This window comes from Pseudoalteromonas sp. A22 (assembly GCF_018141345.1).
Classification (GTDB): domain Bacteria; phylum Pseudomonadota; class Gammaproteobacteria; order Enterobacterales; family Alteromonadaceae; genus Pseudoalteromonas; species Pseudoalteromonas maricaloris.
In genome coordinates, this window is sequence record NZ_CP047238.1 from 3090831 (window position 1) to 3148501 (window position 57671).

Consider the following 57671-nt stretch of genomic DNA (forward strand, 5'->3'; position numbering starts at 1 on the left):
CACCGATCTTAAGTGCCATCAGCATGCTAAAACAGCACAAGCTCAATAGCAGTATCGATATCAACGCGATCCGCTTTGCAGCAATCATAATTGATACCCGTAATGAAAGCGTATATGTGGGATCTCACTGTTATTTGGCGGATGGCGGACAGTAGAAACCTCTGCACATACCCCAAAAACTTGGCTTAATAGGCTTTCGGTAATGACTTCAAGTGGCGACCCATCTGCAACAAGCTCACCGTTATTTAATACTAATAAGCGGTCACACAAGGCGCTAGCCAAATTTAAGTCGTGAAAAGACGCAATGATAGTAACACCAAGCTGTTTGGCCAGCTCCATAATTTGGATTTGATATTTAATGTCCAAATGGCTGGTGGGCTCATCCATTATCAATACTTGAGGCGCTTGCACCATGGCACGTGCGATCATTGCCCTTTGCTTCTCCCCACCAGACAAGGAGCTAAAACATTGCTCCAATTTATGGCTCAATCCAACCTGCTCAATGGCATGTAAGATTGCCTGTTTTTCAGCAGCCGTTGTTGTCGCGAGCAGTGATTTATTCGGTGTTAGCCCCATCAATACCATATCAAATAATGGCAGAGTAAACTCAGCGGGGATCTCTTGTAGCACCACAGCAACATGTCTCGCGTAGGCTTTACGTCCATAACTAGCTAACGGCTTATCATTGAAAAGTAGCGCCCCAGAACTTGGTGCTGTGTATTGATATAAAGTGCGCAGCAAAGTCGACTTTCCAGCACCATTCGGTCCGAGCAAACCAATAAATTCACCCGAATTAATAGCAAAGCTGAGTGCCTTTAAGATGGCTTTACCACCAAGCTGTACGCTAAGTTTATCGACTTGAAATTGTGGAGTGACTGCCATAGCACCTCTGATTGGGCACGGCAAAGTAGTAGCTTATAGACAAGCGACAACTTTGACTTAAGTCTGCCCGCTTAAGTATATGGATAGGCCTTGGTATCTGACTTATGCAAGAGACAAGGCTCATACACTTACAGTTGCGGGGACAGTTGAGGACTCACACCTCATTCCCAATATCTGCCTATCACGAAATTTGCAATATTATGAAGTCTAGACGTCTAAAATACAACTTTTGGCCAAGCAGTTTGGCAGCTGTCGTAAAACACCTCAACTTTTACTATACCCGCATAAGGAATATCTATCTTCGATTGGTATGCGGTGAGCTCGGGCGATAGGTCGAGAATAAGTGTTACAAGCGCTTTTATTACTCCTGCATGCGCTACGACGGCGATACACTCTTCACTTGGCGACGCCAAAATGCTGTGCCACCACGTGGCGACCCGGTGATGAAAATCATACATGGACTCGCCCTCAGGAGGCGTGTGCAGCCAAGGGTTTTGCCAAAAGTCACCGATGCTTGGAAATTGGGTTTCGCGCCAAAGCGTATCATAAGGTTGTCCATCCCATAATCCAAAATCAAATTCGGCGAGATTTGCCTCCACCTCAACGGGGAGTTGATACTGCTTTGCAAAGGCTGTGGCTGTATTCAGGCAGCGCTTCCTTGGAGAGCTAATAATACGCTGCAGGCCACTTAGACTCGTTAACGATTGCAGCAATTGCTGAGCACCTATGGTACTGAGCTCGGGATCTGTCACTCCAAGTAAATGGCCTGATAGAGTCGTTTCACCATGACGAACAAAATATAGCTGCCGCTGCATTTTTACTTAACCTAAGGTTTGTTACCCAAAAAGCAAAAACGCAAGCTAAGCTTGCGTTTTCAATTAATATCATTCTACGGTTACAGGATCTGGTTTTCTTTCCACATCTCTTCTTTTGCTAACCGCTTTTTGCGTTTGTCGCATGGATCGTCGCAATCACAAATTTTGTCAATGCCCATTGAGCCCAAACCACCACAGCTACTTGCCATGGATTTCTTTTGTACGATAACGCCTACTGCCATCGCAACAGCGATAAGCATAAGTAAACCGAAAGTAAGGAGGAATAAAGACATTATCTAGCCCCTTTTATTGCTACATTGAATTGAGTGACGACGCGCAAATTATACGCTTTCATGGCGTCACTCACAATTAAATTATGGGGTGTTGTACAGCTTAATTCAAGTACGGCTGAAATGCTTCACTCGCGTAACTCTTGATCCCTTCAGGACTTTTATACATCAAATACACGGGGAGTTGATGCTCGGTGGCATACGCCTTTGCACGTTCAGTGCCCATCACAGTCAATGCTGTTGCTAGGCCATCAGCCGTCATCGCAGATGGATGTAGTACCGTTACCGATACCAGCTCATGTTTAACTGGGCGACCCGTTGTAGGGTCAATAAGGTGTGTAAAGGTTTCACCGTCCATTTCGTAAAAAATACGGTAGTCTCCTGAAGTTGCAATACCATTTTTGCCGGGCTCTATCACGCGGTGAATTTGGCGTTGACCAACAGGCGCATCGGGTTTCTCGATAGCAATACGCCACTCACCATCCGGCTTCTTGCCAGAAACGCGAAGCTCGCCACCGATTTCAACCATATAGTCATGAATATCATGACTCTCAATCACCTCAGCGACCTTATCTATGCCATAACCTTTAGCGGTTGCAGAGAATGATAATTCCAGCCCCGCAACTGTTTTCGCAAGGCCACGCTCATTTAAAATAAGCTTATCGACACCGATACGAGTGCGCATATCGTCTAACTCGGCCTGTGACGGACGCATTGTTGGTCTTTTGTCAGGACCAAATCCCCACAAATCGATAAGCGGCCCCATCGTAACATCAAGCGTTTTAGTCGACTTTCCAAGGCGGATAGATTCTGCAACTACCAAGCGAAAGTCTTCACTAATAGGCATGACGGTATTTGCGGCTAAACGGTTGAACTGGTTAATCTCAGAGTCAGGGATATAGGTGGACATAGATTGATTAACAACCTTTAATGCTTGCTCTACCTCCTCATGCAACTGCGCTTGTTCGAGCGGCTTTTCGCCGGGGAATACCTTGATGTTGTAAGTCGTGCCCATGGTTTTACCAGACAGCACGATTTCCTTGGCTTCAGGTTTGGCGTCTTGGCACCCTGTTAAAAAAACGAATAAAAACGAAATAATAAAAAATCTAGATAAAAAAGCGTAACTTGCTTGCATCAGAATTCCCTGAGTTTAGTACCAACGGGTATAAAAAAACCCTCGAGCAAAGCATTTTGCTGGAGGGCTTATATTCTAACTTAAGTTCATTGTTAGACCGAAACCTAATTAACCACCGAAGTCATCAAGTAGGATGTTTTCGTCTTCAACACCTAAGTCTTTAAGCATGTTAATAACTGCCGCGTTCATCATTGGAGGACCACACATGTAGAACTCACAATCTTCAGGTGCTTCATGATCTTTCAAGTAGTTTTCATAAAGTACGTTGTGGATGAAGCCAGTGTAACCTTCCCAGTTATCCTCTGGTTGAGGATCAGAAAGTGCAACATGCCATTCGAAGTTATCATTTTCTTCTGCTAGACCGTCAAAGTCTTCCACGTAGAACATTTCACGCTTAGAACGAGCACCGTACCAGAAAGACATCTTACGCTTAGAGTTTAGACGCTTAAGCTGATCGAAAATGTGTGAACGCATTGGCGCCATACCAGCACCACCACCAACGAATACCATTTCTGCATCAGTGTCTTTCGCGAAGAATTCACCGAATGGACCAGAAATAGTCACCTTATCACCTTCTTTAAGTGACCAAATGTACGATGACATCTTACCACAAGGCAATGTTAGGTTATTTGGCGGCGGAGTTGCGATACGTACGTTTAGCATGATGATGCCAAACTCTTCTGGATAGTTAGCCATTGAGTACGCACGGATCGTTTCATCGTCAACTTTAGACTCTAGCTTAAAGAAACCAAAACGTTCCCAGTCAGCACGATATTCTTCAGGAATATCATAGTCTGCATATTTAACATGGTGAGCTGGTGCTTCAATCTGAATGTAACCACCGGCACGGAAAGGTACAACTTCACCTTCAGGGATGCCTAGTTTTAGCTCCTTGATGAAAGTTGCTTTGTTATCGTTAGAGATAACAGTACATTCCCACTTTTTAACACCGAAGATTGATTCTTCAACTTCGATTTCCATGTCGTTTTTAACATTAACCTGACACGCTAGACGACAGCCTTCACGTGCTTCACCTTTAGAGATGTGGTCAAGTTCGGTTGGTAGAATATCACCACCACCCTCTTTAATATGTACGCGACACTGACCACATGAGCCACCGCCACCACATGCAGACGATACGAAAATACCCGCGTTTGCAAGTGCACCTAGTAGCTTACCGCCAGCAGGAGTCTTGATCGCTTTTTCAGGATCGCCGTTAATATCAATTGTAACGTCACCGCTTGCTACAAGCTTCGATTTCGCTGCAATGATGATAAGCACTAGCATCACAACGATAGCGATGAACATGCTTACGCCTAATACAATAGTTTCCATCGTATAGTTTCCTCGCTACCTTACAGTGAAATACCAGAGAATGACATGAAGCCAAAGCCCATTAGACCTACAGTAACAAAGGTAATACCTAAGCCACGTAAACCATCAGGAACGTCTGCATACTTCATCTTCTCACGAATACCTGCTAACAATACGATAGCAAGTGCCCAGCCCACACCTGAACCTAGACCATAAACTACAGATTCACCGAAGTTTAAGTTACGCTCAACCATGAATGATACCGCACCGAAAATCGCACAGTTAACTGTGATTAGCGGTAGGAAGATACCAAGTGCGTTATATAGCGCAGGGAAGAACTTATCTAACGTCATTTCTAGAATTTGAACTAGCGCTGCGATTACACCGATAAACGTCAAGAAGCGTAGGAAGCTAAGGTCTACTTCTGCAAAACCTAGCCACTCTAATGCACCCGGCGCTAGCACTGCGTGATAAACTAAGTTGTTCACTGGTACAGAGATACCAAGTACTACAACTACCGCAATACCTAGACCTAGCGACGTTGTTACTTTCTTAGATACCGCCAAGAAAGTACACATACCTAAGAAGAAAGATAAAGCTAAGTTTTCAATGAAAACCGCTTTAACGAATAAACTAATATACTGTTCCATCTCTCTCCCCTTATGCCTTCGCTTCTACTTGCTCTTTCTTCCAAGTACGAAGTACCCAAATGAAAGAACCAACAATAAAGAACGAGCTGAATGGCATAACTAGTAGACCCATAGGCTGATACCAACCACCTTCAGAAATAAGTGGAAGGATTTCAACGCCAAACAATGTACCTGCACCAAATAGTTCACGGATAAAGCCAACTGTTAGAAGTACAACAGAGTAACCTAAGCCGTTACCAATACCGTCAAGGAATGACATTGTTGGTGGCGACTTCATTGCGTATGCTTCTGCACGACCCATTACGATACAGTTAGTAATGATAAGGCCAATGAACGTTGATAGTTCTTTTGCTGTTGAGTAAACAACGGCTTGAAGCACTTGGTCTACAACGATTACTAAAGATGCAATAATCGTCATTTGGACAATGATACGCACACTTGAAGGAATGTGATTACGGATCATTGAGATAAATAAACTTGAAAACGCAGTAACCAATGTCAACGCGATTGACATGATAAGTGCATTTTTAAGGCTTGATGTTACCGCTAATGCAGAACAGATACCCAACACTTGTAGTGCAATCGGGTTGTTCGCAAAAACAGGACCAAACAAGACTTCCTTCATTTCTTTTGCATTAGCCATTAGTTCAATGCTCCTTTACGTACTTTCGCAAGGAATGGACCAAACGCTTTGTCGCTTGTCCAAAAATCAACTGTGTGATCAACACCATTAGAAGTAAGTGTCGCACCAGATAGACCATCTACCTTGTGTTCGTTACCGCCAGCACTACCTTTAACTACGTCGATAGGAAGCTCTTTACCATCCCAAAGTGCAGTCCACTTAGGATTTTGGATTTCACCACCAAGACCTGGAGTTTCGCTGTGCTTATAAAAGTTGATTGACTTAATCGTCTCACCATCAGCTTCTAGCGCAAGGAAGCCATACATCACACCCCAAAGGCCGTAACCTTGAATTGGTAGAATGATAGTAGACACTTTACCTTGGTCATCTTTTGCGAAATAAACTGGAGAGTTATTCGTGATACGTTGAATACCCGCTTTGTCTTCTGCTTTTGAAAGTTTGTAACTACGTTTGGCATCAAACTTAGTCGCTTCAAAGTCAAAAGATTCCGCTTTAACGTCTTCTACAAACTCACCTGTTTTAAGACTAACAACACGTGATTCGATATTTTGGTTAAAAACTTCAGACACGTTTTTAACTTTATCGTAGCCAGCAACGGCTAAAATGTTACGTTGAATATCTTCGTTTTTGTTTGCTTGCTGCATAGGGCGAAGCTGAACCGAAGCAAAAGATACTACGATTGCACACACTAAACATAAGCCAACAACTACGCCGAGCGTTTTGCCCATTGATTCATTCTTAGTTGACACGTGCCAATCTCCTCTTCACATTAGACTGCACTACGAAGTGGTCGAATAGTGGAGCAAAAAGGTTAGCGAATAGGATTGCCAACATCATGCCCTCTGGATATGCCGGGTTAACAACACGGATAAGCACAACCATTACACCGATTAGCGCACCGTATAACCACTTACCTTTGTCTGTGAAAGACGCAGATACAGGGTCTGTTGCCATAAAGAACATACCAAATGCGAAACCACCAAGTACTAAGTGCCAATGCCAAGGCATTGCAAACGCAGCATTAGTTTCAGAACCGATTGCATTTAGAACAAATGACATCACAACCATACCGATGAATGTGCCCAGTACAATGCGCCATGATGCAATACGAACATAAATGAGGAACAAACCACCCAATAAAATAGCTAAGGTCGACGTTTCACCAACAGAACCTTGGATAAAGCCATAAAACGCATTAAACCAAAGGTCCATATTGCTGTAATCTAAAGCGCCTGCGCTAGCTTGACCTAGATAAGTTGCACCAGAGAATGAGTCAACAGCAGTCCACACTGTGTCACCAGAGATATCAGCTGGGTATGCGAAGAATAAGAACGCACGACCTGCAAGCGCTGGGTTTAAGAAGTTACGACCTGTACCACCGAAGATCTCTTTCGCAACAACTACACCGAACGTAATACCTAAAGCAGCTTGCCATAACGGAATTGTCGCAGGCAGGATAAGCGCAAATAGAACCGAGGTTACAAAGAAGCCTTCGTTTACTTCGTGCTTACGAACTGACGCGAATAACACTTCCCAGAAGCCACCAACCGCAAACACGGTTGCATAGATAGGCAAGAAGAAGCACGCACCGTAGAACGTTTTGGCGCCCCACCCGGCATCAGCGGTTAATTCACCACCAAGTGCTTGGAAGATAGCTACCTGCCAAGTATTAGCAAGCTCAAAACCGTTACCTAGTGCAAGCGCAGCTTGGTGACCGATGTTGAACATACCAAAGAACATTGCAGGGAACGTCGCCATCCACACTAAAATCATAATACGTTTTAGGTCGATGTTATCGCGAACGTGCGTTGCACCTTTATTTACATAACCTGGAGTATAGAAGATAGTTGCTACGGCTTCGTAAAGCGCGTACCACTTCTCGTGTTTACCACCAGGTTCAAAGTGAGGTTCAATGTCTTCTAAAAATTTCTTTAAGGCCATTTTTAACCTTCCTTCTCGATAGTAGTCAGGCAATCGCGCAGGATTGAACCGTACTCATATTTGCCCGGACATACGTATGTACATAGTGCTAAATCTTCTTCATCTAGCTCTAGTGCACCCAACGAAATCGCAGAATCTAGATCACGTGAAATAAGATCACGTAATAATAGCGTTGGCAAAATATCGAGTGGCATAACACGCTCATAGTTACCGATTGGTACCATCGCACGCTTAGAACCACCAGTAGACGTTGTCATCTTGAACAAACGGCTAGGTGCTAAGTGTGAAATGAATGTACGTGTTACTGAGAATTTGTCACTACCCGGAGCGATCCAGCCAAATAGCTCTTTCTCGCGACCTTCAAGTAAAACTGATACTTGAGTATGGTAACGACCAAGGTAAGCGTGAGGGCCAGTTGCTGTTTTACCAGCTAACACAGAGCCAGAAATGACTCGGTTATCACCGTCTTCAAGCTCGCCTGCAACTAAATCTGTTAGCGACGCACCGACATGAGTTTTTACTAAGCGAGGGTTCTTAACTCGAGGACCTGCTAGAGCAATAACTCTGTCTGAGTAGATTTCACCTGTCAGGAACAACTTACCAAACGCGATGACATCTTGGTAACCAATGTGCCAAACTTGCTTGTTTGTACCTACAGAATCTAGGAAGTGAATGTGAGTACCCACGTTACCTGCTGGGTGCACACCTGCAAACTCATGAACTTCTACTTGTGAGATAGAAGAACTAGGTACGTTAGCACCCGCTTTCTTACACACAAATACTTTGCCTTCAGTCAAACGAGATACAACCGCTAGACCCGCTTCAAACGCTTCCACGTTTTCTGCGATGATAACAGCAGGATCTGCTGCTAACGGATTAGTATCTGTTGCTGTCACAAAGATTGAGCTAGGTGTTGCACTCGGCACAGCGACACGGCTGAATGGACGTGCACGAAGCGCTGGCCATTGACCAGACTCGATTAGCACTTCCTTCACTTTTTCAGAGTCTAAGTTGCTTAAATCAGCAGCTGAAAACTTCTCGAAAGTGATTTGCTCGTCGCCTTGAACTTCGATCACAACGGATTGAAGTACACGCTTAGCACCACGGTTAATTTCTTTAACTACACCAGAAGCTGGCGCAGTAAACTTGACGCCTGGGTTCTTTTTATCTTCAAAAAGAACTTGGCCTTTTTTGACTTGGTCATCCACACGAATATGCATGGTAGGACGCATACCGATGAATTCTTCACCTAGCACAGCTACTCGTTTGACAGCAGAACCATCATGAATAACTTGCTGAGGTGCGCCCTCTATTGGTAAGTCCAGACCTTTTTTTATGTTGATCATACGCACTTGCATTACATTAACGGAAAGAAACTGAAAATATCTTTAGTCACCACAGCGCCACCTCGTTTGTACTAAGTATTAGGTATAAAGAGCAGAAAGTTATGAGTCCGGATAGGGTTCCCAAACAAGCCCCTTTAAAATACCTCTCAACGCGCACAAAAAAGCAGCGTCGTGATAAAAGTCCTCACATATTTCTCTGATTTTAACATTAATCGTACTGAGTATGCGAGTGGAATTATGAAATTAATACGACTTTAACGTGGATTTAGATTAGTTGAAAAATCCATCACTGGAAGGAGTATAGACCAAAGTTGCATAGATAAAATTTTTCTTACCCTAATCTGCAAAATAAGTAAAAATTCACGGTCAAACAAAAACGGGCAAAGTACCAAGTAGCACTTTGCCCGCAAAATCAAAAACAGTGAGATAAAAAACCGTGAAATTAAACGAGGTGACTAATTTCTACCGTTGCATCCACATCAGCTTCGTAATCTACGCCGTCAACCCCAAAGCCGAATAGCTTCAAGAATTCGTTGTGATAACCAACATAATCCGTCAATTCATCAATTGTATCGGTATCAACAGTATCCCAAATAGTTTGTACACGAGCTTGAACGCCGTCTTCTAGTTCCTTATAGTTTTGGAACAAGTGACCGCCATCATCAAAGCGTGGCGATTGACCATATAGATTTTCAGTAAACAATCCATGAATTTGCTCGATTGTCCCTTCATATGTACCATCACCTTTCATCACTTTAAATAGTGCAGAGATATAAAGAGGCATAATTGGAATAGCAGAGCTTGCCTGCGTTACTACTGCATTCAGTGAAGACACATAAGCTTCGCCATTAATATCAGCAGTGGTTTCGCGAATTGCCAGCGTCGCACGGTCCAAGTCTTCTTTTGCTTTACCAATCGTTGCGTGGCCGTATATTGGCCAAGTCAACTCTTTACCGATATAAGTGTATGCCGTTGTTTTGAAACCATCAGCCAGTACATCTGCTTGCTTAAGCGCATCAATCCAAAGTTCCCAGTCTTCACCACCCATCACTTTAACCGTATTGGCGATTTCGTCTTCGTTAGCAGCTTCAACTGTCATTTCATCAATAACGCGTTTAGAAGTATTTAGGTTTTTAGTTGTGATAGCTGAGCCAATTGGCTTAAGTGTTGAAGAATAAACTTCATCAGATTTAGGGTCTTTACGACGAGGAGACGCAAGGCTATATACCACTAAATCTACTTTACCCAGTTCAGCTTTGATGGTGTCGATGGTTTTTTGCTTCAACTCATCAGAAAACGCATCGCCATTGATATTTTTAGACCACAAACCCGCTTCTTCTGCAGCTTGCTGGAAAGCAGCCGTATTATACCAACCCGCTGATGCTGTTTTCTTCTCTGAGCCTTCTTTTTCAAAGAAGATACCTAGCGTTTTCGCACCGGCACCAAATGCAGCCGTGATACGCGATGCCAAGCCATAACCTGTCGATGCACCAATTACTAATACATTCTTGGGACCATTTTCGATTTGGCCTTGTTGTTTTACGTATTCAATCTGTTCTTGAACGTGTGCAGCACAGCCTACCGGATGCGCATTCGTACAAATAAATCCGCGAATTTTTGGTTTGATGACCATAAGAGATCCTATCCATTGATTTGATACAAAATAAAAGTGAGATTGGTCTCACTTTATTAAAATTACTGCGTAGTGTACTGGCAGATATGTAAAACACACATCTGATCAGCTATCGAACTTAGAACCACCCAAGCATTTTGGTGACTCTGGCGTTTGACCTTCTTTGTCTGAAAACTCTTCTGGTGTATAGGCATGAATGGCCAAAGCGTGAATATGGTTTTGTAATTCATCTTTTAGCACTTCATTGATCTTTCGGTGACGTTGCAGCAGCCTCTGGCCGACAAATTGTTCGCTTACAACAATGACTTTAAAGTGAGACTCTTCGCCACGGCTGTGCATATGGCTTTCATTGATAACGTTCAGATGCTTGCACGCAACGGCTTCAGCTATTTTGTCATAAATCTGTGATTGCATTGACATTATACTTTGTCTCCTAGAGCAATTCGTGACGCTACTATACGCCGTTCAGCGCGTATTTCCAACACTTCGAAAGGTGAGATTAATACGCCCCTGAGTCACCTTGGCCTGCTTTGGCAAAGCATGTTGATAGTCGCGCTGACTATCACCTTGCATTACCAATAAGCTGCCCGTTTCCAATAAAATGTCGGTTACAGAGAGGCTTACTTTGTGGCGTATTTTAAATTTGCGGGTCGCGCCAAGCGACAGTGAAGCAATTATGGGCGTCAAACCGAGTTCGGGTTCATCATCACTGTGCCAGCCCATACTGTCTTGACCATTACGATAATAATTGGCCAATACCGCATTAAAAGGAATATTAAATCTGCGTTCTAGCGTTTGTCTGATCCCAAGCAATACCGAAGGCCAAGGAGCATTTTCGAGTCGCTTTCCCGAATAACTATAATGCACGTCTGGGTCGGCAATAAAGCGTTCAAGTCGAGGCGTTTGATGGGTCTTACCAAATAAGGTGATGGTATTTTGCTGCCACGCAAGACTATTCAGTAGTACATTATATAGCGCTAGACTTTTGTCGAAGCTAATAGCCTGTGCTTGATAGCTAAAACCGCTCGGCAAGTTCCGTGCTTTGTCTACTGCTCTCATGTTAAACTACCCGCTGCTTTTATTTATAGAACATTCACATGACGACTGATGCAATTCTAGCCGGAAACCCTTTTACGCTACATAGGTTTCCACTCGATCAAAAAAATCGCAGCTTACAAGCTTGGGATTCAGCCGACGAATACCTGTTAGATTATGTCTTTGAACATCACCGCGATGCAAACCGTATTCTCATTCTCAACGATAGTTTTGGCGCATTATGCTGTGCACTTGCTGACAAGCACTGCACAGTAGTCACCGACTCTTATGTAAGTACCCTCGCCTATGAGTATAATTTAGAGGCCAACGAACTTGCGGACGCTCAGGTTGATGTACTCACTAGCATGGATGAGCTACCAAAAGATATCGATCTGATATTAATAAAAATTCCCAAAAATTCAGGGCTATTACAAGCGCAGCTTGCACGGTTAAGTAAACTGACTACGGACATTCCCGTAATTGCGGCTGGCAAAGCAAAAGAAATTCACACTTCAACTTTAAAAAGCTTTAGCCACTTTTTGACAGAGCCAACTACTAGCTTAGCGGTAAAAAAATCGCGCTTAGTGTTCAGCAAGACGTCAGCCAAAGCCATTGATAGTAAATTCCCTGTGTCTTGGCCGCTGGAAAAAACCGATTTTATCTTGTCGAATGAAGCAAATGTCTTCTCACGAGACTCTCTTGATATTGGCGCACGTTTTTTTATCAATTACCTTCCTATGGGTAAAAAACCATTGAAGGTCATTGATCTCGGCTGTGGTAATGGTGTCATCGGATTGATGACGCTCGCAAAAATGCCAAATGCCACCGTCACCTTTATCGACGAGTCCGCGATGGCGGTGCATAGCGCGGAGCAAAATATCGTGAATAACCTACCCGAGCGTGTTGCTGATTGTCAGTTCGTTCAAAACGACTGCCTTACGGGTTTTGAAAATTACGGTGCGGATCTGATACTGTGTAACCCACCATTCCATCAGGCCAACGCAATCACCGATCACATTGCTTGGCAGATGTTTTTACAAGCTAAGGCTGCGCTTCGCCAAGGGGGAGAGTTAAGAATTATCGGTAACCGCCACTTGGAATACGACGACAAACTCAAGCGTTTGTTCGGTAACAGCAAGACACTAGGCAACAACAAAAAATTCACGGTTTTAAGTGCAATAAAGAGGAGCTAACTTCATGCGTTTTTCATTGCTGATTATTTTGCTAACCTTGATACTCGTGGGCTGTGAAAGCTCACCACGCAGTGTCATTCTTCATCCGGAGTATCAAGGACCTTCGTCAAACGCGCTTGCCGCCAATGTGGCGGTCAAAGTAAATGACCTGCGGACTACAAAATACACCATTCGCGTGAAAAACCAAGAACCCGCACTTTACGTACCTGATGCTAATTTACCGGTTAACTTCTATCAGGTATTGACGCAAGCACTCACTGCACATGGCGCGCAAATAACACCGGTTGCAGCAACGCAAGTCACTGTGGATATCAATCGCTTTAAAGCCATTATTGAAGAGTCTTTCTCGACTCACCAAAGTGATGCTGAAGCTGACGTCACCGTACTAATAAAGCAAGGCGCTCGCAGTTTCGAAAAACAATATAAAGGTAGTGCTAATTTAAATGGCCCACTAAAACACGACCAAGCCAAAATCGAAGAGCAGCTCAACAATCTAGCTCAACAGGTTGTGACTCGAATCGTTCAAGATCCTGAATTTATTCAATTTGTGAGAGGAAGTTAATGAAAAAAATAATTCTAAGCTTAACCATCCTATTATTAAGTATGAATGTATTTGCCGAAATGAACGGTAAATTCGTACAAAAGAATAATCTATTCCCTCGAGTTCAAATCAATACCAGTAAAGGGCCGATTATTGTCGAACTAGACAGATCGAGAGCGCCAATTACAGTAAATAACTTTTTAACTTACGTTATCAACAAAGACTATAACGGCTCTGTCTTTCATCGAGTTGAGCGTGATGAAGCCAACGAAAAAGACTTTGTTATCCAAGGTGGAGGTTACGACAAAGAGTACGATGGTATGTTTGAGCGCGAAGCTATCTTCAATGAAAGCGGTAATGGTTTGAAAAATGATATGTATACCATTGCCATGGCCTACCAAGACAACAAACCACACTCAGGTACCAGACAGTTTTTCTTTAATATGGATGACAACGATCACTTGAACCCAGGTAGAGGCTGGGGTTTTGCCGTGTTCGGGAATGTGTCTGAAGGCTATGAAACACTGGACGCGATTATGAAGGTGGAAACCGGCTACAATGAAAAGCTTGGCTATACCTTTATACCTAAAGAGCCCGTCATTATTCTTTCAGTCGAAGTATTAAAGCAGCCAGAGTAATACCCTTTTATGTTGATATCATCTAGCTTTTCACAATATCTTGGTTATTACAAAGACAAACGTCTATTAACTGTCTTTGCTTTTGGAATAAGTAGCGGCTTTCCTTGGGTATTGATTGGTTCGGTGATGTCAGCTTGGCTTAAAGATGAAGGGTTAAGCCGGAGCACCATTGGCCTATTTGGCCTAGTATATGGCGCCTATACTATCAACTTTTTGTGGTCCCCACTCGTTGACCGAGTAAAAATCCCTCTACTGTATAATCGCTTAGGGCAAAGACGAAGCTGGATAGCAAGTTGCCAGTTTATTATTATTGTTGCCACCTTTGCATTAGCCACTATTTCAATTAAAGACCACCTTTCGCATGCTGCATTATTGTGCTTTATTATTGCGTTATTTTCAGCTACACAAGATATTGCAATAGATGCTTATCGCATCGACATTTTACCAGAAGATGAAAGTGAAAAGGCAACGGCAGCGGCAGCGATGGCGACTTCAGGTTGGTGGTCTGGCTATGCCTTACTTGGTGCAATTCCGTTCTTTATGGCCGATTTACCCGGCTTTAGTTGGCCCATTATCTATCAGATGCTAAGCGTCATCGTAGTGTGTTTGTTAGTGGTCACTTTGTTGGCAAAAGAGCCAAAATCTCATCGCGAGCAAGTACAGGAACTACTACAGAAGAGTTACGAGCAAAAACTTAACCACAGCGCTTCATCAAGTGCTTCTAAAAAGATCTATGCCTGGCTTGCTGTGACTCTGGTTGAGCCCTTTAAGCGATTTTTTGAAAAAAATGGGGTTAAAACGGCATGTGCCCTACTCGCCTTTATTTTCCTATTTAAGATAGGAGAGGCCTTTTTAGCCCGTATGTCCATCGTATTTTATAAAGAAGTGGGTTTTACAAACACCCAAATTGGGCAATATTCAAAGCTTGGTACCGGTGTGATCACTATCGTATTTGCTTTTCTTGGCAGTATCTTTAACCATAAATACGGTATCGTGAAAGGCTTATTTATTAGTGGTGTTGCTATGGCAGCATCAAATTTAATGTTTTCTTGGATTGCCATAGCAGGCCCTCAAGAACATCTGTACGCACTAGCAATTGTGGTGGACGGCTTTACCCAAGCTTGGTCATTGGTAGCGATGGTGGCGTTTATTTCTATGCTCTGTGATAGAGCGTTTAGCGCAACCCACTATGCCTTACTTGCATCACTTGGTAGCTTAGGCCGTACCGTGCTATCAGGCTATAGTGGTTTTGTGATAGATGATTTGCTTGGAGGTAATTGGGCACTCTTCTTCGCGCTAACTGCGCTTATGGTGCTTCCGTCATTATTGTTTTTATATTTAATTCGGCACAAGCTTTATGCTATTGAAAAGGCATATCATGCTAACAAAAGCTAGAGGTGCAGGTCCTTGCACCTTTTACGTTCTTGCTAACTAAACGCTTATTGATCTTCTTTGATTAGCTGTAAGCCTTCATAAGGATCAACTTCTAACGCTTCGCAGTAACGTAAAAACTCAATGACATCCAATCGACGCTCTTGGTTTTCAATTTTACCGATGAATGAATGAGGCGTACCTAACACTTGCGCAAGACTACGCATTGTGTGACCTTTCTCGTGGCGCTTTGATTTTAGCCACTTCGTTAGCTTGCCGTTTTCTTCAGAAGAAACCGTTTTACCCATCATAATTAAACATCTCCTACTAGATGAAAGACTAAATTATCTAAATGAAATATGCCCGTCTCATTTAGTTATTATCTAAATATTACAGTTGTAGCTTATCGAGGAACTCTACAATGCAAAATGTTAAGCCTGTATGAACTCAGCATTTTTGCCTTTAGAACTCGATCAAGCTTACAGTTTACCCTGAATGCGGTACAACTTACCAGCTAGCTGCGATAAGTTATGCCAAACCAGTAACACGTAGACAAAATGTTAACTTGTCCCTATGTACCCAATTAGGTATAGACTAAAACACGAGTAACACCTAATTAATTTTTTACTTTTTCTTAATTCATTAAGGGTTGTAATATCCAGTAACACTTTAACAAATTTTTTAAAAAATGTACCAGTATTTGAAATAAATTATTTTTCTTTAAAAAATAAAAACTTACAGCTAACATTTACTGAGTGGTTAAAAAAGAGGCTATTACTAGATGATTCGATTACTGTTTTTACTGCCAATTCTATTGTGCTTAGGCTGGATTTACTTCCTTCGTTCTAACGGCGTGCCGCTTAAGCAAGGGAAAAAAGGCTTTATCTACATCTTAGTATTTTCATCTTTTGTTTTGGGCTTTTTTGTCTTAATGATGTATTTAACAGGGAGTTTGTGACGAATAAAGCAAATTGAGTTGTGATGGGCAGAAACAAAAAGAGCCATGACAAACGCATGACTCTTTAGAGAAACGTAGTGCGAATAATGTCTAGACGCTGAAACTTGCACCACAGCCACAAGTGGTTGTTGCATTGGGGTTGTTCACAAAGAAACGTGCACCCTCAAGTCCTTCAGTATAATCTACGATTCCGTCTATTAGATACTGAATACTCATTGGGTCGACAACCATAGTGACACCGTTTTTTACGATTTCCAAATCACCCGGATTTACTTTTTCATCGAAAGTGAAACCATATTGAAAGCCTGAGCAACCGCCACCCGTTACATACACGCGTAGCTTAAGATTGGCATTCTCTTCTTCTTCAATAAGTTCCTTTACGCGGCTTGCGGCAGCGTCAGAAAACTGAATTGGTAATTGTTCAGACATAGATTTAGACCCCTAATCCTGTAATCTGCAAATTATCTAATACCTGAGTATTTTAATCAAGTATAGCGTTTGTACCAATTATCTTTGATAAATGATCCATTTTTGGAACAAAGAACTCGTTGTTCACCTGTCAAAACGGTTCTATTTATTTTTTGTCATTGAGAGATTTTTAACTCTGCACCTAACCTGCTATTGAATGTATATTGGTATCTATAATGCTTAACCAAAGAAAGTAAGACTATTGCCTCAGTTAAGTTGCGTTAGCACAAGGACTTAGTGTAAAAAATTTGATATTCTTAAACGGTTTACTATTGTGGAATGACGTTCATGTCGTTGGATACATTAAGACGAAGCCTTGCAAAACCTAAAACTTCAGCGCAACTGTGCCTACTTGGTGCTGGTGCTGGCCTGCTTGCGGCGATACTTATCATTGCTTTTCGTCTTACTATTGAATTAATCCAAGGCACATTTCTCGATAAACCTGATGACTTTACCGAGCTTTCTGAGCTACATCGGCTATTTTTGCCTGTGCTTGCTGCGCTACTCATCGCGGTCTTTGCCGCCTTAACCGGGTTTAAGCATTACCGTTTGGGCATTCCATATGTGATCAACCGGATCAAACACCACTACGGTCATATGCCAATTTGGAATTCTGCTAACCAGTTTTTTGGTGGTGCCGTTGCTTTGATCAGTGGCTTTTCTGTTGGTCGAGAAGGACCATCTGTGCACATGGGGGCAACAGCAGCGAGCATTCTATCAGAGCGTTTACATCTACCACTCAATGCTGCGCGAACTTTGGCTGGTTGCGGTGTAGCTGCAGGTATTGCTGCCTCATTTAACACTCCGCTCGCGGCGGTGATATTCGTTATGGAAGTCGTGCTCAGGGAGTATAAAATCCACATTTTCGTGCCCGTGATGTTGGCTTCAGTGATCGGTGCAATGAGCACGCAATATGTGTTTGGTAATAGTTCCGAGCTGGCGCTCATTCATATCACTCCGTTGAGTTTTTGGCATTACCCTTATTTAATTATTTGTGGTGCAGCATTAGGAGCTGTTGCTTTTGCCTTCAATCAAAATCTAATGCTGATCATCAAAACTTTTAAGCCCATCAGCATGTTTCCTCGCCTTTTATTAGCGGGTTTAATTGCGGGATTAATTGGCTACGCCGTACCGGGTGCCATGGGTTCAGGTATGAGCGCTATCACCCAAGCCGTTGAATCTCCACATAACTTACAGCTACTCACCACAATATTGATTGCTAAGCTGATGGCGACTTTATTTGCGATTGGACTTGGTATTCCCGGTGGCATTATTGGTCCAGTGATTGGGCTTGGGGTCATCATGGGCACCTTGATGTCTTTCTTTGCCCAGTTTATTGAACCCAGCGTCGATGTTGCGGGAACTTATGGTGTACTCGGTATGGCAGGCTTACTTGCGGCAACTTTGCACGCCCCGCTTGCTGCACTCACAGCGGTAATGGAGCTGACTTCCAATCCAAAAATAATCGTTCCAGCTATGCTGGTGATCACCACAGCTTACGTTACGGCTTTACAGGCGTTTGGCAACCGTTCCATTTTTATTCAACAACTGGACTTTCAAGGACTGCCTTACCAAGTATCCCCCGCAAAAGAGGCATTGCAAAAAGTGGGGATTGTGGCTGAGATGGATGAGAATTTTAAACTGCTCTATTCCGATGACAAAGAGCAGATAAAGGAAACTCTATCCGCGGTTGATAGCCAAACACCGCTCATTGTTTATGATGAACAAAGCGGCTACCGCTTAGCCGAATACGATTTAAACTTAATCTCCGAGGGCAGCGTATCGGTCTCTTATATCGAGCTACAAGGACTAAGCACACAAGCGACCTTAGCAGACGCCTTTGATGTGCTAAAAGATAAACGTTCAGGCGCAGTGTATATCTACAACCAAAAGGATGAAAAACAAATACTTGGGTTATTGCGATGGGACCAAATTCGTCACATACTCACCACCAGAAACAGTTTACTCTAATCTAAAAAGTGGAATTTATAATGAGCTTATTGCTAACGTATAAAGCCTTACATATCTTTTTTATGATTGCCTGGTTTGCAGGGATTTTTTATCTGCCACGTCTCTTTGTGTACCACGCAATGACTGAAGAAAAATCTTGTAGCTCAATGCTCAAAATCATGGAGCGCCGTCTGCTCTTTTTTGTAACCCCATTTGCTATTCTCACCGCTGTGTTTGGGGTCTTAACGATTACAGAATACGGACGTGAGTGGTTTAAGCACAGTATGTGGCTACACTATAAACTGACTTTAGTGATTTTACTCTATATGTATCATGGTTATTGCTTTAAATTACTTGCCGACTTCAAACATGATCGCAATCGTAAAAGCGACAAGTTCTATCGTTTTTTCAACGAATTTCCCGTACTAATTCTATTAGCCATTGTCTTTCTTGCCGTTTTAAAACCTGCACTGTAACCGTGCATTATTGGGGGTACTTGGGTATAATATGCGCCCAAGTAACCGCCCACAATCTGCGTGTTATCTGGTTGGGTGAGCGACCTTGCAACCCGGTAGTCAATTTGTCTTTAGGAATCGCCAAATGTTCAGTTTCCAAGGTGAAAACATTCTTTCTGTCAATCAATTAGACAGAGATTCTATTGAACACATCTTCTCCATTGCCAAAAAAATGGAACCCTATGCTAAAAAGCAAAAACGTACCCAAGTACTTAATGGGGCGATTTTGGCAAATCTATTTTTTGAACCAAGCACGAGAACACGCGTAAGTTTCGGCACCGCATTTAACCTGCTGGGCGGCCTAGTCCGTGAAACCACAGGTATGCAAAGCTCAGCACTGGCAAAAGGCGAATCTTTGTATGATACCGCTCGCGTGATTTCTGCCTATGCTGACGCCGTGGCAATGCGCCACCCAGACGCAGGCTCAGTTGCCGAGTTTGCAACCGGTTCCGACGTTCCTGTTATCAACGGTGGCGATGGCCCAAATGAGCACCCGACTCAAGCACTGCTGGATCTACTGACGATTGACCGAGAGCTTAGCCGCTTTGGTACTGGAATTGACGGCATGCACATCGCCCTAGTCGGTGATTTAAAATACGGCCGCACTGTGCATTCTTTATCAAAGTTACTGAGCCACTACAAAGATATCCGCTTTACAATGGTTGCACCGGATGGCTTACAAATGCCTCAGTCTATTTTAGATGTCGTAGACAATGCCGGTCATCGTATTGAAGTCGTGTCTAAGATGGAAGGCAATTTAGCTGCCGATATCGTTTACCAGACTCGTATTCAAGAAGAGCGTTTCCCTTCTCAAGAAGAAGCAAACAAATACCGTGGTGGTTTTAGGATCAGCCAAGCGATTTATGACACTCACTGTAAACCTAGCTCAGTATTAATGCACCCGTTACCTCGCGACAGCCGTAGCGATGCAAACGAGCTAGACAACGACCTAAATAACAACGACAACCTAGCTATCTTCCGCCAAGTTCAAAATGGTGTATTGATCCGTATGGCACTTTTTGCCCTAACGCTAGGTGTTGAAAACCAAGTGGAAAAACACGAGGTAGAAGTACCTTGGTTTAGCCGCAAACGTGAAAGCTAAAAAGGATCGACAATGACAATCAGTCAAGACTTATTCAAACGCGCCCAAGACTCAATCCCTGGAGGCGTTAACTCTCCTGTTCGCGCTTTTAATGGTGTAGGTGGTACGCCACTATTTATCACTAAAGCCGAAGGCGTTCACACCTTTGATGCCGACGGTAAACAGTACATTGATTATGTGGGTTCTTGGGGCCCGATGATCTTAGGTCATAACCATCCTGAGATTAAACAAGCAGTGCTTGAAGCGGTTGAAAATGGCCTATCGTACGGCGCGCCGACGGAAACTGAAATCCTAATGGCGGAAAAAGTAAAATCGCTAGTACCATCTATTGAAAAAGTGCGTATGGTAAGCTCTGGTACAGAAGCGACCATGAGCGCTATTCGCCTTGCTCGTGGTTACACCGGCCGCGATAAGATCTTAAAGTTTGAAGGCTGTTACCACGGTCACGCTGACTCCTTGCTTGTTAAAGCAGGTTCAGGTGCACTTACCATGGGCGTGCCTAACTCCCCTGGTATTCCTGCCGACTTTGCTAAGCATACGCTAACGGTTTCATTTAATAACCTTGATGAAGTAAAAGCGATTTTTGAGCAGTACAAAGATCAAATCGCCTGTGTGATCATCGAACCTGTTGCTGGAAACATGAACTGTATTCCACCGGTAGAAGGCTTTTTAGAAGGCCTGCGCGAAGTATGTACTGACAATCAAAGTGTGCTTATCTTTGATGAAGTCATGACGGGTTTCCGTGTTGCACTTGGTGGTGCTCAACAGTACTACAACATCACCCCAGACTTAACCTGTTTAGGTAAAGTGATTGGTGGCGGTATGCCAGTGGGTGCGTTTGGCGGTAAAAAAGAAATCATGGATTACATCGCCCCAGTTGGTCCTGTTTATCAAGCGGGCACGCTATCTGGTAACCCAATTGCCATGGCTGCTGGTTTAAAAGCGCTAGAGCTACTTTCAAAAGAAGGGCTGCACGCAGAGCTTGAAGCTAAGAGTAAAGCCCTGTGTGAAGGCTTCCAAGCGGCTGCTGATGAAGCAGGTATCGCGCTTACGACTAACTACGCAGGTGGTATGTTTGGCTTCTTCTTTACTGACGCTAAGAAAGTAACCAGCTATCAACAAGCAACTGAATGCGATCTAGAGCGCTTCAAAAAGTTTTTCCACTTGATGCTAGATGAAGGCGTTTATTTAGCCCCATCTGCATTCGAAGCGGGTTTCGTGAGCACAATGCATTCTGACGAAGAAATCGCTAACACTATCAATGCTGCAAAGCGTGCATTTGCCAAGTTGTAATCACAGATTACAACCCATATTAGTTTGTATTTAAAAAGCCCGCTCAGGGCTTTTTTTGTTTTTTCAGCTACGCTTTGAATAAGCTTTTCAAAAGCTTCGGTCTATTTAACCTAGACTCAAGTTATTTAGGCGCACTTAGGTAATAACGCTGTGCTAAGTTAAAACTATTATACAGAGGAAGTGATGGCTGGATTTAATACACTAATTAATCCTGCAACCCGTTTGATGGCGCGGTTGCGATACAAAACCAAAATGGCCGTTGTATTTGGTATTTTATTACTACCGCTAAGCCTCAGCTTGTTTTTTCTAAACAGTGTACTTAACCATTCTATTTCTGTCAGTGAGATGCAGAGGCAAGGGCTCACGCTTTACCCTAGTATGTTGGAAAACATTTTAGCGGGTAAAGCTTCCGATAATTCAATTTTATTGCAACGCGCTAAGTTACCTAAAGTGAGCGCCGCAGGCGCAAGCGCCCTTGAGCAGCTCTCTATTGCCTCTCAACTTGCCGTCGATGATGATCTTGGACGCAGTTACCTGAATCGCACGCTTGTTGAGTCTGCGCCAAGACTCATATCGCAAATCAATCAAATTGAGGCGCAGGCACGCGATATCATCAGTAGAGGCAGTTTTACTCCAGATAGTTTTATTGCACTGTCCAATTTAAACAAAGGATTACCTGGCGTCACGACACAATTTTCAGGCAAACTTAACATTGCTATCAATGATAACCAGCAACTCAAAAAGCAGCTTAGTCAGCCCTTAGCTGAGCTTGAGTCTAGCCTCTCTGATTACCAGCAAGCGGTGAAAACAGGCTTGTTAGACCCTGATGAACTAGCACTCTCACAAGCGCAATTTAACCGTTACTACCAAAGTGCAAGTGATGCTATCAAGCAGTTTGTTAATGTTGCAACACCCACGCTTGCCGCGCTTGTCGCTGAAAAACAAAACCAGCAACGGTGGATCAGAAACACCGTTGCCTTGGCTTCACTACTCGCACTGATCATCGCTATTTATCTTATGATTGGCTTTTACTCCTCGGTCATGGGCACCATCACAACTTTCTCACATGCCGCACAGAGCGCTTCTCGAGGGGATTTAAGTATCAAAGCGCAGACAACTGGCTCCGATGAGCTTAGCCAAATTATTGAACAATTTAATGCGGTACTACATGCCTTTATCTCTTTACTTGGTAACGTTCGATTAAGTAGTGACGAGCTACAGCAAGCAACAAGAACACTCAATAAGATAAGCCAAGATACTGAGAAGGACGTTGCCCAGCAGGAGAATAAAATCCAGTCTATCCACCATTCTCTCGAGAATATGGCACAATCCGCTCGCTCGGTTGAGGATGCCGCATTTAGCGCAACAGAGCTGGCCTCCGTAGCAGCCAAACAAGTAAAGCAAAGTAGCGTCAATACCACAGCCCTTGCAGAGCAAATGACCGAACTACAAGCTGAGTTTCAACAAAGTCGTGCTGCCTTAGATAAGCTCGCGGAAGACACGCAAAACATTAGTCAGGTGAGCTCCGCGATTAGAGAGATTGCCGAGCAAACCAATTTACTTGCGCTCAATGCCGCAATTGAGGCTGCTCGTGCTGGTGAACAAGGCCGAGGATTTGCGGTGGTAGCGGATGAGGTTAGAACGCTTGCGCAAAGAACGCAGCAACAAACGGAAGAAATACACAATATTATTCAATCTTTACAAGCTGCATCCAGAGACACGCAAGACAAAATGCGCAGCAGTGAAGACAATATGGCGCAAAGTGTTATCGCCGCGAATGATACTAATGAAGTCCTACAGCACGCAGAGCAAAGCATGCGAGACATAGACGAGCAAGGGAAATTGATCAGTCAGCTGGTACAGCAACAAACCCAAGCGACCGAACACGCATTGAATGAATCATCTGAGATCAGTAACTTAGCACAGCATACTCTGGGTTCCGCAAGAGCGACCCAAAGCGATGCACAAAAACTTGGCAAGCTCTCACAAACTTTAAATAAAGAAATCGATAAATTTAAAGCTTAGAGACTGTGCTAGGGTCAACAAACCCTAGTAGCCAAGACTTGGTTCAACATCCAGGTCTTGGTTCGAACATGCTCTCTCTAATAGGTAGCTGCAATACAGGACCACAACTCGGAGGCGACTGCTTACCCGTTTTCGGATTGATAAACGCCCAGCGAATGGACTTTGGACGCTCATCAACAATCGCTTGTGGATTTAGTGGTTTTAGGTAACGAATATAGAGCTCAAGCGCACCTTGGCTGCCCGTTAATCCCGTTGGCTTGTTATCATCGCGACCAATCCAAGCAACGGTGACCGTATTTTGGTCAAAACCTGCAAACCAGCTGTCTCTTAAATCATTACTCGTCCCCGTTTTCCCTGCAAGTTGAATTGAGGGGAAGTGAAGATTGAGACGCTTTGCTGTGCCTTTTTTGGTTACGCGTTTCATACCGTATTTCGTCATGTATACCGCGTCGCTGTCTAGCGTTTGGCTTTTTTGTACCGGATGTTCGTATACCAGCTTACCCAGTGAATCGGTGATAGCCATGACGCTGGTCAACTCGCTCTGCTTACCATCTGCAGCAAGCGTGGTGTACGCCTCTGCAATATCAAAACTAGATAGCTCTAACGCGCCCAATAATAAAGAAGGATAAAGTGGAATCGACTTAGAGACACCAAGGTCATTCAAAGTTTGTGCGACTCGATTAACCCCCACATCCAAACCAAGGTTTACTGCCGGAATATTGATGCTATTGCTGAACGCTTCAAACATTGGCACTTGGCCTCTGAATTTATGATCAAAGTTCTCTGGAGACCAGACCTTACCTGAACCGTCTGTCACTTCAAGGGGGCTGTCATCAAGCAGCATGCCCAAATGGTAGTTTGGATTCGACAAAGCACTCAAATAAATAGCGGGCTTGACCAGTGAACCTATATTACGCTCGGTGTCTAATACCCGATTAAAACCTGAAAACTTCAACTGACGACCAGCAACTAACGCCGATACACCCGCTTTTTCAACATTAACTGACAGCATGGCAGTTTCTAAATCTTCCGTTTTAAAGCGACGCTCTAAGTAAGGTAAGCCCTTTTTAACGGCATCTTCCATCGCCGTTTGCTTTTGTAAATCGAGATAGGTAAAAATCCGAATTCCAGAGTCGACAATGTCATCATCAGGCACCAGTTTCTTTAACTCGCGATTCACCAGCTCCAAATATCCAGGATAAGACTGCATACGGCTCGCTTTTAAAGGCTGTACATCAATCGGCCTTGCCAGCGCTGCGCGATATTCGGGCGTTGTGATAAGGCCATTTTCCACCATTAGCCTCAAGACTAAATCACGCCTTTCCATTACCCGCTCAGGATAGCGTCTTGGGTTATAAAAAGATGGCCCTTTAACCATCGCAACTAGCATAGCGACTTGGTCAAACTCAAGCTCGTCCACTGGCTTACCAAAATAAAAATCGGCCGCAAGCCCCATACCATGAACGCCTTGATTATAGGCTTGCCCCAAAAACACTTCGTTTAAATAGGCTTCGAGGATTTCATCTTTGCTGTAACGGAAATCTAAAATCAATGCGATGAACGCTTCATGCACCTTGCGGATTAAGGTGCGATCTCTGGTGAGATAAAAGTTCTTTGCGAGCTGTTGCGTAAGCGTACTGCCACCTTGCACAGTTCGCCCAGCTTTGATGTTGGCATACAGCGCACGTAAAATAGACAGCGCAGAAACACCATGATGTTGGTAAAAGTCTCTATCTTCTACCACCAGCAGCGTTTCTTTTAAAATATTAGGGAATTTATCGAACGGAACAAATTCTCTGTCTTGCCGCGATTCATTGCCGATCCGAGCAATTTGCACCGGTTCTAGGCGAGCCCCAGCTAAACGCCGACCTTGATTATCAACAATATTGGCAAGCTTCTTACCAGCAAAATTAAGCGTAAAAATACGCGCTGTTTCTGGGCCATCGTAGAATTCGAACGCGCGACGATGAATGGTGATTGTACGACCTTGAACGGTATACTGACCGGTACGGCTGATACGATTTACACGAGAATAGTTAAGCCGCTTCAGCTCCCACAGCACTTCATCCTCATTAAGGAACTGATCAGGAAAAAACTGCATCGATCTGGCATAAACTTGAACGGGAAGTTCCCACTTATTACCCTCAAACTGCCGGCTTATTTTAGCGTCTAAGTAGATGATATAGATTGCAACAAGGAATATCGCCGCAATAGTCCCCTTCCAAAAGAAAGACCACAACGTGCTCAGTACACGGCTTTTAATTCTTTGCATCTTAGAACCGTTTTGCTGGGTATTGTTTTTACGCGAAGTGTTCGCTTTGACGTTTGATTTGTTGGCAGGTGTTCTTTTCTTTTTATCCGTCATGACCCAAGTAAAACTAAAAAATGAATCGCAAGATGGTAGGGTAACCTAAATTAACAACTGCTGAAAGTAGAATAATATTTATAAAGAAAAGTGAGCCCTACTGGACCCACTTTGTTTAGACAACGAGAACTTTACAATATTGACCGAGAGCCAAATTGGTATTACTGTCCGCGAACTGTCACGAACTCAGGATAGGCATCTACGCCACAATCATGTTGATCCATACCGCTTAGCTCTTCTTCTTCGCCAACGCGGATCCCCATGCTCGCTTTCAATACACTCCAGACAATATAAGAAGCAATGAAAACAAAACCTAAAATAGTGATGAGTCCCACAGCCTGACCTTGGAAAGTAGCGTCTGAGTTTGAAAATGGCACCATCATCACACCCAGCGCACCGCATATACCGTGAACAGAGATAGCACCGACAGGATCATCAATTTTTGCCTTATCTAACGCAACGATACTAAACACCACCAATGCACCACCTATGGCACCGAGGATAAGCGCTAGTACAGGTGTTGGAGAGGCAGGCTCTGCGGTAATGGTCACCAGACCTGCTAGTGCACCATTAAGCACCATAGTTAAATCCGCCTTGCCCCACATTAATTTACACACCAACAGTGCAGCCACCGCACCTGCCGCCGCCGCCGCATTGGTATTTAACATGATTTGGCTGACCGCGATGGCATTTTCTTTGTCGGCAAGGAACAGCTGAGAGCCACCGTTAAAGCCAAACCACCCCATCCACAAAATAAAGGTGCCTAGTGTAGCCAGTGGCATGTTGGAACCAGGAATTGGGTAAATCTCACCATTTTTGCCATATTTTCCTTTGCGCGCACCAAGTAACAAAACACCCGCTAGTGCCGCAGCAGCACCGGCACCATGCACAATGGCAGAGCCGGCAAAGTCAACAAAGCCAAGCTCAGATAAGAAACCACCGCCCCACGTCCAATAGCCTTCTAATGGGTAGATAAAACCAGTTAACACCACACAAAATGCTAAAAACGCCCACAACTTCATACGCTCAGCAACAGCGCCCGAGACAATTGACATGGCCGTTGCAACAAATACCACTTGGAAGAAAAAGTCGGATTGCAGTGCATGGTCGGCATCCTTAGCAGCACTGCCAATGAGCGCACCAAGACTTGGTAAAACCCCACCTTCGGCATTATCGACATACATGATGTTGTAACCAATAAGCAAATACATAGTACAAGCAATAGCGTACAGTGCGACGTTCTTGGTAAGGATTTCAGTGGTATTTTTTGAGCGTACTAATCCCGCTTCAAGCATAGCGAATCCGGCTGCCATCCACATAACTAAGACGCCAGAGATCAAAAAGTAAAAGGTATTTAATGAAAATTTTAGTTCTATTATTGTATTTTCCATTGCTTGGCTCCCCTTAAATGGCTTCTTCATCAAGTTCGCCGGTACGGATCCGAACAACTTGGTCTAAGTCGTAAACAAAGATTTTTCCATCACCAATTTTTCCAGTGAACGCAGCCTTTGTAACCGTTTCCACAACACGCTCGGCGTTTTCGCTTAACGTCGCAATTTCTATTTTTATTTTTGGAATGAAATCGACTTGATATTCTGCACCGCGATACAGTTCGGTATGGCCGCGCTGACGCCCAAACCCTTTAACGTCAACAACCGTCATGCCTTCAATCCCCAGATCGGCTAACGCTTCACGTACCTCATCCAGTTTAAATGGTTTTATTATTGCACTTATCATTTTCATGCTGAGTCCCCTTAGGACAGTTGATCCTGTTGTATGTAGTAATCCAACCTTTATGCCAAATTTTTTATTCCTTAATTAACAATGAATTAAAGTGAGAAGTGGAATTTCACGCATAAAAAATGCACCATCTAGGTGCATTGATATTAAGTCTGAACTGAGTTGGTGCATAAGCACCCAAATAACGAAAAGCTAATGCGCGATAACGCAATTTCGTTGTTTGTCCTTCGCTTTGTAGAGCGCTTTATCCGCCTTGCGCATTACTTCGCTTAGACTCTTTGATTGGCAAGCCGCGAGGCCAATACTGATGGTGCAATAATGCTTACCCTCAGGAATTTTGAATGCTTGCTGCGCAAGGCGCTCTCTAAAGTCTTCTAGCATGTGCTTTGCCATCTTCATATCTGAGCTTGGAATAAGCAAAGCAAACTCTTCCCCACCAATACGTGCGACAATGTAGTGACCAAATGCACTACGCAGTAAATCAGCAACTTGTTTAAGTACATCATCACCGCTTTCATGACCATATTGATCATTAATAGATTTAAAATGATCGAGGTCTAACAATGCCAATATATGCTGACTCGGTTTGTTCTTGATTAAACGCTCTGCTTGCTGACAGAAATAACGGCGATTATAAAGTCCTGTTAAATAGTCTCGATGGGCATATTCTTTGATTTCTGCAATCAAATTGAGCTGCTCCATCGTCTGCATGATGCGGCAATGAAACTCTTCACTCATAAAAGGTTTTGCCAAAAAGTCATTGGCGCCGTATTTGATAAACTTTGCTGACAAACCATGACTTCCAGCGCCAGACAGACCAATAATCGCCAACTCATCTCGCCCACGACTATTACGAACGGATTTCACCAACTCAAAGCCATCCATCGTCGGCATCGCAAAGTCTGTCAGCAGCAATTTAATTTCATGGTCAGATAACAACATCTCCAATGCCTGTTCGCCATCTTGCGCCTCAAGCACTGTAAATAATTGCTTTTCAAGCATCTGCTTCATTACAGCTCGACTGATCACAGAATCATCGGCGATCAGCGCCTTGCAACCTTGGTTTCTCAACAGTCTAGATGCTAACTTGACCGCGTATAGGTATGAATCACGGTTGTCTTTAATCACATAATCCACCACGCCCATTTCAAGCATTTGCTGGCGGCTATATTCATCTATTTTTGAGGTCAGCACCACGGTAGGAATTTTGTGGCTGAGCGTGAGCTGCACGACCTCTGCGTCCATCGCATCGGGCAGCGTTAAATCTACCAGCGCCAATGTATATTGGTGCTGTGCTAAGAAGTCCTTACTTTCCTTGAGGGACCAAGCAAAATCGATTTCGACATCTAGATGCTGAGCAGCAAGGTGTCGCAATACCTGTTGTACGACTTTACTGTCTTCAACAATTAAAATTCTTTGCATGGATTGAGATCTCTTAAGTACAACGAGAAGCGCAGTGAAACAAGAATTTAACGGGGCTAAATACTTTATTACTACATAATAAAGTACTAAATATACGCGAATTTTGCACTAAAAAAAACCAAATCGGCTCAAATTCGTTACTTTTCGATAAACGAGGTTACAACAGCCTACTTTCAAACCTGCCGTTTTTTTTGTTGAGTTTGTCTCAATGGCTTTGAATTTCAGATGAAATACTTCTTTAATGCAGACATACCTACTGTAATACCGAGGAAGCAATGAAAAAACTACTACCACTATTGCTCGTGAGTTGTGCCCTACTCTCAGCGCCAAGCATAGCTGAAGAGCACAACCGCGCAATTGAGATAGATCATAAAATAACAACTGAGCATAGAGCCGAAATAAAAGGTGAACGTATTAACTACACCGCAACAACAGGCACACAGCCGGTGTGGAATGAAAACGGCGACGCAGTTGCAACGTTGCATTACACCTACTATAAGCGCACAAAAATCAAAGATATGAGCAAACGCCCGCTGTTGATCTCATTTAACGGTGGTCCGGGCTCTGCTTCCGTGTGGATGCATATTGCCTATACTGGCCCAAGAGTATTAAAAATTGATGACGAAGGGTATCCACTGCAACCTTACGGCTTGAAAGATAACCCATATTCAGTGCTAGATGTTGCCGATATTGTTTATGTAAACCCAGTCAACACAGGTTATTCTCGCGTACTCAAAAATGCTGAAGGTAAATATCCTAGTAAAGCCGAACAAACAAAGATGTTTTTTGGTGTCAACGCGGACGTGAAGTACTTAGCCGAATGGCTCAATACATTTATTCATCGCAATGAGCGTATGCTTTCCCCTAAGTACCTGATTGGTGAGAGCTACGGCACGACTCGAGTGTCAGGTCTTGCGCACGCGATGCAAAACAACCAGTGGCTTTACCTCAATGGCGTGGTGTTGGTATCTCCTACAGAAATCGGCATTAAACGAGAAGGTCCGGTTGAAGTGGCAAACCGTTTACCATATTACGCTGCTGCCGCTTGGTACCACAAGGCGCTGTCTTCTGAATTGCAAAATAAAGATTTACTCGAAGTACTTGCAGAGGTTGAACAATATACGGTTGATCAGTATCTTCCCGCACTCGCCAAAGGCGCATTTATCAGTGCCCAAGAAAAGCAAAGTGTGACACAGGCCGTTGCTAAATATAGTGGCTTAAGCGAGCGCTTTGTAGCTCAAAACAACCTAGATATTCCTACTGCGGCATTTTGGAAAGAACTGTTGCGTGAGCGTGGCTATACCCTAGGTCGTTTGGACTCACGCTACCTTGGTATTGATAAAAGAGACGCTGGTTCTCGCCCTGATTATTGGCCTGAGCTGACCTCTTGGTTGCACTCATTTACGCCAGCGATCAATCATTACTTCGCAACGGAGCTCAACTATAAAACCGATGTAAAATATAATATGTTTGGTTCAGTTTACCCTTGGGATAACAGCGATAATAATGTCGGTGAGCAATTACGATTAGCGATGGCACAAAACCCTTACCTAAACGTGATGATCCAGTCTGGCTACTACGATGGCGCAACGAATTACTTTGATGCCAAGTACAATATGTGGCAACTCGATCCGAGCGGAAAAATGCGTGATCGCTTAAGCTTTAAAGGCTACCGCTCCGGGCACATGATGTACCTGCGTCATGAAGATTTACAAAAATCGAACGAAGATCTCCGCGAGTTTATCTTAAAAACAACCCCCAAAGCGGATCAGTCAGCGCTTTACTAAATTCCCAACCCATTGTGGCCGCGCAAGCGGTCACTTATCTTAATACTCACCAGATTGTAAAAATTTCCTTTTATCCTTCTACAGTTACCTATAATCTAGATATACTCAATACTATCTCTCTACAACTTAGGCACGCACCATGAACGAGCAGTTTAAAGTCGTCTTCGTTGGCATGGCCGACGGTAAGGATCAACAAAGCGCCGCTATCGCAATGGCAGACAGGTTGAAAACCTCACCCTCAAAGATCCAGCAATTTTACGCTGGCAAAAACTTGTTTGCTCCTGCTGATAAAGCCAAAGCACTAAAACAGGTAAAATTACTTGCAAGTGCGGGGATCAATGCCAAGCTACAAAGCCAAACAGCCGCTACTCCAACTAACGCAGATCAAGAGCGCGTATTTGAAGCGCTGGATTACATCACAAGCAGTCTAATACGTATCGAAGAGCGATTAGAGGAGCTCGAGCAACGCGTAGCACCAACTCCCCATACTAAAATAGAAGATACAACAGACGAAGAATGGGAGACGAAGGAGCTATTTGATGAACTGGACTTTGAGCCTAGCCCTCCGGCTAAATCTAAGACTTGGCTATATTATCTGCTCGCTGTATTAATTATTTTATTTATTCTGCTTGGTGTAAGTTTGTTTTTCCCTGAGTGGCTCGCGTTAGAATGAGTAAAACTAATAACAACATAAATAAATCTCAAGTTACTCGTGCTAATTTGAGAAAAATGATTAGAAATGCAAGAAACTCGCTATCGGCAGAGCAACAGAAGACAGCCGCGGCACACCTCAACATTAATTTTTTTCAACAAATAAACCTCCCAGAAAATGCCAATGTAGGGGTCTATATTCAAAACGATGGCGAACTAGATACATCCCTTTTAATTCAATCGCTTTGGGACAAAAAACACCAGGTTTTCTTACCCGTAATTCACCCCTTCAACCCTGCAAATTTACTCTTCCAGAAGTATGAAAAAAACTCACCCATGAAGACAAATCGCTATGCTATCTTGGAACCTAAGTTAGATTGTTCAGCTGTGGCACCGCTTGCATCATTGGATTTACTGTTGATGCCTCTGGTTGCTTTTGATGAGCAAGGTAATCGCCTCGGTATGGGCGGTGGGTACTACGATAGAACATTAGCGTTACACTACGCTGAGCAGCGAGCTAAACCAGCACTTGTTGGCCTTGCTCATGATTGCCAGCAAGTTCCAAGCTTACCAACAGCAGCTTGGGATGTACCGCTCCCAACTATCCTCACTCCAACCCAACTATACACTTGGCCAAAAAATAATTGAGCAGGCAAACAGTTAAGCGCATTTTGAGGCGCTTTTGACCATGACGCTGACACTTTGATTGAGTTATACTCCATACAACTTCAATGACAACTAAGTGTAGCGTTATGACTCAAGATGAAATGAAAAAAGCCGCAGCATGGGCAGCTTTGAACTATGTAGAAGAAAACACCATTGTTGGGGTTGGTACAGGCTCGACGGTAAACCACTTTATTGATGCGCTTGGCAGTATCAAGGATCAAATCAAAGGGGCAGTATCAAGCTCTGAAGCTTCAACAGAGAAGCTAAAAGCACTTGGTATTGAAGTTTTCGAGTTAAACGATGTGTCAGAGCTTGCGGTATATGTTGATGGTGCAGATGAAATCAACAGCACCAACGAAATGATAAAAGGCGGTGGCGCAGCACTGACGCGCGAGAAAATCGTTGCAGCCGTTGCCAAGAAATTTGTTTGTATCGTTGATAATACAAAGCATGTTGAGACGCTAGGCGCATTTCCACTACCAGTTGAAGTGATCCCAATGGCGCGTAGTTACGTGGCAAGAGAGTTACTAAAATTAGGTGGCGATCCAGTTTACCGCCAAGGCGTTATCACTGATAACGGCAATGTCATTCTTGATGTGCATGGCCTAGAAATTAGCGCAGCAAAAGCGCTTGAAGAAAAAATTAACCAGATTGTTGGCGTCGTGACTAATGGCTTATTTGCCATGCGTGGCGCTGACGTTGTAATAACAGGCACTCCAGAAGGGCCTAAAATCAACTAGTGAGATTACAGATGAGCAAGGTTTCGTTATCAAAGGATAAAATTCGAATTTTGTTGTTAGAAGGCGTGCATCAAAGCGCCGTTGAGACGCTAAAGCGCAACGGTTATAGCAACATAGACTACGTTAAAACATCCTTACCGGAGCCTGAGCTGATCGAGCGGATCAAAGACGCTCACTTTGTCGGGATCCGCTCGCGTACCCACCTTACGGAAGCAGTATTAGACCAAGCTGAAAAGCTGGTCGCTGTTGGCTGTTTCTGCATCGGCACCAACCAAGTGGATTTGGATGCCGCTAAAAAACGTGGTATCGCCGTATTCAACGCGCCATTTTCTAACACTCGCTCTGTGGCTGAACTTGTACTGGGTGAAATTCTCTTGTTACTGCGCCGTGTTCCTGAGCGCAACGCAAAGGCGCATCGCGGTGAGTGGGATAAATCTGCCGACGGTTCATACGAAGCTCGTGGTAAAACGCTAGGTATTATTGGTTATGGTCACATTGGCACCCAGCTTGGCATTATGGCTGAGAATATCGGGATGAACGTCGAGTTTTATGACATCGAAGATAAGCTCACGCTCGGCAACGCAACGCAGTTACACACGCTTACGCAATTGTTACAAAGAGCGGACGTGGTCAGTTTGCATGTACCGGAGACATCGCAGACCAAAAACCTTATCGGCATGGCTGAAATTGAAGTGATGAAGCAAGGCGCAATCCTAATTAACGCATCACGTGGAACGGTTGTTGATATCGACGCTTTAGCTGAAGCATTGGCGGCCAAGAAGCTTTCCGGCGCTGCTATTGATGTATTCCCCGTTGAGCCAAAATCTAATCATGAAGAATTCGTCTCACCACTACGCGAGTTTGACAATGTGCTGCTAACACCACACGTCGGTGGTTCTACCCAAGAAGCACAAGAAAATATCGGTGTGGAAGTCGCGGGTAAGTTGGCGAAATATTCAGATAACGGTTCAACAGTCACGGCTGTGAACTTCCCTGAGGTTTCTCTACCTGAATTATCAAACCGAAGTCGTTTATTACACGTACACGTAAACCGCCCAGGCGTACTAACGCAAATCAACCAAGCGTTCGCTCAGCACGGTATCAATATTGCGGCGCAATACCTACAAACGGATGAATCTATTGGTTACGTGGTTATCGACGTCGATAGCGACCACTCTGAAGTGGCGTTGAAAGAGTTAAGTGCAGTTGAAGGAACTATTAGAGCACGTATTCTTCACTAAGAATAATCACACATAAAAAAACCAGTCACTGTGAAGCGACTGGTTTTTTTGTATCAATCTGGCTTACGCCATGAAATCAACACCTTCTTTGATGTCTTTTTCAAGTGTCGCTAGCATGTCGTCTTTTGCTTTTTGCTCAAACGCGCTTAGCTCACCGTAAGGAAGTAACTTCTCTACACCGTTTTTACCAAGGATAACTGGCTGTGCAAAGAATGTTGCATCGCCTGTGTTACCTTCAACGTATGCGTACTCAAGTACTTCTTCACCTTGTAGACCTTTCACTAGCGAGAAGCAGAAACGTGCTGCTGCTGCACCCATTGAAAGTGTAGCTGAACCGCCACCCGCTTTAGCTTCAACCACTTCAGTACCCGCGTTTTGGATACGAGTCGTTAGTGCAGCAACTTCTTCGTCAGTGAACTCAACACCTTCAACTTGAGAAAGTAGAGGTAGAATTGTAGTACCTGAGTGACCACCAATTACTGGGATCTTAACTTCAGCAACGTCTAGGCCCTTAAGCTCTGCGATGAAGGTCTCAGCGCGGATAACGTCAAGCGTTGTTACACCGAATACGCGAGCTGGATCATAAGTACCTGCTTTTTTGAACACTTCAGCAACGATTGGTACCGTGCCATTTACTGGGTTTGTGATGATACCAACAAGTGCTTTAGGGCAGCTTCTAACGATACCTTCAGCAAGTGTCTTGATGATACCTGCGTTAACGTTGAATAGGTCAGCACGGTCCATACCAGGCTTACGAGGCATACCAGCTGGGATAAGCACTACGTCAGCACCTGCAAGAGCTGGGTCTAGGTCGTCTTTACCATAACCCGCTACTTTTACCGCAGTTGGGATGTGAGATAAGTCAACTGCAACACCAGGTACAACAGGTGCAACGTCATAAAGCGCTAACTCAGAGCCAGCTGGAAGACCATTTTTAAGCAATAAAGATAGAGCTTGACCGATACCGCCAGCGGCACCTAATACAGCAACTTTCATTTGAATTCTCCATAATTTGAAGGTGGAATTGAGTGTGCAGTAAAGATAATGAAAAGCGCTGTTAAACACAAATTAATCACGGTTATTTTCGAGATTTTTTGACTAATGTCTTAAATAAAAGTGTAAAGATCGCGACACTTTGTACACTTATGCTTTACGACTGCCATTTTGGTCGCGCAAATTTGGGAATCTCGGCGGTTTTGTGTAGAATTTAAAGATTAGCCGTAAAAGAAGACAGACTATGCAGCCGCAAGAAAAACAAGAAGCACTGATCAAAACATTTAAAGCCATTTTAAAAGAAGAAAACTTTGGCTCTCAAGGTGAAATTGTTGATGCTCTAAAACAACAAGGGTTTGACAACGTCAGTCAGAGCAAAGTGTCGCGCATGCTGAGCAAGTTTGGTGCTGTGCGTACACGTAATGCTAAGCAAGAAATGGTTTACTGCTTACCCGCTGAAATGAGCGTGCCAACAGCAAAAAGCCCTTTGCGTCAGTTAGTCGTTGATATTATGCACAACGAAATGATGATTATTATTCGAACCAGTCCCGGTGCTGCACAGTTAATTGCGAGGCTACTTGACTCATTAGGTACCGCAGATGGCGTATTAGGTACCATCGCTGGCGATGACACGATTTTTATTGCCCCTGCCAAAGTATCTGAAATCGACGTTACTTTAGATAAAGTAAAAACCCTGTTCGATAACGTTTAGTCTATTATTTTTATCGGTGCTAACTCACAGGTTAGCACATACTCTGATACTCTAGCTTCTACGAACACGCTTCCCCACTATCACGATAAACAGAATAAATTGCTTATCTTTACAGCAAAAAACGTTTGACATAATATGTCTAATTGTGGCAACTTTAGAAACGCATGTGAGGTTTTCTCACTACGCATGGATGGTTTTTAAGCTGATTGATTAGCTTCTCGGATTTGTTTCCTACAGTGTCTCCGTCTTACCGGACACGAACGCTATTCGCTTCACTCAATCATCTCACATTCTATGATGCGGAACTCACCGCTTGATAAACACAAAGACACCTTGCGGCGCTGAGTGGACAATTCACTGACTTAACCGCTTAAAAGGAAATACAAGGAACTAGGATCAGCAATGGAATTTTTAAATACTGCATTTACGTTTCCCACTGTTATTTTTTCAACACTATTACTCATAGTGCTGTTGTTCTGGTTAATTGCTTTACTCGGTTTTGCTGATATCGATATCTTAGAAGGCGATGTTGATATTGAAGCCGAAGGCGCAAGCTCTGGTTCTTTTTGGGAAGTCGCTTTTGGCGGCGTCCCTGTGAGTATTTCATTGAGTTTAATCATCGCGCTGGGCTGGATTATCAGTATTTATGTGCAACAGTTTTTTGCTTACCTACTAGGCAATGGCATTTTTTACTACCTGATGGGCACGGTATTTATGCTTGCCAGCCTCATTGCAGCATTACCACTCACAGCCGTCATTGTAAGGCCATTACGACGCTTTTTCGAAAGCCAAGAAACCACTTCTAAGCAAGCGCTGGTTGGGCTCGAATGCGTTATTGCAACATCAAGGGTTAGCAACACGTTCGGTCAAGCCAGAGTATTTATTCAAGGAACGGAGCAACTTATCGAAGTGCGCTCGGATGAAGATAACACTTTCACACTAGGAGACAGTGCTTTACTTATCGAACATGACACCCTTACACATAGCTACACGATTGTGGCTAAACCTTGGTAATAGTACGAAAAATAACGGAATTTAGGAACGAGTTGGCATAGCTAATACCAACTCAAACAACATAGCGCAACGCAGGAAAAAACATGGAATTTCTAAACAACCTCGGACCGGTGCTCGCAATCGTGGGCATATCCATCGTCATTATTTTTGCCATTCTACTTCTGATTGGAAAGTTCTACCGCAAGGTTGAACAAGGTCAGGCATTGATCATCAACAAGATGAAAAACGAGCCGGATGTCACGACAACGGGCGGCATTGTGCTACCTGTGATCCATAAAATGGAAGTCATGGATATTTCAACTAACCGCATGGTATTGGAGCGTCGTGAAAATAGCGGCCTTATCTGTAAAGACAATATCCGTGCTGACATCGCCATCACTTTTTACATTCGCGTAAACGAAAACAAAGAAGATATCCTACGCGTTGCGAAACAAGTTGGCTGTGCTCGCGCATCGGCACCAGAAACCTTGCAAGCATTATTTGAGGCAAAATTCTCCGAAGCCTTGAAAACCGTTGGTAAGCGCATGAATTTTGAGGAACTATTTACACATCGTAATGAGTTCCGAGATTCTATTAAAGAAGTGATTGGACAAGATTTATCTGGCTATACGTTAGAGGATGTGGCAATTGATTATCTTGAACAAACCTCTATCGACAAGTTAGATCCAAATAACATTCTTGACGCTGAAGGTATTCGCCGTATTACCGAAAAAACCTCACGCCAAAACGTGGAAACTAACCAGCTTAAATGTGATGAAAAAGCGCAAATCGACAACCAAAACCAAGCAGCCTTTGAAAAAGCCGCAGAAGTCGAGCGTCAACGAGAAGATGCCAGCGCGAGACAACGCCGTGAAATCGAATCAGTGCGCGCCCGCGAAGCCGCAGAAGCTGAACGTGTTAAGCATGAAGAGCGCTTAAAAGCCGAAGAAGCACGCCTCAAAGCAGACGAAGCAATTGCAATTGCAGAACACAACAAACAACGCGAAATCGATGTTGCAGAGCAAAATCGTCTTCGCTTACTCGGTATAGAAGAAGAAAAAGTCACGCGTTCTCGCCAGATTGAAATTATCGAACGTGAGCGTGAAACCGAAATTTTACGTATCCAAAAAGCCAAAGCACTGGAAGTCGAGCAAAAAGAAATCGCCGATGTTCAGCGTGAACGGGTTGCCGTTGAGAAAACCGTTGCCGAGGAACAAGAGCGCATCAAAGACGTGCAATGTATTGCTGAAGCCGAGCGTGAAAAACAAGCAAAAATTATTCTTGCTCAAGCTGAGGCCGAAGAAGCGTTGGTTAAAGATATTGAAGCGGCTAAAGCTAAAGAGCAAGCTGCCGAATTTAAAGCCCGTGAAATGGAAAAAATGGCCGCAGCAGAATTACGTATTGCGAACCAAACCGCAGAGTCGAAGAAAATTCTTGCCGAGGCAGCCCAAGTTGAAGCAGCAGCGCCTGGTCTTGCAGAAGCCGATATCATCAAAGCAAAAGCAGCAGCTAGTGCGATACAGGGTGAAACAGACGCTAAAGTGCTACAGCAAAAACTAGAAGCGGAAGCACAAGGTAAACGTGATATTGGCCGCGCCGAAGCCGAAGTACAAGCAGCAATGGCAGAGGCAACCAAGAAGCAAAGTGAAGCCGAAGCGCAAGGCAAACGTGAAATTGGTTTGGCAGAAGCTGAGGTTCAATCAGCAATGGCTGAGGCAATTGAAAAACAAGGTGAAGCAGAAGCTATCAACCTTGAACGTAAGATGTCAGCAGAAGCCAAAGGTCTTACAGAGAAGCTGGAAGCACTGAATAAGATGGATAAAGACGCCCGTGAATACGAAGGCTTCACGCTACAGTTAAACCAACAGAAAGAGCTGACGCTTGCGAGTATCGAAGCGAACAAGCAGGTTTCTGCAAGTCAGGCTGAAGTATTAGGTAAAGCACTGAGCGGTGCTGATATCAACTTTATGGGTGGCGATGGCCAGTTCTTTAATCAGTTTATGAATGCCATCACAGTGGGCAAGTCAATTGACGGCTTAGTCGGCGAAAGTAAGACGGTACAAACCGTATTTAAAGATCACCTAAACGGTGAGCGTAATTTGATGGACGACCTAAAAGGGGTATTGGCTGGTGCTAATGCGTCGTCGGAAACGCTAAAAAACATCAACATGAGTAAGTTCTTCCAACAGCTAAGCAATAGCTCAGATGCGGACAAACAGCAGCTACTCAAGTTACTTGGCGGCTCGTTAAATGGCACTAAACAAAGCGAACCACTAGAGTAATTAACCCTGAGGAGTCAATCTGCTTGGCTCCTCTCCCCCATTTGCGACAGCGCACATAGGAAAGCATAGAATGACGGAAGCAACACAACAAGCGCCAGAGCGAACGCTCGAACAAGACTCTTATCAACTGATTAAACGCCGGCTTAGTAACTTTGGCAGTGAACTGAAAAGTCAGATAGATAAACTCAACCAACAGCGTGTTGACACTTTTGGCAGCACCGAGCTTAAAGTGAAAGGTCGAGCAAGAGTTCGTACTGAGCATAACTGCGTACCGCGCGACATTGTGCTGATCGGCGACAAGCTTATCTTTGCTTATAATGTCTTTATGGGGCTTAAACAAAATACCCAAGTCAGTGATGTATTCACCGTACAAAAGCTACACTTGCAAGAAGACCATTACGAAATAGAGCCTTACCCGCAAGAAACCAAATTCCTCACTGACCAACGTTTCTTACGGGACTTTGACGAACTATACACGTATTACAAAGACACCCGTCTACAACACCTATTTGTTAAATCAAACAAGCTTTTTGCACTATTTCAGATTGGCGAAAAGCTCTCTGATGTCCGTGTGTTTCGCTGGCAAATCGCCAAAGACGAAACCTTAGATTATATTGATAATCGAGGTGAGCGTGACCTAGGCGAAGTGGAAAACTTTGACTTTGAATGGCAAAAAACCGATCGCGCCGATCACGTCGAAGGCCGTCACCCACACATTAATGTAAACGACAAAGTGTTTATTGAAGTGTCGGGTGGCAAACTCACCGTAAAAATAGAAAACAATACCCAAAGCGGTGAAGGTATTTATCAAGAAGCCGTTGATGACGCCAGTCAATCACTCGCAGATTGCGATTTACGTTTTGCCGAAGTTGGCGAAATGGTGTTGTTAAAGTTACTTCCCTACCGTGAAAAACAGTGGCGTTATTTTATTTATAATTGCCGCACCCAGCAGGTATTGCGCCAAGATGCTTTGGGCGGTGCCTGTGTTCAATTACCTGAGAACCAAGGAATTATTTTTCCTGGTGGCTATTATTTACAATCTGGGCAAACACGCTATTTTGACGACCAACTGGACGATTTAATTTTCCATCGCCAGATCAAATCACCCAATGGTGAAGATGTACTGTATATCTTCTACGAACCAAACGAAGGTCGTTACGCACTTTTCTCTTACAATATTATTGAGAAAAACCTGCAAAACCCTATTTATTGTCATGGCTATGGTATTTACGATGATGGCTTAACGCTAACCTTTAAAGCAGAGCCTGAGCCTGAGCGCGTGCACCCTATTCAGATCTGGCAAAGCCCATTTTGTGGCAGCGAGTTTGCCGCACAAGCCCCTCGCGCAACAGGCTTATTTGGCCGGATCGGCAACCCGGATTTAGTACGCGCTATTTCTGATTTATACAGTGTGTTCAAGGCCATTAACGAACAAAGCCCCACGGTCTTTCATTATGAAGATTTAATTGCCCTCACCCGCAGTATTTTAGACCGCTATCATTGGCTTGCTGAAGCGGACTTTGCGGATGTCACAGCAAAACTACATGAAATTTTTGAAACCTCGGAGCAGGTACTAGACGAATTTGAAAAGGTAAGCCAAATTGAGGCCGACGCTCGGCGCGCAGAAACCGAAATAGAGCAAGCCATGCAAGATGTGCTTCGCGAGGTGAGACCAGATAGCTTTAAAACAGCGGAGCAGTTTGTCCAGAGCTTAGAATCTCTCAAACGCTTAAAAGGCAAAGTGATAAGCCTTGAAGAAGTGAAGTATATCAATCTTGACGCGCTATCTTCTATGCAGCAGCAGATTGATGAGCAAACCTTGAGTTTAAGCCATAAAACCGCGGAGTTTTTGCAGCAAGATAGTGCTTTGGCGCCCTACTACGAGCAGCTAGACTCCTTAGAGCAAGCCAGAGCACAAACAGAGAGTGTCACCGAGCTTAACCGCTTTTTGGCGACCTTGGAAACCTTGAGCGCTGAACTTGATCTGCTCAACCATACCATGCTGGATCTCGACATTGACGATAGCCGCATTCGCACTAAAATTTTGGAAGATGTCAGCGCCATTTATGGTCAAGTAAACCGCGCCAAAGCAGCGTTAGAAATTCAGAAAAAGAGCGTGGGCAGTGTTGAAGCAAAAGCCGAATTCGCGGCTCGTTTTAAGCTTTTCAGCCAAAGTATTACCAGCGGTCTAAGCGCTGCCAAAACCCCAGAGCAATGTGACGACCAGCTCTCTCGCTTACTTATCCAATTAGAAGAGCTCGAGTCTCAATTTAGTCAGTATGATGAGTTTTTAACGGAGATCTTGGCTAAACGTGATGACGTTTATGAAAGCTTTGAGGCGCACAAACAGCAGCTCATTGACGAAAGACAGCGCCGCGCGCTGAGCCTAGCAAACGCAGCCGAGCGTATTTTACAGGGGGTAACACGACGCTCGCAAAGTTTTAAAACCTTAGATGACATCAATAGCTATTTTGCCTCCGACCCTATGATTGGCAAGCTTCGCGATTTAACGCAAGAGCTAAAAAGCCTAAGCGATGAAGTGAAGGCGGATGATATTCAAGCCAAACTCAAGGCCTGCAAAGATCAAGCGATCCGCGCTTTGCGAGATAAGCAAGATATTTACATTGATGGTGGCAATACCGTTAAAGTCGGCAAACATGCGTTTAGTTTCAATAAACAAATCCTTGATTTGACTTTGCTACCTCGTGGTGAACAGCTGATGTTACACCTCACTGGCACTGAGTATTTTGATACCATCCCTGACGCCAAGGTCAATCAACAACTCAATGACGCAAGCACGTACTGGCAGCAAAACCTGATCTCAGAAAATCGTCACTTATATCGAGGCGAATACCTTGCAGCTCAAGTATTAGCAGCTGCAGAGCAAGACGGCAACGACTTTAGCCAAGCAGATCTAGAACTTGCCGTTGATGAGGGAAGTTTACTGCCTATCGTACAAAAATTTGCAGAACCCAGATATCAAGAAGGCTATGAAAAAGGCATTCATGATCAAGATGCCAGCCTGATCTTAGCAAATTTACTAAAACAAAAACGACAGCTTGAGTTACTCGTCTACCCTGCCAGCTGTCGAATTGCGGCACAGCTATTTTATACTCAACAAAGCAAGGCTGAGCTAGCTGAATTGGCGTTTCAGGCCACACAAGCAGAGCTGATGGCAACGAAGTTAGATGACCATAGTTTTAGCCAACAGCTAAGCAAAGAATTAAGTGAAAAAATCGCAGCATTTTGCCAACAAAATTTATCGAACTATTTAACCGAGCTACACCGCTTTTCAGGCGAGTTAAGCGCAACTTACTTAATTAAAGCCCTTGCCAAGCAAGTTAAGCCGAGACAATTTGACTTGGCTTCACCTGCAAAACACACCAGCGAGCAGTTTATCTCCATGGCAAAGGCCAAAGGCGTTTGGCAACAGCTTGAAGACTCATTAGCACATTTGACTAAACTTGCGGACAAATGCCGCCTGTTAAGCAGCTGGCTGCGCGCCTATGGCAGTAAGCAAAATGAAAGTGCTGAGACCTTGCTTGAGGCCGCTAACTGCATTTTGCTTTCCACCCAGTTAGATATCACCTACCAAGTCAAAGAAGCCGAAATAAAAACCGAAATTTCAGGTTTAATGGGCCAACACCCACGTATCGAGAACCAAGTGCTACACCTAGATTACGCAGACTTTTTTGCCCGTAGTAACGAGTATCTCACGGTTCATGTTCCGGCCTACAAACAGTATCAACAGTTAAAAGCACAAGTGCTTGAGGCACAAAAGCAGCGCTTGCAATTGGATGAATTTAAACCCAGACCGCTAAGCTCATTTGTACGTAACCAGCTGATTGACAAAGTCTACTTCCCTATTATTGGCGATAACTTAGCAAAACAAATAGGGGCTGCAGGAAACAATAAACGCACCGACTTAATGGGCATGTTGCTGCTTATCTCCCCACCGGGCTATGGTAAAACCACGTTAATCGAGTATGTGGCTAACCGCTTAGGGCTCACCTTTGTTAAGGTCAACTGTCCATCCATTGGTCACGACCAAGTCTCTTTGGATCCAGCTCAAGCTATCAACGCAACCGCCGCAAAAGAAATTGAGAAGATTAACCAAAGCTTTGAGATGGGCAATAATGTGATGCTGTACCTTGACGATATTCAGCATACCAACCCCGAGTTTTTACAAAAGTTCATCTCTTTATGTGACGGTTCAAGACGCATAGACGGGGTGTGGAATGGCCGTAGTAAAACCTATGATCTGAGAGGCAAAAAATTTGCCGTTGTGATGGCAGGAAACCCCTACACCGAATCCGGTGAATCTTTTAAGATCCCAGATATGCTTGCCAACCGTGCGGATATTTACAACCTCGGTGACACCCTCAGTGGCTGCGAGCAAGAATTTGCCATGAGCTTTATTGAAAATACGCTTACTTCCAATGCAGTGCTTGCGCCACTTGCCAATCGTGGTATGGAAGACTTATACAAGCTAGTACGCATTGCCGACGGAGAAGGCATCTCCATCAATGAATTGGAATTTAATTACTCTCAAGCGCAAGTGAATGAAATTGTCAGCGTACTGAAAAAGCTGCTCACCATTCGCAACACCGTGCTCAAAGTAAATGCCCAATATATAGCCTCAGCAGCGCAAGATGATAACTATCGAACCGAGCCGCCGTTTAAGCTACAAGGCAGTTACCGTAACATGAATAAGATGGCTGAAAAGGTGGTTGCTGCCATGAATGACAGTGAACTTGAAAATCTAATTCAAGATCACTATCGCGGTGAAGCACAAACACTTAGCAAAGGCAGCGAAGAAAACTTACTGAAACTGGCTGAATTACGCGATACCTTAACGGCTGAAGAAGCTACGCGCTGGCATGAAATCAAGGCCGAATATGCCCGCCTGCACCGCAATAGCGACGAAGGAAGCCCTGCGCAGCTGGCAGTTGAACAACTAAGCTTTGTCAATAAATCCCTTTCGCAAATCGCCGCTAAACTCGATAAAGAGCAGCTTAGCTTTGATTACAGTGCGCTGCTGCAACAATTGGCTCAAGTGCTTAACGAGCAAGAGTTTGCCACGCAGTTAACTGAGCTACGTGAGGCCTTAACGCAGCAACCTTACGCTACACCGCTAAAGCAATTGATAGCTTCACAGCAACAAGTCGCAGAGGAAATTACTGGACTGCAAAACGCCATCAAACACGCGGCGAACAATGAGCAGCTACTCACTAACCTTGGCAAACTTAATGACTTGCTCAGCACCCAAGCGCAAATACAACAAGCATTAGGTCAACAAGGTCAGCAGCAAAATACGCTATTTGAAAACCTGTCTGAGCGCTTAGAAGCGGTGGCACAACCGCATATTCAAGTCGACAATCACATTGATGATAGCAGTGCAAAAGCGCTTGAAGCCGTCACCACTTTGCTGACCAATACCCTAGCAAACTCAAGTGCTGAACAAGTCCAGCAGCAACAGCTAAAAGACATTTTACACAAGCTAGAGGATATTCAATCAAGACCTGTAGTTAGTAACGGATCACCTGCGAAAAACCCGTATATGTTGTAACGGCAAAAAAACGCTTGCGAAACAAATCAAAGCCCATGCATGGATGGGCTTTGGAGATGTAAAGTGGCAGATAACTTATTCTGGCATTTTTGCCATCACCGCCAAAAACTCTAGTGAGGGTGCAAAAAACGCAGAACCCATATCGGCACTGGAATAATCCAATATGGGATCGTATTCATCCCCTTCACCCAATCGGCTTCTAAGTACCTGCTCAAAAGCATCGCCCTTGGCACTGCAACTTAGCGACAAGCTTCCTTGTTCAAATACATCACCAAATGGCATGCTTTGGTTAAGCAGTAGCGCATTACCATTTAGGTCTTTCAATTCGGTTAATGCCGCATGATTACAGGGGTCGCAATCTTCAATTAGGTCATTGTCTAGACGTGTACGCCCCATCAATTGCTCTTGCTCAGCGAGCGGCAACGCCTGCCAGCGCAGTAAATCAAACTTCACCCGCTGTACGTGAATATAACTACCAAGGTGGTCGGCTGCATTCGGGTTGTGCACAAGTGCAACTTCCCGTTTGTTGCGCCCTCTAGGGGTGTCTGCGCCATAAATAAAGCCATTAAAATCACGACCATCTAAGAAACGAAATGCGCGTACATGTGCCACCATTTCGACTAGGCCATTTAGCATGTGTAGCACACTTTGAGCAAAGATATGATTAACGTCTTCTCGGTCGGAGCGGATCACGTAAAGCAAGTCAAAAGGCTGAGTATGCACGGTGTGCTCAGCCTCAACAATATGTGGAAAGCTTTTCAGCTCTTTAGGAATAAACTCAGGATAAATGTGCGGCCAGTATTGCGCACCAACCGCGACAAAGCTCGACAGCATAGACTCAGAGAATCTGTCTTCTAACTCCTCTTGCAAGCGTCCACAATTGGCGAGCGCCGCTCTTAGCGCCTCGTCTTGCCCTTCAAGCACATTGAAGAACAAGTGTAAGCCGTGCAAATTGGCTTCAGCACACACACCTGATTGGGCAAGCGCCATGCTCTACTCCCTGCGTTTATTCATTTGCTATTAAGAAAAGAAATTTACAGCATGTGCCTTAATTTTTAAAGAGATTGGTTGATTTAAGTCGAGCGGTTCATGCGCTGGATGCGGGACTTCGAGCTCTTGTCCCTCTAATGCAACACGGTAAATATACTCTGTTCCCATAAAGCGCTGATTGAGTATTTTAACGCTGCCAAGCTCGGCGTTTTCTAACGTAATGTGCTGTGGCCTCACATACATTTCGCCCTTCGCGTCGATATTACCGAGCTCAACGAGTGATTTTACGGCACCAAATTGGGTTTCTACCGAAGCGCCATTCACTCGCTGTGCAGGAATATAAATTCCCTGACCCAAAAACTCGGCAACCATTTTGCTCTTTGGTCGTTGGAATAACGTTCTCGGCTCGCCCACTTGTGCGATCTTCCCTTTATCCATAATTGCCAACCGATCGGCAAAAGCAAAAGCTTCTTCTTTCGAGTGACTAACAAAAATCGCGGAAACTTGCTGATCTTTGATTATACGGCGAATATCGTTAATTAACTGAAACCGCACTTGAGCATCTATATTTGAAAACGGCTCATCAAGCAGCAACAGATTTGGCTTGTATGCCAGTGCTCGCGCGATTGCGACACGTTGTTGTTGGCCACCTGAAAGCTCGTGTGGAAAGCGGTCGCTATAGTCTTGCAGCTGCACCAAATGGAGCATTTCAGCCACTCGGTCTTGACGTTCACGCTTGCTTTTTGAGGTTAAACCAAACGCCACATTTTGCGCCACAGTGAGGTGTGGGAATAGCGCATAGTCTTGAAACATCATGCCTATATTGCGTTTTTGTGGAGGTACAAAAGTGCCATGACCATTCATGGCTTTGCCTAAAATACTCACCGAGCCTTGAAATGGTTCAATCAAGCCCGCTATCGCCTTCAGCGTGGTCGTTTTACCGCAGCCACTGGCACCAAGCAAACAAACAATCTCGTTTTGTTCTACGGTCAGATTTAGGCTATCCACAACGGCTTCACCGTCATAGCGATAAGAGAGATTTTCAAGCACTAAACTATGCATTAACTTCGCTGCTCCATAGAACGGTTTACAACATAAAGCGGGATTAAACCAACCAACACAATAAATAACGCAGAGACAGAGGCCAGCTCCAGCTGCTCATCACTCACATATTGGAAAACATGTGTTGCCAGTGTTTCATAATTAAAGGGTCGTAATAACAATGCCGCTGGAAGTTCTTTCATACACTCAATAAAAACCAGCAGTGCTGCGGTTAAAATACCGCGACGCAGCAATGGTAGATGTATTGATAACATGGTTTTGAAACGATTGCGACCCAACGAAAAGCTTGCCATATCTAGACTCGGACTGATCCGCTGATAACTCGATTCGACCGCGCCTTGCGCAATTGCATAAAATCGTACTACGTAAGCAAAAACCAGCGCAAAAATCGTCCCGCTGAACAGCAAGCCTGGCTCAAATGAAGTACCTTCAAGCCAAGTATTTAGCTTGTCGTCTAATAAAGTGAGTGGAATAAGTACTGCAATTGCCAGCACCGTGCCTGGTAGCGCATATCCGGTACTTGCAAGCTTGCCCGGTAGCGTAACACGTTTACCACTGCTAACTCGCTGGTTAAACACCACCAGCATGCTCATGATAATTAATACCACGCTCACCCAAAGCGCTATTTTTAAACTTTGCCACGCATACAAGAAAAAGTCGTCATTCCAAGCTTGTTCAAAATAGTCAATGGCGTAATCTGCAAGCACCCATGTAGGCACGATAAAAGCCGCAATAAGAATAAGCCAACAAAAAGCGCTAGCGAGCCAAGCCTGCGCGCCTTTAAGATGATAAAGCGTGGTACTGTTAACACTCGACTGGCGCTCATGCACTACCTGAGTTGGGCGGCTTACTCGCTCCAGTGTTAGGGCTAAAAATAAAAACAGTAGCATAATGCCTGAAATTTTAGCCGCAGCAGTAAGTGAATAATAACCCAACCAAGTATCGTAAACGGCGGTGGTTAGTGTGCTCACAGCAAAGTAATGTACGGTTGCAAAATCTGCCATGCTTTCCATGGCGATCAGTGCCAGCCCCGCCACAATCGCCCCTCGCGACAAAGGTAAACTTACCTTAAAGAAGCTCTGTGAAGGCGACTTGCCCATCAATTGGCTGGCTTGCACCAGCTTAAACGACTGCTCTCTTAGCGCCGTTCTAAAAATCAAAAACAAATAAGGATAAAGCACCAGTGCAATCATCACGATAGCACCTGACAAAGTGCGAATATCAAAAAACCAATAATCATCTGGAGATTGCCAACCAAACCACTCTCGCAGCGCTATTTGTACAGGCCCTGCATAATCAAGCAAATCGGTATACACGTAAGCAATCAAATAGGTTGGCATCGCTAGGGGTAGCATCAACGACCATTCGAAAAAGCGCCGTCCAGGAAATTCACAATACGCGGTTAGCCAGCCAAGTGGTAACGCGATTAAAGCGCAAAGGATGCATACCCCCACAATCAGCAAAATCGTATTGCGGACATAATCCCACAGAACGGTATCCCAAAGGTGAGCAAAGACTTCAGAGTCAGGTTGTAGCGACTCAAAGATTAAGAACATCAGCGGGACTGATAGGCTAAGCCCTATCAGCCACGCAAAACTCTGCCATTTAGACAGTGAAAATGATAATTGCATTAAAGGTCAAATTTTACCTCATCGATTAGCTTAAGCGCTAACGGACGGTATTTACTGATCTCTGACAATGGTAGGCTGTCTTCCTTAAACTCACCCCAAGATGCCACAAGTTTCGATAACTCGACGCCAGGTTTAACCGGGTATTCCATATTCATCGACGCATACATATTTTGCGCCTTATTGTCGGTCATAAACTCAATGAGTTTCAAGGCATTTTCTGTATTTTTAGCGTGCTTGGTCAAGACAACACCAGAAACGTTGATATGTGAACCACGATCTTGTTGATTTGGGAAGTTGATATATACCGCTTCGGCCCAGGCTTTTTGTTTCTCATCTTCCATCATCTTACCGAAGTAATAGCTGTTTCCGATGGCCAAATCACACAGTCCTTCTTTTACTGCTTTGACTTGTGCACGGTCGTTACCTTGAGGCTTACGAGCTAAGTTTTTCTTCACGCTTTCAAGCCACTCTTTGGTTTTTGCTTCGCCATGATGGGCAATCATAGACGCCACTAAACCAAGGTTATAGGGGTGTTTACCTGAGCGTGTACATATTTTACCGCGGTATTGTTCATCCGCTAGCGCTTCATACGTAAGCGCATCTAATTTGCCTACACGGTCTTTTGCAGAATATACATTGCGCACACGCTTAGTAAGCGCAACCCACTGACCTTCGGGATCTCTGAAGTTCGCTGGGATATTCTTAGTGACGGTTTCGCTGTTAATTGCTTGTGTTAGGTTTTCGTCTTCAAGTTGAATTAGCGCACTGAAGTTTGAGGTGAGTACAAGATCGGCACGACTATGCTTGCCTTCACGCTTAACACGCTCGATTAAGCCTTTTTTTGCAAAAACCACATTGGTCTTGATACCGGTTTGCTTGGTGAAGTCATCCAAAATAGGTTGGATCAGAAAAGGTTGTCTAAACGAGTAGATATTAACTTCCTCTGCAGCCATTGCTGGTAGGCAAGTAAGCGTTGCCAGTATAGTAACAAGTGCTTTTTTCATAAAGACTCCATTAGGTAAACAATAATTATTATCAACTAATTCTACCTGTAATTGTGCCGTTTTACACCCTGAATATTTGAAATTACGCTCAAGATAAAATTAGCGTTGTAGAAAACGGGAGAATTACCTGTGAGATATATCTCACTTAACTACCAGAAATTGAGTAAAGACATGCTGAAATAACACTCAGAATTAAGGTAACCAATTAAAAAATATAAAGTTATTTATTGTTACTAGAAAAAGACGCAAAAAAGATTGAATTTCACTGCTCCCGATTTTTTTTAGTCTGCTTATACTTAACAACATCTCAGGAAGAGAGATAAAGGATACACAGGATACGCTCAGGGCAGGACTTGCTAATGGATAAGCACCCACTTAAAGGAATATAGGGAAAAGCGAGCGAGATTGTATGTCACATGGTGTGATTACATTAAAGGACAGGGATTAAAGGTTCATGATGAATCTAAGGATTGCTTCAGGGGAGAGGCTAAACGTTGAAGGATAACGTTACTGCATTGGATATGCAGGTGGTTAAGGATGAGGAAGGAAGGTACATCGGATGTACTGGTAAAATGTGGCTTAGGAGATGCCAATTGTTGCAATTAACAGTGCAACACCTAGCTTGAAGCAACACGTTCAGGCTACCAAGTGCCAAGGTAAAACAAGGTGATGATTGGCACTGCTATTTTGGAAAGTAGCAAATAGGGACAATTAGAACAAGGGCTTGTTCTTAGCAAGTGGATGGCAATGGATAAGACAGCGGACGTGTAAAAGGAAGATGGACACAGGGCAAGATGCCTTTATTCGCAAAACGAGAACACCAAGCGATGCCATGGAAGAGGAAAGATTCAGGACGTTGAACTACTCAACTTTGCAGGATGCATTTAGAAGATTCCGTAAGCGCGACTCAGCAATGGGTCGCGCGCTTCTTATTTTGTTCCTATCTATCGCGTGATATTACGTTTGTGTTGTCGAGATGTTTGTGTTGTCGAGATAAATCTCGACCTACCACCGTCTTGCTTGCCGTACAGCGTAAACAATTCAGCTTTTTGTCGAGATAAATCTCGACCTACCAACATCTTGCTCGCTGTACCGCGTGAACAATGGTTTTTTGTCGAAATAAATTTCGACCTACCGGCATCTTGCTTGCCGTATTTCGTAAACAACTCAGTTTTTTGTCGAAATAAATTTCAACCTACCATCATCTTGTTGGCCGTGCAGCGTAAACTATGCAGCTTTTTGTCGAGATAAATCTCGACCTACCAACATCTTGCTCGCTGTACTGCGTAAATAATTCAGCTTTTTGTCGAGGTAAACCTCGACCTACAGTTAAGGCTCGGCCTACAGTTTGCTGCGCTTACCCTTTAGGTAAGCGTCTCTGAAGTCGATAAAATGCGCGGTTAATTTATCTGCCGCATCCTGCTCGCCGCATTCGGCAAACAATACACACGCAACTTCTGCCGTACCAAGCTGATGTTCATGCGGCGCGACTCGTAGCTTGTAATCCGAGAGCTTTTCAGGGGCGATGGATAATACAGGTAAATTATCTAGGTAGGGGCTCTTTCTGAACATTTTCTTAGCTTCACGCCATGTGCCATCCAAAAAGATAAATAGTGGTGTTTTATTTTCAGTGCGGGTCACCTTAGTAATTACCCGTTCAGGCTCCACGCCCTGCTCTGGGAAAACAACTATTGGTGCATACTGCTCATCCGAAAGAAGCGCTAATAACGCAGCGTCAGGCTCAGTTCTGTCCCAACGAAAGGCATGATTATCTGGGATCACATCGGCAATCAAGCGTCCGGTGTTAGAGGGCTTAAAGCTTTCATTATGATACATAAGCAAACACACAGCACAGTCTGCTTTGGCCACTTCGACTTTATCACAAATACATAGAGTCGTGGCTAATAAGCAGCATTCACAACGCGCAAGCTTTGATCCCCTTGCCTTATATTCGCGTTGAGCCGCAGCGATTTGACGCTGTCTAAGCGCTAGTACTGAATTATTCACTCTGTTCTCCCTCTAAAAATGCCGGCGTATTTTAGTAAAGCGCTCGGCTGGCGTCTACGCAAACTTATGCAACATCTTTACTCATGACATAAGCTTTTGTACTCTAAAGTTTTATTGGGCTTCATTAGGAGTAAAAAATGCAAGTAAAGGATTCTGCAAGACTGAGTTATCGCCTACTCACCCCACAAGATGCACAGCTACTCGCCGATCTTGATAGCGACCCTGAAGTAATGAAATACATCACAGGCGGTCAGACTAACTCACTTGAAGAAGTAAAAGCCGTATATATTCCACGTTTAACCAAGTTTACCGATGAGGTCAAAGGTTGGGGGCTTTGGGGCTGTTTCGAGCTGCCAAACAAGGCATTTATTGGTTGGATTTTGGTTCGCCCTGCTAACTTCTTTTCAGAACAAAGAAACGATCAGGATTTAGAGCTCGGTTGGCGTTTTAAACAAGCCTCTTGGGGCAAAGGGTTTGCAACAGAGGCCGCACAACATCTTATTCCAGACCTAATAGCAGCAAATCCTACTTTGACACACTTGAGCGCTATCGCTGAAGAAGAGAACCTTGGCTCCATCAATATTATGAAAAAACTTGGGATGAGTTATGTGAAAAAAGGGCTTCACAAAGATATTTTAGGAGATATGGAAGTCGTTTATTATCATAAAGTTCTTAATTAACCGAACAAAAGCGCAACCACTTAACACCACGGTTGCGCATGCTCACTGCTATTAAATGCCTTTGCGACGCAGTGGTTCGGCATACATGCTCAACACCAATTGCTTCAGCTCTTCCGGTACAGACTCTAGTTTAGAGATAAAGTCCTCTTTATCTTCTGGACTCACTTGCGCATCATCGCCTGCTGCTAGATGATTGGTTGAATGCAGATAGTATAAATCTAAAATCTGTTTATCAATGACATTCGCCAGCTCATCTGGGTTTTCAACATCCGCAGTGATAGGGTCGCCAAATGCGATATGCACATGGCCTTTATCTGAACTAAAGCCCTCGACAATGCTAGCAATGTCTTCGCCTTGTGCTTTCACATATTGGCCAAATTGCTTTTTATGGTATAGCTCTTTAGCCTTAGCAACCGCGCATGGCTCATATTGATAGGAGATGGCAACGGGCACTATCCTGAGCTGCTTTACATAATCTGAAAAATCCAGCTTCTGTTTGCGACCATTGAGCTGTAGCATTTTTAACAGTGCCGGATCAGTTTGATCTACTCCATCCTTTGCACGCCCCTCTTTTTGCGCAATCCAAATGGAGTTACCTTCACTCAATGAGTCAGAAATGTAGGCTGAAAGCTGGGTTAATGCTTTTAGCATTTCTTTCGGCGCCTTTGCCGAACGTTTTACAATAAAACTCTTATTAAGACGCATAAGCTCAGTGATATAAGGTACTTGCAGTAAGTTATCACCAATAGCGATACGTACCGTACGCATATCTTGCTGATGCAAACCCCAGTTAACAAGTGCAGGGTCTAATACGATGTCACGGTGATTTGAAATAAATAAATACGAGGTATTCGAGTCTAATGTTTCAAGGCCAGAATAAGTCACTTTAGACGTCGTTTTATTGATTAAAATTTGCAGATAGTACGCCACTTCATCTTGTACTTGTTCAATCGTACAAAAATCTCCCCACTTCTTTTTTAGTTTCATTCTTACGAGTGGGCGTGCAATTGCTGGCCAAGCATTCAACCAAGCTGGCAGGTTATATTTGGCGATCACATCAATAAATTGATCATCACCTAGTAGACGTGCCAATGCTGGCACTACTTCATCATCATTATACGGTCTAATGTCAGCGTATTTATCCACTCTACTTCTCAAATTGTCGGATTAACGAATACTGGAACGCATTCTATCGTGTCAAATAAACAGACGCTAAGCATTTCATGTCTGACCACCAAGGCAATATACCAAGTTGGAACAATACATGCTTAAGCGTCATGCAATTGTAATACGATAAAAAGTACCACAATAGTTTATCTTCTAACAACTTTACCTAATTTGAGTATAGCTAATCTTAGTAACAGTGCTGCTAATAATGCGCCCATTGACACTGTTAACCAATGTGGTAGCACTTCGTGCTCTTCACCTATCATTGGCGTTACCACAAAACCGTAAGTATTAACTAAGTAATCAGTTAAATAGCCAAAGATAAGCGCAACCCCGATAACACCGCCCAAGTAGGCAAACACGGCACGACGCCCTAATTCTTTACCAACCACCCCAATTGTGGCGATGTTAGTTGCAGGGCCTGCGAGCATAAATACCAATACAGCACCGGGTGAAACACCAGCCATTAATAAACCCGCAGCGATTGGAGTTGAAGCGGTGGCGCAAATATACATTGGGATACTGATAAGAATAACCACTAGCATGGCAATAATACCGTCGCCCCACTGAGATAAGAAAGACTCAGGCACAAAGGTTTGCACTAGCGCTGCAAAGAATAAACCGATAAGTAGCCAAACTGCGGTGTCGGACAGTAATTGATTACAGCTGAACTTAACAGCTTCTACAATTTTACCAAAAACCCCTTGGTTTTCAGGTACAGGAGCAGGCTCACAACAACTTGTCGTGGCTGATGCAGAATCGCAACAACTGGTTACGGTAGGCTCCGTAGTATCACAACAAGACATATTCGCCCCTGCCATTGCTAATTGCGGGCCTGCAGGCGCACAGCAGCTTGAGCTTACTTTTACGGTTTCCACTTTAGTACTGGCGCAACAGCTATCATGGCTGTGATGCTTTTCAGCAGGCTTTGGCTCTGAGTGATGATTAGCGTCACAACAATCGCTAGTCGCGCTTGGTTCTTCTGAGGTATTTAGGTGCTTTAGCGCCACAGGCTTATCATCTTTCTCACTACCAACGAGCAACCCAGCCGCAATTGCGCTAACCACAGCCGCAATTGGCCTAATCACCGCCATAAAAGGACCAAGTAGCACATAAGAAACCGAGATAGAATCCACTCCAGTTTCAGGCGTTGAGACTAAAAATGCGGTTGTCGCACTTTTTGAGCCCCCCGCTCTTCTCAGTCCCACCGCAGCAGGAATAACGCCGCAAGAGCAAAGCGGCATAGGCGCCCCAATCAGCGCTGCCTTTATCGTCGTCCAAAAACCTTCTTTCCCTAAATGCTTTTGCAACAAATCTTTTGGAATAAATACATTAAGTAACCCGGCCAATATTAGGCCAAGCAGTAACCACGGGGCAGATACTAAAAATAGCTGCCAAAAATTTACTATTAGTTCATTCATCGATAGCCTCCAAGGCCGTTAAAATCGAGCAGCTCACTGCCGCTTCCTTACCGCCACAGCATTGCTCTGCTAGCGTCGATAACGATTGTTCAAATTTTTGTAACTCAGCGATCCGCGCTCTCACTAAATCCCGTTTAGTGATAGTCAGCGTTTTCACTTCTTCACAACTGTGCTGATGCTTTTCAAACTTTATCTTCAGCAAGTCTTGCACTTCTTTGAGGCTGAACCCCACTTCCTTCGCGCGAAGAATAAATCGCATTTGCTTTTCACTTTGCTCATCAAACAACCGATACCCACCCTCGCTCCTTGTGCAAGGGTGTAGGAGATCGTTTGCTTCATAATACCTTAACGTGTCAGTTGATACGTTAAGCCGCTTTGCCAGCTCACCAATCTTTACCACTTTACACTCCCAAGTCCTGAAGATTATCCTAGTCGACATCACAAGTATAAACCTTAGAGTTAACTCCAAAGTCAAGAAAAGGATAAAAATAATGCAAATCGTGGTATTAGACGCTAAAACCCTTGCAGGAACTGATCTTTCCCCCATTGCCAAACTAGGCACATTAACGTCTTACGGCACCACGCTCAGTGATGACATCATCACACGCTGTAAAGATGCAGCAGTCATCATCACCAATAAAGTACAGTTAACTGAACAAGCAATCGCGGCGTTACCACAATTACAATTGATTTGTGTTGCGGCCACAGGCGTCAACAACATCGACTTAGCAGCTGCAAAAGCCCATCAAATTGCGATAGCCAATGTGGCTGGTTACTCCACCCCTTCTGTAGTGCAGCACACCTTTACTATGCTTGGTAACTTAATGACAAATATTCATCGTTATCAGCAAGACTGCCATGCAGGGCTTTGGCAACAAAGTGACATGTTTTGTCGTTTGGATTACAGCATCAACGAAATTGCAGGCAAAAACTTTGTGATCGTAGGCCATGGAACGTTAGGAGAAGCCGTTGCAAAAGTCGCACAAGCATTTGGAGCTCAGGTAATTGTTGCCGAACGTAGGGGCGTAACTGAGGTTAGAGCAGGACGAATGGCTTTTGAAGAAGCACTGCAGATTGCGGATATTGTATCGATTCACTGCCCGCTTACCGCTGAAACAGAAAACCTGATTTCAAGTGCTGAGTTCGCCCTACTTCCAAATCATGCTTATCTTATCAACACCGCAAGAGGCGGAATAGTCAATGAGCAAGCGCTGGTGGATGCACTAACTAACGAGCAAATAGCTGGTGCTGCTGTGGATGTCCTGACACAAGAGCCGGCACAAGCAAGCAACCCTCTCGTTCAATACCAAGGGGAAAACTTGCTTTTGACACCGCATACGGCATGGGCAAGTAAAGAGGCCATCGAACGTTTAGTCGGCGAAATTGCCATTAATATTGAAAGTTTTGTGGCTGGGACAACGAGAAACCGAGTGGTCTAGATTATTGTTTTAGTGAGTGATATCGCTAAATGTTAGTGAAAATCATCAACTATAAACTGATTAAAAACCAACAACAAACTGATATTTATAAACTTTATTAATTGGCAAAGAGTTTGCAACTCTTGTGATAATTCAAGCAAAAACAAATGGCTGTTTGCATTATTTGCTCAGCAACAAAATTAAAAAGGAAAACAACAATGAAAAAATTAATGTTAGTGGCTGCGCTTAGCTCTACTCTATTATCAGGCTGTATCGTTGCTGTATCCGACGGTGAAGTAGAGCACGGTTGGGCTTCTGAATACAACTCGTCTAACTGGGAACATAAACAGCGTAAAAATCGTGAAAAGATTGCCAACCTTGAAATGGGCGCGTCTTACTCATCAGTAAAAGACATGTTTACAACCCCTGATTTTAGCGAGTTGGTGTCAAAAGACGGCGATAACTATCAAGTGCTGTACTATGCAACCAACAGTAAACACTCAGACGGCAAAGTAACAAAAGATGAGTGCACGCCATTGGTATTCAAAAACAACCAACTGGTTGGCTTTGGCGACAACGCATTAAAGCAAATTCAGTAAGACTTTATCTCACCAAGGATGGTGAATAATCTGAGTAAACTGACGCACAGTTGTGTGTCCAACTCCTTATTTTCTTGTCATCTTAATAAGTTAAAAACAAAACAGAGCCAAACTTTAATAACCCAGCCTATTAAGCTGAACTGTCCTCTGATACCAGCTCATACCTATACTTCCATTCGAAATAGGCAAGCATGATGACAAACATAGCTTCACAAACAATAAAAGCAATACCAATTAGACTTGCAACGTTAAAATACTGAACAACCACTCCAGCGCAGACTAGCGCCCAAAAAAGATTGCCGAACACTAAAAGCTGCAAATGTTTTATGTTCTTCGCTTTTTGAATGGCAAGGCTAAAAGAGTACGCGCCATACAACAGATTTGATAATGCGATAAAGATAATGGTTTGTTCAGGTATATGATAGATCGCACCAATCATTGAGTGGAAAAGCAATACGATTAATCCCACGGATATAGCCGCAATACAATCCACCCAAATTATTTTACGCCGTATATCCATAGAATAAACCTAACACCACACCAAAAGGCACAACATACTCGGTTAAAGATCTATAAAGCATGAGCATAGCCAAGCTTTATGCGGTGCACTTATTGTCTGAATGCAGATATGCTTTCGCTCCTGTATATGGCTTTAGATATTTATAGCGCTTTAATAAATACCGTGCTTTGCTGCTTTTGGGCAACGGCAAGGGCGCTATCGGCCATTTTTATCAGCTCACTAAGCTCACTACTACAGTGATTTTCAATATGAACTGCACCAATGCTAACGCTC

At 43.9% G+C, this 57671-nt stretch carries 52 protein-coding genes and 1 riboswitch (2 of these 53 cut by a window edge); of the genes, 21 read left to right on the plus strand and 31 right to left on the minus strand.

Annotated features, from left to right (window positions below; all coding sequences use genetic code 11):
• The 14 genes from GSF04_RS18805 to GSF04_RS18870 all read right to left on the minus strand — a co-directional run.
• Positions 1-88, minus strand: partial view of an iron ABC transporter permease gene (locus GSF04_RS18805; protein ID WP_045987679.1) — the 5' end (the start) only. Its footprint begins 938 nt before the window's first position; the window shows 88 of its 1026 coding nt (coding positions 1-88); the start codon lies at positions 86-88; its stop codon lies beyond the left edge, outside the window.
• Complete coding sequence (locus GSF04_RS18810) at positions 85-882, minus strand: ABC transporter ATP-binding protein (protein WP_211858364.1); 798 nt, start codon at positions 880-882, stop codon at positions 85-87. The genes GSF04_RS18805 and GSF04_RS18810 overlap by 4 nt, the downstream gene beginning before the upstream one ends.
• A gap of 68 nt (positions 883-950) precedes the next feature.
• Positions 951-1079: riboswitch (cobalamin riboswitch) on the minus strand.
• Between the two features lie 18 nt (positions 1080-1097).
• Complete coding sequence (locus tag GSF04_RS18815) at positions 1098-1697, minus strand: histidine phosphatase family protein (RefSeq protein WP_211858365.1); 600 nt, start codon at positions 1695-1697, stop codon at positions 1098-1100.
• An 80-nt stretch (positions 1698-1777) separates the two neighbouring features.
• On the minus strand, positions 1778-1990 hold the full coding sequence (gene nqrM / locus GSF04_RS18820) for a (Na+)-NQR maturation NqrM (RefSeq protein ID WP_010372193.1): 213 nt from the start codon (positions 1988-1990) through the stop codon (positions 1778-1780).
• Between the two features lie 100 nt (positions 1991-2090).
• Entirely contained in the window at positions 2091-3122 is a 1032-nt protein-coding gene (locus GSF04_RS18825; RefSeq protein ID WP_211858366.1) for an FAD:protein FMN transferase, read from the minus strand.
• Between the two features lie 108 nt (positions 3123-3230).
• Positions 3231-4457, minus strand: a complete 1227-nt coding sequence (nqrF, locus tag GSF04_RS18830) for an NADH:ubiquinone reductase (Na(+)-transporting) subunit F (protein WP_211858375.1) — start codon at positions 4455-4457, stop codon at positions 3231-3233.
• Positions 4458-4477: 20 nt separating this feature from the next.
• On the minus strand, positions 4478-5086 hold the full coding sequence (nqrE, locus tag GSF04_RS18835) for an NADH:ubiquinone reductase (Na(+)-transporting) subunit E (protein ID WP_045987684.1): 609 nt from the start codon (positions 5084-5086) through the stop codon (positions 4478-4480).
• A gap of 10 nt (positions 5087-5096) precedes the next feature.
• On the minus strand, positions 5097-5729 hold the full coding sequence (locus GSF04_RS18840; protein ID WP_010606099.1) for an NADH:ubiquinone reductase (Na(+)-transporting) subunit D: 633 nt from the start codon (positions 5727-5729) through the stop codon (positions 5097-5099).
• A complete protein-coding gene (locus GSF04_RS18845; RefSeq protein ID WP_010606098.1) occupies positions 5729-6478 on the minus strand; it encodes a Na(+)-translocating NADH-quinone reductase subunit C in 750 nt (249 codons plus the stop codon). Before GSF04_RS18845 ends, GSF04_RS18840 begins: the two co-directional genes overlap by 1 nt.
• Positions 6468-7670 carry an NADH:ubiquinone reductase (Na(+)-transporting) subunit B gene (locus GSF04_RS18850; protein ID WP_010606097.1) on the minus strand — a complete coding sequence of 401 codons (1203 nt, stop codon included), beginning with the start codon at positions 7668-7670 and terminating at the stop codon, positions 6468-6470. Before GSF04_RS18850 ends, GSF04_RS18845 begins: the two co-directional genes overlap by 11 nt.
• A gap of 2 nt (positions 7671-7672) precedes the next feature.
• Positions 7673-9016 carry a Na(+)-translocating NADH-quinone reductase subunit A gene (locus GSF04_RS18855; protein ID WP_130163544.1) on the minus strand — a complete coding sequence of 448 codons (1344 nt, stop codon included), beginning with the start codon at positions 9014-9016 and terminating at the stop codon, positions 7673-7675.
• Positions 9017-9458: 442 nt separating this feature from the next.
• Entirely contained in the window at positions 9459-10649 is a 1191-nt protein-coding gene (gene fabV / locus GSF04_RS18860) for an enoyl-ACP reductase FabV (protein WP_017216398.1), read from the minus strand.
• 105 nt (positions 10650-10754) lie between these two features.
• A complete protein-coding gene (locus GSF04_RS18865; protein WP_039493750.1) occupies positions 10755-11069 on the minus strand; it encodes a BolA family protein in 315 nt (104 codons plus the stop codon).
• A 45-nt stretch (positions 11070-11114) separates the two neighbouring features.
• The gene (locus GSF04_RS18870; RefSeq protein WP_039493751.1) at positions 11115-11708 is read right to left on the minus strand and encodes an alpha-ketoglutarate-dependent dioxygenase AlkB; all 594 of its coding nucleotides are present in this window, start codon (positions 11706-11708) and stop codon (positions 11115-11117) included.
• Between the two features lie 38 nt (positions 11709-11746).
• Here GSF04_RS18870 and GSF04_RS18875 point away from each other — a divergent pair, with 38 nt between their 5' ends.
• From GSF04_RS18875 to GSF04_RS18890, 4 genes are read left to right on the plus strand one after another with little or no spacing between them, the layout of a single operon-like run.
• Positions 11747-12877, plus strand: a complete 1131-nt coding sequence (locus GSF04_RS18875) for a methyltransferase (protein ID WP_039493752.1) — start codon at positions 11747-11749, stop codon at positions 12875-12877.
• 4 nt (positions 12878-12881) lie between these two features.
• On the plus strand, positions 12882-13439 hold the full coding sequence (locus tag GSF04_RS18880) for a YajG family lipoprotein (protein ID WP_211858376.1): 558 nt from the start codon (positions 12882-12884) through the stop codon (positions 13437-13439).
• Entirely contained in the window at positions 13439-14056 is a 618-nt protein-coding gene (locus GSF04_RS18885) for a peptidylprolyl isomerase (RefSeq protein WP_010606092.1), read from the plus strand. The genes GSF04_RS18880 and GSF04_RS18885 overlap by 1 nt, the downstream gene beginning before the upstream one ends.
• Before the next feature lie 9 nt (positions 14057-14065).
• On the plus strand, positions 14066-15451 hold the full coding sequence (locus GSF04_RS18890; RefSeq protein WP_211858377.1) for an MFS transporter: 1386 nt from the start codon (positions 14066-14068) through the stop codon (positions 15449-15451).
• Positions 15452-15495: 44 nt separating this feature from the next.
• Here the strand turns inward: GSF04_RS18890 and GSF04_RS18895 are convergent, their stop codons facing one another.
• Both GSF04_RS18895 and erpA read right to left on the minus strand, forming a co-directional pair.
• The gene (locus GSF04_RS18895; RefSeq protein WP_017216404.1) at positions 15496-15738 is read right to left on the minus strand and encodes a helix-turn-helix transcriptional regulator; all 243 of its coding nucleotides are present in this window, start codon (positions 15736-15738) and stop codon (positions 15496-15498) included.
• A gap of 737 nt (positions 15739-16475) precedes the next feature.
• Entirely contained in the window at positions 16476-16814 is a 339-nt protein-coding gene (erpA, locus tag GSF04_RS18900; protein ID WP_010372235.1) for an iron-sulfur cluster insertion protein ErpA, read from the minus strand.
• Positions 16815-17141: 327 nt separating this feature from the next.
• Here erpA and GSF04_RS18905 point away from each other — a divergent pair, with 327 nt between their 5' ends.
• The 5 genes from GSF04_RS18905 (at position 17142) to GSF04_RS18925 (ending at position 23738) form a co-directional block, all read left to right on the plus strand.
• On the plus strand, positions 17142-18824 hold the full coding sequence (locus GSF04_RS18905; protein ID WP_010372240.1) for a chloride channel protein: 1683 nt from the start codon (positions 17142-17144) through the stop codon (positions 18822-18824).
• 20 nt (positions 18825-18844) lie between these two features.
• Positions 18845-19279: a CopD family protein gene (locus GSF04_RS18910; protein ID WP_095729554.1), complete on the plus strand. Its 435-nt coding sequence runs from the start codon at positions 18845-18847 to the stop codon at positions 19277-19279.
• A gap of 124 nt (positions 19280-19403) precedes the next feature.
• Complete coding sequence (locus GSF04_RS18915) at positions 19404-20420, plus strand: aspartate carbamoyltransferase (RefSeq protein ID WP_211858378.1); 1017 nt, start codon at positions 19404-19406, stop codon at positions 20418-20420.
• Between the two features lie 12 nt (positions 20421-20432).
• A complete protein-coding gene (hemL, locus tag GSF04_RS18920) occupies positions 20433-21713 on the plus strand; it encodes a glutamate-1-semialdehyde 2,1-aminomutase (protein ID WP_211858379.1) in 1281 nt (426 codons plus the stop codon).
• Between the two features lie 183 nt (positions 21714-21896).
• The gene (locus GSF04_RS18925; RefSeq protein WP_211858381.1) at positions 21897-23738 is read left to right on the plus strand and encodes a methyl-accepting chemotaxis protein; all 1842 of its coding nucleotides are present in this window, start codon (positions 21897-21899) and stop codon (positions 23736-23738) included.
• A gap of 43 nt (positions 23739-23781) precedes the next feature.
• Here the strand turns inward: GSF04_RS18925 and mrcB are convergent, their stop codons facing one another.
• The 4 genes from mrcB to GSF04_RS18945 form a co-directional block, all read right to left on the minus strand.
• Positions 23782-26103 carry a penicillin-binding protein 1B gene (mrcB, locus tag GSF04_RS18930; RefSeq protein WP_211858382.1) on the minus strand — a complete coding sequence of 774 codons (2322 nt, stop codon included), beginning with the start codon at positions 26101-26103 and terminating at the stop codon, positions 23782-23784.
• A gap of 161 nt (positions 26104-26264) precedes the next feature.
• Entirely contained in the window at positions 26265-27494 is a 1230-nt protein-coding gene (locus tag GSF04_RS18935; RefSeq protein ID WP_045987693.1) for an ammonium transporter, read from the minus strand.
• A gap of 13 nt (positions 27495-27507) precedes the next feature.
• Positions 27508-27846 carry a P-II family nitrogen regulator gene (locus GSF04_RS18940; RefSeq protein WP_010372259.1) on the minus strand — a complete coding sequence of 113 codons (339 nt, stop codon included), beginning with the start codon at positions 27844-27846 and terminating at the stop codon, positions 27508-27510.
• A 189-nt stretch (positions 27847-28035) separates the two neighbouring features.
• Entirely contained in the window at positions 28036-29265 is a 1230-nt protein-coding gene (locus GSF04_RS18945) for a diguanylate cyclase (protein ID WP_010372263.1), read from the minus strand.
• A gap of 275 nt (positions 29266-29540) precedes the next feature.
• On the opposite strand from GSF04_RS18945, the gene GSF04_RS18950 reads away from it, so the two are divergent.
• The 5 genes from GSF04_RS18950 (at position 29541) to serA (ending at position 34350) form a co-directional block, all read left to right on the plus strand.
• Complete coding sequence (locus GSF04_RS18950) at positions 29541-31052, plus strand: carboxypeptidase (protein ID WP_211858385.1); 1512 nt, start codon at positions 29541-29543, stop codon at positions 31050-31052.
• 139 nt (positions 31053-31191) lie between these two features.
• The gene (locus GSF04_RS18955) at positions 31192-31725 is read left to right on the plus strand and encodes a hypothetical protein (RefSeq protein WP_045987695.1); all 534 of its coding nucleotides are present in this window, start codon (positions 31192-31194) and stop codon (positions 31723-31725) included.
• Positions 31722-32351, plus strand: a complete 630-nt coding sequence (locus GSF04_RS18960; protein WP_211858387.1) for a 5-formyltetrahydrofolate cyclo-ligase — start codon at positions 31722-31724, stop codon at positions 32349-32351. The genes GSF04_RS18955 and GSF04_RS18960 overlap by 4 nt, the downstream gene beginning before the upstream one ends.
• 104 nt (positions 32352-32455) lie before the next feature.
• The gene (gene rpiA, locus GSF04_RS18965) at positions 32456-33109 is read left to right on the plus strand and encodes a ribose-5-phosphate isomerase RpiA (protein ID WP_130163537.1); all 654 of its coding nucleotides are present in this window, start codon (positions 32456-32458) and stop codon (positions 33107-33109) included.
• Between the two features lie 11 nt (positions 33110-33120).
• Positions 33121-34350 carry a phosphoglycerate dehydrogenase gene (gene serA / locus GSF04_RS18970; RefSeq protein ID WP_130163536.1) on the plus strand — a complete coding sequence of 410 codons (1230 nt, stop codon included), beginning with the start codon at positions 33121-33123 and terminating at the stop codon, positions 34348-34350.
• 63 nt (positions 34351-34413) lie between these two features.
• On the opposite strand, the gene mdh is transcribed toward serA, so the two are convergent.
• Complete coding sequence (gene mdh, locus GSF04_RS18975) at positions 34414-35346, minus strand: malate dehydrogenase (RefSeq protein WP_010372282.1); 933 nt, start codon at positions 35344-35346, stop codon at positions 34414-34416.
• A gap of 241 nt (positions 35347-35587) precedes the next feature.
• On the opposite strand from mdh, the gene argR reads away from it, so the two are divergent.
• The 4 genes from argR (at position 35588) to GSF04_RS18995 (ending at position 44899) form a co-directional block, all read left to right on the plus strand.
• The gene (gene argR / locus GSF04_RS18980; RefSeq protein WP_211858389.1) at positions 35588-36055 is read left to right on the plus strand and encodes a transcriptional regulator ArgR; all 468 of its coding nucleotides are present in this window, start codon (positions 35588-35590) and stop codon (positions 36053-36055) included.
• Between the two features lie 402 nt (positions 36056-36457).
• On the plus strand, positions 36458-37069 hold the full coding sequence (locus GSF04_RS18985) for an OB-fold-containig protein (protein ID WP_039493778.1): 612 nt from the start codon (positions 36458-36460) through the stop codon (positions 37067-37069).
• Positions 37070-37152: 83 nt separating this feature from the next.
• Complete coding sequence (locus tag GSF04_RS18990) at positions 37153-39330, plus strand: SPFH domain-containing protein (protein ID WP_211858391.1); 2178 nt, start codon at positions 37153-37155, stop codon at positions 39328-39330.
• Between the two features lie 70 nt (positions 39331-39400).
• Positions 39401-44899, plus strand: a complete 5499-nt coding sequence (locus tag GSF04_RS18995; RefSeq protein ID WP_211858393.1) for a DNA repair ATPase — start codon at positions 39401-39403, stop codon at positions 44897-44899.
• Positions 44900-44974: 75 nt separating this feature from the next.
• Here the strand turns inward: GSF04_RS18995 and GSF04_RS19000 are convergent, their stop codons facing one another.
• The 5 genes from GSF04_RS19000 to GSF04_RS19020 form a co-directional block, all read right to left on the minus strand.
• A complete protein-coding gene (locus GSF04_RS19000; protein WP_069023031.1) occupies positions 44975-45889 on the minus strand; it encodes a Dyp-type peroxidase in 915 nt (304 codons plus the stop codon).
• Between the two features lie 30 nt (positions 45890-45919).
• Positions 45920-46951 (minus strand): ABC transporter ATP-binding protein, encoded by a 1032-nt coding sequence (locus GSF04_RS19005; RefSeq protein WP_211858395.1) that lies wholly within the window; start codon positions 46949-46951, stop codon positions 45920-45922.
• Complete coding sequence (locus GSF04_RS19010; protein WP_211858397.1) at positions 46951-48582, minus strand: iron ABC transporter permease; 1632 nt, start codon at positions 48580-48582, stop codon at positions 46951-46953. Before GSF04_RS19010 ends, GSF04_RS19005 begins: the two co-directional genes overlap by 1 nt.
• Positions 48582-49535: a Fe(3+) ABC transporter substrate-binding protein gene (locus tag GSF04_RS19015; RefSeq protein ID WP_249122506.1), complete on the minus strand. Its 954-nt coding sequence runs from the start codon at positions 49533-49535 to the stop codon at positions 48582-48584. Before GSF04_RS19015 ends, GSF04_RS19010 begins: the two co-directional genes overlap by 1 nt.
• 1392 nt (positions 49536-50927) lie before the next feature.
• Positions 50928-51593: a DTW domain-containing protein gene (locus tag GSF04_RS19020; protein ID WP_039493793.1), complete on the minus strand. Its 666-nt coding sequence runs from the start codon at positions 51591-51593 to the stop codon at positions 50928-50930.
• A gap of 137 nt (positions 51594-51730) precedes the next feature.
• Between GSF04_RS19020 and GSF04_RS19025 the strand changes: the two genes are divergently transcribed.
• Complete coding sequence (locus GSF04_RS19025; RefSeq protein WP_211858401.1) at positions 51731-52273, plus strand: GNAT family N-acetyltransferase; 543 nt, start codon at positions 51731-51733, stop codon at positions 52271-52273.
• A 51-nt stretch (positions 52274-52324) separates the two neighbouring features.
• Here GSF04_RS19025 and GSF04_RS19030 read toward each other — a convergent pair whose 3' ends face one another.
• From GSF04_RS19030 to zntR, 3 genes are all read right to left on the minus strand, one after another.
• The gene (locus GSF04_RS19030; RefSeq protein WP_039493796.1) at positions 52325-53419 is read right to left on the minus strand and encodes a 1-acyl-sn-glycerol-3-phosphate acyltransferase; all 1095 of its coding nucleotides are present in this window, start codon (positions 53417-53419) and stop codon (positions 52325-52327) included.
• A gap of 167 nt (positions 53420-53586) precedes the next feature.
• Positions 53587-54861: an SO_0444 family Cu/Zn efflux transporter gene (locus GSF04_RS19035; protein WP_211858406.1), complete on the minus strand. Its 1275-nt coding sequence runs from the start codon at positions 54859-54861 to the stop codon at positions 53587-53589.
• Positions 54854-55261 (minus strand): Zn(2+)-responsive transcriptional regulator, encoded by a 408-nt coding sequence (zntR, locus tag GSF04_RS19040; RefSeq protein WP_010606066.1) that lies wholly within the window; start codon positions 55259-55261, stop codon positions 54854-54856. The genes GSF04_RS19035 and zntR overlap by 8 nt, the downstream gene beginning before the upstream one ends.
• 91 nt (positions 55262-55352) lie before the next feature.
• Here zntR and GSF04_RS19045 point away from each other — a divergent pair, with 91 nt between their 5' ends.
• On the plus strand, positions 55353-56300 hold the full coding sequence (locus GSF04_RS19045) for a D-2-hydroxyacid dehydrogenase (RefSeq protein WP_211858407.1): 948 nt from the start codon (positions 55353-55355) through the stop codon (positions 56298-56300).
• 197 nt (positions 56301-56497) lie between these two features.
• Positions 56498-56878 carry a DUF3192 domain-containing protein gene (locus tag GSF04_RS19050; RefSeq protein ID WP_010372325.1) on the plus strand — a complete coding sequence of 127 codons (381 nt, stop codon included), beginning with the start codon at positions 56498-56500 and terminating at the stop codon, positions 56876-56878.
• Between the two features lie 130 nt (positions 56879-57008).
• On the opposite strand, the gene GSF04_RS19055 is transcribed toward GSF04_RS19050, so the two are convergent.
• Together GSF04_RS19055 and GSF04_RS19060 are read right to left on the minus strand one after the other, a co-directional pair.
• Complete coding sequence (locus GSF04_RS19055; protein ID WP_017216428.1) at positions 57009-57398, minus strand: hypothetical protein; 390 nt, start codon at positions 57396-57398, stop codon at positions 57009-57011.
• A gap of 140 nt (positions 57399-57538) precedes the next feature.
• Positions 57539-57671, minus strand: partial view of a diguanylate cyclase gene (locus tag GSF04_RS19060; protein ID WP_039493801.1) — the 3' end only. The gene runs 770 nt beyond the window's last position; only the last 133 of its 903 coding nucleotides appear in the window; the start codon falls outside the window, past its right edge; the stop codon is at positions 57539-57541.

Coding starts and splice junctions, on each gene's coding strand:
- GSF04_RS18810 (WP_211858364.1), bottom strand. CDS start 882: ATGGCAGTCACTCCACAATTTCAAGTCGATAAACTTAGCGTACAGCTT.
- GSF04_RS18815 (WP_211858365.1), bottom strand. CDS start 1,697: ATGCAGCGGCAGCTATATTTTGTTCGTCATGGTGAAACGACTCTATCA.
- nqrM (WP_010372193.1), bottom strand. CDS start 1,990: ATGTCTTTATTCCTCCTTACTTTCGGTTTACTTATGCTTATCGCTGTT.
- GSF04_RS18825 (WP_211858366.1), bottom strand. CDS start 3,122: ATGCAAGCAAGTTACGCTTTTTTATCTAGATTTTTTATTATTTCGTTT.
- nqrF (WP_211858375.1), bottom strand. CDS start 4,457: ATGGAAACTATTGTATTAGGCGTAAGCATGTTCATCGCTATCGTTGTG.
- nqrE (WP_045987684.1), bottom strand. CDS start 5,086: ATGGAACAGTATATTAGTTTATTCGTTAAAGCGGTTTTCATTGAAAAC.
- GSF04_RS18840 (WP_010606099.1), bottom strand. CDS start 5,729: ATGGCTAATGCAAAAGAAATGAAGGAAGTCTTGTTTGGTCCTGTTTTT.
- GSF04_RS18850 (WP_010606097.1), bottom strand. CDS start 7,670: ATGGCCTTAAAGAAATTTTTAGAAGACATTGAACCTCACTTTGAACCT.
- GSF04_RS18855 (WP_130163544.1), bottom strand. CDS start 9,016: ATGATCAACATAAAAAAAGGTCTGGACTTACCAATAGAGGGCGCACCT.
- fabV (WP_017216398.1), bottom strand. CDS start 10,649: ATGGTCATCAAACCAAAAATTCGCGGATTTATTTGTACGAATGCGCAT.
- GSF04_RS18865 (WP_039493750.1), bottom strand. CDS start 11,069: ATGTCAATGCAATCACAGATTTATGACAAAATAGCTGAAGCCGTTGCG.
- GSF04_RS18870 (WP_039493751.1), bottom strand. CDS start 11,708: ATGAGAGCAGTAGACAAAGCACGGAACTTGCCGAGCGGTTTTAGCTAT.
- GSF04_RS18875 (WP_039493752.1), top strand. CDS start 11,747: ATGACGACTGATGCAATTCTAGCCGGAAACCCTTTTACGCTACATAGG.
- GSF04_RS18880 (WP_211858376.1), top strand. CDS start 12,882: ATGCGTTTTTCATTGCTGATTATTTTGCTAACCTTGATACTCGTGGGC.
- GSF04_RS18885 (WP_010606092.1), top strand. CDS start 13,439: ATGAAAAAAATAATTCTAAGCTTAACCATCCTATTATTAAGTATGAAT.
- GSF04_RS18890 (WP_211858377.1), top strand. CDS start 14,066: ATGTTGATATCATCTAGCTTTTCACAATATCTTGGTTATTACAAAGAC.
- GSF04_RS18895 (WP_017216404.1), bottom strand. CDS start 15,738: ATGATGGGTAAAACGGTTTCTTCTGAAGAAAACGGCAAGCTAACGAAG.
- erpA (WP_010372235.1), bottom strand. CDS start 16,814: ATGTCTGAACAATTACCAATTCAGTTTTCTGACGCTGCCGCAAGCCGC.
- GSF04_RS18905 (WP_010372240.1), top strand. CDS start 17,142: ATGTCGTTGGATACATTAAGACGAAGCCTTGCAAAACCTAAAACTTCA.
- GSF04_RS18910 (WP_095729554.1), top strand. CDS start 18,845: ATGAGCTTATTGCTAACGTATAAAGCCTTACATATCTTTTTTATGATT.
- GSF04_RS18915 (WP_211858378.1), top strand. CDS start 19,404: ATGTTCAGTTTCCAAGGTGAAAACATTCTTTCTGTCAATCAATTAGAC.
- hemL (WP_211858379.1), top strand. CDS start 20,433: ATGACAATCAGTCAAGACTTATTCAAACGCGCCCAAGACTCAATCCCT.
- GSF04_RS18925 (WP_211858381.1), top strand. CDS start 21,897: ATGGCTGGATTTAATACACTAATTAATCCTGCAACCCGTTTGATGGCG.
- mrcB (WP_211858382.1), bottom strand. CDS start 26,103: ATGACGGATAAAAAGAAAAGAACACCTGCCAACAAATCAAACGTCAAA.
- GSF04_RS18935 (WP_045987693.1), bottom strand. CDS start 27,494: ATGGAAAATACAATAATAGAACTAAAATTTTCATTAAATACCTTTTAC.
- GSF04_RS18940 (WP_010372259.1), bottom strand. CDS start 27,846: ATGAAAATGATAAGTGCAATAATAAAACCATTTAAACTGGATGAGGTA.
- GSF04_RS18945 (WP_010372263.1), bottom strand. CDS start 29,265: ATGCAAAGAATTTTAATTGTTGAAGACAGTAAAGTCGTACAACAGGTA.
- GSF04_RS18950 (WP_211858385.1), top strand. CDS start 29,541: ATGAAAAAACTACTACCACTATTGCTCGTGAGTTGTGCCCTACTCTCA.
- GSF04_RS18955 (WP_045987695.1), top strand. CDS start 31,192: ATGAACGAGCAGTTTAAAGTCGTCTTCGTTGGCATGGCCGACGGTAAG.
- GSF04_RS18960 (WP_211858387.1), top strand. CDS start 31,722: ATGAGTAAAACTAATAACAACATAAATAAATCTCAAGTTACTCGTGCT.
- rpiA (WP_130163537.1), top strand. CDS start 32,456: ATGACTCAAGATGAAATGAAAAAAGCCGCAGCATGGGCAGCTTTGAAC.
- serA (WP_130163536.1), top strand. CDS start 33,121: ATGAGCAAGGTTTCGTTATCAAAGGATAAAATTCGAATTTTGTTGTTA.
- mdh (WP_010372282.1), bottom strand. CDS start 35,346: ATGAAAGTTGCTGTATTAGGTGCCGCTGGCGGTATCGGTCAAGCTCTA.
- argR (WP_211858389.1), top strand. CDS start 35,588: ATGCAGCCGCAAGAAAAACAAGAAGCACTGATCAAAACATTTAAAGCC.
- GSF04_RS18985 (WP_039493778.1), top strand. CDS start 36,458: ATGGAATTTTTAAATACTGCATTTACGTTTCCCACTGTTATTTTTTCA.
- GSF04_RS18990 (WP_211858391.1), top strand. CDS start 37,153: ATGGAATTTCTAAACAACCTCGGACCGGTGCTCGCAATCGTGGGCATA.
- GSF04_RS18995 (WP_211858393.1), top strand. CDS start 39,401: ATGACGGAAGCAACACAACAAGCGCCAGAGCGAACGCTCGAACAAGAC.
- GSF04_RS19000 (WP_069023031.1), bottom strand. CDS start 45,889: ATGGCGCTTGCCCAATCAGGTGTGTGTGCTGAAGCCAATTTGCACGGC.
- GSF04_RS19005 (WP_211858395.1), bottom strand. CDS start 46,951: ATGCATAGTTTAGTGCTTGAAAATCTCTCTTATCGCTATGACGGTGAA.
- GSF04_RS19010 (WP_211858397.1), bottom strand. CDS start 48,582: ATGCAATTATCATTTTCACTGTCTAAATGGCAGAGTTTTGCGTGGCTG.
- GSF04_RS19015 (WP_249122506.1), bottom strand. CDS start 49,535: ATGGCTGCAGAGGAAGTTAATATCTACTCGTTTAGACAACCTTTTCTG.
- GSF04_RS19025 (WP_211858401.1), top strand. CDS start 51,731: ATGCAAGTAAAGGATTCTGCAAGACTGAGTTATCGCCTACTCACCCCA.
- GSF04_RS19035 (WP_211858406.1), bottom strand. CDS start 54,861: ATGAATGAACTAATAGTAAATTTTTGGCAGCTATTTTTAGTATCTGCC.
- GSF04_RS19045 (WP_211858407.1), top strand. CDS start 55,353: ATGCAAATCGTGGTATTAGACGCTAAAACCCTTGCAGGAACTGATCTT.
- GSF04_RS19050 (WP_010372325.1), top strand. CDS start 56,498: ATGAAAAAATTAATGTTAGTGGCTGCGCTTAGCTCTACTCTATTATCA.
- GSF04_RS19055 (WP_017216428.1), bottom strand. CDS start 57,398: ATGGATATACGGCGTAAAATAATTTGGGTGGATTGTATTGCGGCTATA.